The 53,210-nt window shown below is 64.0% G+C and carries 61 protein-coding genes and 1 riboswitch (1 of these 62 running past the window's edge); of the genes, 32 read left to right on the top strand and 29 right to left on the bottom strand.

What is annotated here, in order from left to right; genetic code table 11:
* Both C0456_RS14585 and C0456_RS14580 read left to right on the top strand, forming a co-directional pair.
* A protein-coding gene (locus C0456_RS14585) for a DNA methyltransferase (RefSeq protein WP_291053593.1) crosses the window boundary here: on the top strand, positions 1 to 2,296 show its 3' portion. The gene continues 617 nt to the left of window position 1, outside the view; only the last 2,296 of its 2,913 coding nucleotides appear in the window; its start codon lies beyond the left edge, outside the window; its stop codon occupies positions 2,294 to 2,296.
* Positions 2,297 to 2,621: 325 nt separating this feature from the next.
* Entirely contained in the window at positions 2,622 to 3,866 is a 1,245-nt protein-coding gene (locus C0456_RS14580; protein ID WP_291053590.1) for an MFS transporter, read from the top strand.
* Here the strand turns inward: C0456_RS14580 and C0456_RS14575 are convergent.
* Positions 3,863 to 4,588: a hypothetical protein gene (locus C0456_RS14575; protein ID WP_291053588.1), complete on the bottom strand. Its 726-nt coding sequence runs from the start codon at positions 4,586 to 4,588 to the stop codon at positions 3,863 to 3,865. The two genes, C0456_RS14580 and C0456_RS14575, sit on opposite strands and share 4 nt — an antisense overlap.
* Before the next feature lie 146 nt (positions 4,589 to 4,734).
* Positions 4,735 to 5,508, bottom strand: coding sequence for an SDR family oxidoreductase (locus C0456_RS14570; protein ID WP_291053585.1), 774 nt, complete (start codon positions 5,506 to 5,508; stop codon positions 4,735 to 4,737).
* Between the two features lie 139 nt (positions 5,509 to 5,647).
* On the opposite strand from C0456_RS14570, the gene C0456_RS14565 reads away from it, so the two are divergent.
* From C0456_RS14565 to C0456_RS14545, 5 genes are all read left to right on the top strand, one after another.
* The gene (locus tag C0456_RS14565) at positions 5,648 to 6,307 is read left to right on the top strand and encodes a hypothetical protein (protein ID WP_291053582.1); all 660 of its coding nucleotides are present in this window, start codon (positions 5,648 to 5,650) and stop codon (positions 6,305 to 6,307) included.
* 87 nt (positions 6,308 to 6,394) lie between these two features.
* Positions 6,395 to 6,757 (top strand): hypothetical protein, encoded by a 363-nt coding sequence (locus tag C0456_RS14560; RefSeq protein ID WP_291053581.1) that lies wholly within the window; start codon positions 6,395 to 6,397, stop codon positions 6,755 to 6,757.
* A gap of 93 nt (positions 6,758 to 6,850) precedes the next feature.
* Entirely contained in the window at positions 6,851 to 8,254 is a 1,404-nt protein-coding gene (lpdA, locus tag C0456_RS14555; RefSeq protein ID WP_291053579.1) for a dihydrolipoyl dehydrogenase, read from the top strand.
* Positions 8,255 to 8,428: 174 nt separating this feature from the next.
* On the top strand, positions 8,429 to 8,848 hold the full coding sequence (locus tag C0456_RS14550) for a GNAT family N-acetyltransferase (RefSeq protein ID WP_291053576.1): 420 nt from the start codon (positions 8,429 to 8,431) through the stop codon (positions 8,846 to 8,848).
* A gap of 4 nt (positions 8,849 to 8,852) precedes the next feature.
* A complete protein-coding gene (locus C0456_RS14545) occupies positions 8,853 to 10,190 on the top strand; it encodes an AAA family ATPase (protein WP_291053573.1) in 1,338 nt (445 codons plus the stop codon).
* Positions 10,191 to 10,202: 12 nt separating this feature from the next.
* On the opposite strand, the gene C0456_RS14540 is transcribed toward C0456_RS14545, so the two are convergent.
* From C0456_RS14540 to dut, 3 genes are all read right to left on the bottom strand, one after another.
* Positions 10,203 to 10,433, bottom strand: a complete 231-nt coding sequence (locus C0456_RS14540; RefSeq protein WP_291053571.1) for a hypothetical protein — start codon at positions 10,431 to 10,433, stop codon at positions 10,203 to 10,205.
* A 74-nt stretch (positions 10,434 to 10,507) separates the two neighbouring features.
* Complete coding sequence (locus C0456_RS14535) at positions 10,508 to 10,708, bottom strand: hypothetical protein (RefSeq protein ID WP_291053568.1); 201 nt, start codon at positions 10,706 to 10,708, stop codon at positions 10,508 to 10,510.
* Between the two features lie 110 nt (positions 10,709 to 10,818).
* A complete protein-coding gene (gene dut, locus C0456_RS14530) occupies positions 10,819 to 11,274 on the bottom strand; it encodes a dUTP diphosphatase (RefSeq protein ID WP_291053566.1) in 456 nt (151 codons plus the stop codon).
* Between the two features lie 101 nt (positions 11,275 to 11,375).
* On the opposite strand from dut, the gene C0456_RS14525 reads away from it, so the two are divergent.
* Positions 11,376 to 11,633: a type II toxin-antitoxin system ParD family antitoxin gene (locus tag C0456_RS14525; RefSeq protein WP_291053563.1), complete on the top strand. Its 258-nt coding sequence runs from the start codon at positions 11,376 to 11,378 to the stop codon at positions 11,631 to 11,633.
* The gene (locus C0456_RS14520; RefSeq protein ID WP_291053560.1) at positions 11,633 to 11,962 is read left to right on the top strand and encodes a type II toxin-antitoxin system RelE/ParE family toxin; all 330 of its coding nucleotides are present in this window, start codon (positions 11,633 to 11,635) and stop codon (positions 11,960 to 11,962) included. The genes C0456_RS14525 and C0456_RS14520 overlap by 1 nt, the downstream gene beginning before the upstream one ends.
* A gap of 6 nt (positions 11,963 to 11,968) precedes the next feature.
* Here the strand turns inward: C0456_RS14520 and coaBC are convergent, their stop codons facing one another.
* The 4 genes from coaBC to C0456_RS14500 form a co-directional block, all read right to left on the bottom strand.
* Positions 11,969 to 13,195 (bottom strand): bifunctional phosphopantothenoylcysteine decarboxylase/phosphopantothenate--cysteine ligase CoaBC, encoded by a 1,227-nt coding sequence (gene coaBC / locus C0456_RS14515; RefSeq protein ID WP_291053557.1) that lies wholly within the window; start codon positions 13,193 to 13,195, stop codon positions 11,969 to 11,971.
* Positions 13,196 to 13,311: 116 nt separating this feature from the next.
* Positions 13,312 to 13,644 (bottom strand): hypothetical protein, encoded by a 333-nt coding sequence (locus C0456_RS14510; protein WP_291053554.1) that lies wholly within the window; start codon positions 13,642 to 13,644, stop codon positions 13,312 to 13,314.
* 128 nt (positions 13,645 to 13,772) lie between these two features.
* The gene (locus C0456_RS14505; RefSeq protein ID WP_291053551.1) at positions 13,773 to 14,216 is read right to left on the bottom strand and encodes a GFA family protein; all 444 of its coding nucleotides are present in this window, start codon (positions 14,214 to 14,216) and stop codon (positions 13,773 to 13,775) included.
* A 56-nt stretch (positions 14,217 to 14,272) separates the two neighbouring features.
* A complete protein-coding gene (locus tag C0456_RS14500) occupies positions 14,273 to 15,790 on the bottom strand; it encodes an AarF/UbiB family protein (protein ID WP_291053550.1) in 1,518 nt (505 codons plus the stop codon).
* A gap of 91 nt (positions 15,791 to 15,881) precedes the next feature.
* On the opposite strand from C0456_RS14500, the gene C0456_RS14495 reads away from it, so the two are divergent.
* On the top strand, positions 15,882 to 16,046 hold the full coding sequence (locus tag C0456_RS14495; RefSeq protein ID WP_291053548.1) for a hypothetical protein: 165 nt from the start codon (positions 15,882 to 15,884) through the stop codon (positions 16,044 to 16,046).
* Positions 16,047 to 16,057: 11 nt separating this feature from the next.
* Here the strand turns inward: C0456_RS14495 and C0456_RS14490 are convergent, their stop codons facing one another.
* Positions 16,058 to 16,846, bottom strand: a complete 789-nt coding sequence (locus C0456_RS14490; protein WP_291053546.1) for a class I SAM-dependent methyltransferase — start codon at positions 16,844 to 16,846, stop codon at positions 16,058 to 16,060.
* A 46-nt stretch (positions 16,847 to 16,892) separates the two neighbouring features.
* On the opposite strand from C0456_RS14490, the gene mutM reads away from it, so the two are divergent.
* Positions 16,893 to 17,738 carry a bifunctional DNA-formamidopyrimidine glycosylase/DNA-(apurinic or apyrimidinic site) lyase gene (gene mutM, locus C0456_RS14485; protein WP_291053543.1) on the top strand — a complete coding sequence of 282 codons (846 nt, stop codon included), beginning with the start codon at positions 16,893 to 16,895 and terminating at the stop codon, positions 17,736 to 17,738.
* Here the strand turns inward: mutM and C0456_RS14480 are convergent.
* From C0456_RS14480 to metA, 9 genes are all read right to left on the bottom strand, one after another.
* Positions 17,729 to 18,934 (bottom strand): NAD(P)/FAD-dependent oxidoreductase, encoded by a 1,206-nt coding sequence (locus tag C0456_RS14480; protein WP_291053541.1) that lies wholly within the window; start codon positions 18,932 to 18,934, stop codon positions 17,729 to 17,731. The genes mutM and C0456_RS14480 overlap by 10 nt on opposite strands.
* Before the next feature lie 77 nt (positions 18,935 to 19,011).
* Positions 19,012 to 20,031, bottom strand: coding sequence for an aspartyl protease family protein (locus C0456_RS14475; RefSeq protein WP_291053538.1), 1,020 nt, complete (start codon positions 20,029 to 20,031; stop codon positions 19,012 to 19,014).
* 26 nt (positions 20,032 to 20,057) lie between these two features.
* Positions 20,058 to 21,206: an acyl-CoA dehydrogenase family protein gene (locus tag C0456_RS14470; RefSeq protein WP_291053535.1), complete on the bottom strand. Its 1,149-nt coding sequence runs from the start codon at positions 21,204 to 21,206 to the stop codon at positions 20,058 to 20,060.
* A gap of 3 nt (positions 21,207 to 21,209) precedes the next feature.
* The gene (locus C0456_RS14465) at positions 21,210 to 22,946 is read right to left on the bottom strand and encodes an amidohydrolase (protein WP_291053533.1); all 1,737 of its coding nucleotides are present in this window, start codon (positions 22,944 to 22,946) and stop codon (positions 21,210 to 21,212) included.
* Between the two features lie 87 nt (positions 22,947 to 23,033).
* Positions 23,034 to 23,384: an MmcQ/YjbR family DNA-binding protein gene (locus C0456_RS14460; protein ID WP_291053530.1), complete on the bottom strand. Its 351-nt coding sequence runs from the start codon at positions 23,382 to 23,384 to the stop codon at positions 23,034 to 23,036.
* Positions 23,381 to 24,490 carry a DUF3667 domain-containing protein gene (locus tag C0456_RS14455; protein ID WP_291053527.1) on the bottom strand — a complete coding sequence of 370 codons (1,110 nt, stop codon included), beginning with the start codon at positions 24,488 to 24,490 and terminating at the stop codon, positions 23,381 to 23,383. Before C0456_RS14455 ends, C0456_RS14460 begins: the two co-directional genes overlap by 4 nt.
* Before the next feature lie 16 nt (positions 24,491 to 24,506).
* On the bottom strand, positions 24,507 to 25,394 hold the full coding sequence (locus tag C0456_RS14450) for a lysophospholipid acyltransferase family protein (protein WP_291053524.1): 888 nt from the start codon (positions 25,392 to 25,394) through the stop codon (positions 24,507 to 24,509).
* Positions 25,394 to 26,554, bottom strand: a complete 1,161-nt coding sequence (locus C0456_RS14445) for an acyl-CoA dehydrogenase family protein (RefSeq protein ID WP_291053521.1) — start codon at positions 26,552 to 26,554, stop codon at positions 25,394 to 25,396. Before C0456_RS14445 ends, C0456_RS14450 begins: the two co-directional genes overlap by 1 nt.
* A 14-nt stretch (positions 26,555 to 26,568) precedes the next feature.
* A complete protein-coding gene (metA, locus tag C0456_RS14440) occupies positions 26,569 to 27,486 on the bottom strand; it encodes a homoserine O-succinyltransferase (protein WP_291053518.1) in 918 nt (305 codons plus the stop codon).
* A gap of 81 nt (positions 27,487 to 27,567) precedes the next feature.
* Positions 27,568 to 27,645, bottom strand: a riboswitch (SAM riboswitch).
* Positions 27,646 to 27,751: 106 nt separating this feature from the next.
* Between metA and C0456_RS14435 the strand changes: the two genes are divergently transcribed.
* Positions 27,752 to 28,441 carry a hypothetical protein gene (locus tag C0456_RS14435; RefSeq protein ID WP_291053515.1) on the top strand — a complete coding sequence of 230 codons (690 nt, stop codon included), beginning with the start codon at positions 27,752 to 27,754 and terminating at the stop codon, positions 28,439 to 28,441.
* Here the strand turns inward: C0456_RS14435 and C0456_RS14430 are convergent.
* Positions 28,404 to 29,216 carry an enoyl-CoA hydratase/isomerase family protein gene (locus tag C0456_RS14430; protein ID WP_291053512.1) on the bottom strand — a complete coding sequence of 271 codons (813 nt, stop codon included), beginning with the start codon at positions 29,214 to 29,216 and terminating at the stop codon, positions 28,404 to 28,406. The genes C0456_RS14435 and C0456_RS14430 overlap by 38 nt on opposite strands.
* A gap of 141 nt (positions 29,217 to 29,357) precedes the next feature.
* On the opposite strand from C0456_RS14430, the gene C0456_RS14425 reads away from it, so the two are divergent.
* The 4 genes from C0456_RS14425 (at position 29,358) to C0456_RS14410 (ending at position 33,697) form a co-directional block, all read left to right on the top strand.
* Positions 29,358 to 30,008: an exopolysaccharide biosynthesis protein gene (locus C0456_RS14425; protein ID WP_291053509.1), complete on the top strand. Its 651-nt coding sequence runs from the start codon at positions 29,358 to 29,360 to the stop codon at positions 30,006 to 30,008.
* Between the two features lie 15 nt (positions 30,009 to 30,023).
* Positions 30,024 to 30,371, top strand: a complete 348-nt coding sequence (locus C0456_RS14420; protein WP_291053506.1) for a DUF3088 family protein — start codon at positions 30,024 to 30,026, stop codon at positions 30,369 to 30,371.
* 81 nt (positions 30,372 to 30,452) lie between these two features.
* Positions 30,453 to 31,391 (top strand): nitronate monooxygenase, encoded by a 939-nt coding sequence (locus C0456_RS14415; RefSeq protein ID WP_291053503.1) that lies wholly within the window; start codon positions 30,453 to 30,455, stop codon positions 31,389 to 31,391.
* 128 nt (positions 31,392 to 31,519) lie between these two features.
* Positions 31,520 to 33,697 (top strand): M3 family metallopeptidase, encoded by a 2,178-nt coding sequence (locus C0456_RS14410; RefSeq protein WP_291053500.1) that lies wholly within the window; start codon positions 31,520 to 31,522, stop codon positions 33,695 to 33,697.
* 88 nt (positions 33,698 to 33,785) lie between these two features.
* Here C0456_RS14410 and C0456_RS14405 read toward each other — a convergent pair whose 3' ends face one another.
* The 3 genes from C0456_RS14405 to pspF form a co-directional block, all read right to left on the bottom strand.
* On the bottom strand, positions 33,786 to 34,253 hold the full coding sequence (locus C0456_RS14405) for a PTS sugar transporter subunit IIA (RefSeq protein WP_291053497.1): 468 nt from the start codon (positions 34,251 to 34,253) through the stop codon (positions 33,786 to 33,788).
* A 26-nt stretch (positions 34,254 to 34,279) separates the two neighbouring features.
* Positions 34,280 to 34,876 carry a ribosome-associated translation inhibitor RaiA gene (raiA, locus tag C0456_RS14400; protein WP_291053495.1) on the bottom strand — a complete coding sequence of 199 codons (597 nt, stop codon included), beginning with the start codon at positions 34,874 to 34,876 and terminating at the stop codon, positions 34,280 to 34,282.
* A gap of 166 nt (positions 34,877 to 35,042) precedes the next feature.
* Complete coding sequence (pspF, locus tag C0456_RS14395; RefSeq protein WP_291053493.1) at positions 35,043 to 36,137, bottom strand: phage shock protein operon transcriptional activator; 1,095 nt, start codon at positions 36,135 to 36,137, stop codon at positions 35,043 to 35,045.
* A gap of 211 nt (positions 36,138 to 36,348) precedes the next feature.
* On the opposite strand from pspF, the gene C0456_RS14390 reads away from it, so the two are divergent.
* The 5 genes from C0456_RS14390 (at position 36,349) to C0456_RS14370 (ending at position 38,218) form a co-directional block, all read left to right on the top strand.
* A complete protein-coding gene (locus C0456_RS14390; protein WP_255417544.1) occupies positions 36,349 to 36,480 on the top strand; it encodes a hypothetical protein in 132 nt (43 codons plus the stop codon).
* 25 nt (positions 36,481 to 36,505) lie between these two features.
* Positions 36,506 to 37,186, top strand: a complete 681-nt coding sequence (gene pspA, locus C0456_RS14385; RefSeq protein ID WP_291053491.1) for a phage shock protein PspA — start codon at positions 36,506 to 36,508, stop codon at positions 37,184 to 37,186.
* Positions 37,187 to 37,299: 113 nt separating this feature from the next.
* Positions 37,300 to 37,557 (top strand): envelope stress response membrane protein PspB, encoded by a 258-nt coding sequence (gene pspB, locus C0456_RS14380; protein WP_291053489.1) that lies wholly within the window; start codon positions 37,300 to 37,302, stop codon positions 37,555 to 37,557.
* Between the two features lie 11 nt (positions 37,558 to 37,568).
* Positions 37,569 to 37,985, top strand: coding sequence for an envelope stress response membrane protein PspC (gene pspC / locus C0456_RS14375; RefSeq protein WP_291053486.1), 417 nt, complete (start codon positions 37,569 to 37,571; stop codon positions 37,983 to 37,985).
* Between the two features lie 47 nt (positions 37,986 to 38,032).
* On the top strand, positions 38,033 to 38,218 hold the full coding sequence (locus C0456_RS14370; protein ID WP_035600407.1) for a hypothetical protein: 186 nt from the start codon (positions 38,033 to 38,035) through the stop codon (positions 38,216 to 38,218).
* Between the two features lie 3 nt (positions 38,219 to 38,221).
* On the opposite strand, the gene mnmC is transcribed toward C0456_RS14370, so the two are convergent.
* On the bottom strand, positions 38,222 to 40,033 hold the full coding sequence (gene mnmC / locus C0456_RS14365) for an FAD-dependent 5-carboxymethylaminomethyl-2-thiouridine(34) oxidoreductase MnmC (protein WP_291053484.1): 1,812 nt from the start codon (positions 40,031 to 40,033) through the stop codon (positions 38,222 to 38,224).
* Between the two features lie 105 nt (positions 40,034 to 40,138).
* On the opposite strand from mnmC, the gene C0456_RS14360 reads away from it, so the two are divergent.
* From C0456_RS14360 to C0456_RS14340, 5 genes are all read left to right on the top strand, one after another.
* Positions 40,139 to 40,426: a GNAT family N-acetyltransferase gene (locus tag C0456_RS14360; protein WP_291053481.1), complete on the top strand. Its 288-nt coding sequence runs from the start codon at positions 40,139 to 40,141 to the stop codon at positions 40,424 to 40,426.
* 25 nt (positions 40,427 to 40,451) lie between these two features.
* Positions 40,452 to 40,694 carry a hypothetical protein gene (locus tag C0456_RS14355; protein ID WP_291053478.1) on the top strand — a complete coding sequence of 81 codons (243 nt, stop codon included), beginning with the start codon at positions 40,452 to 40,454 and terminating at the stop codon, positions 40,692 to 40,694.
* A complete protein-coding gene (locus C0456_RS14350; RefSeq protein ID WP_291053475.1) occupies positions 40,691 to 40,969 on the top strand; it encodes a GNAT family N-acetyltransferase in 279 nt (92 codons plus the stop codon). Before C0456_RS14355 ends, C0456_RS14350 begins: the two co-directional genes overlap by 4 nt.
* Before the next feature lie 4 nt (positions 40,970 to 40,973).
* Positions 40,974 to 41,429 carry a YcgN family cysteine cluster protein gene (locus C0456_RS14345; RefSeq protein WP_291053473.1) on the top strand — a complete coding sequence of 152 codons (456 nt, stop codon included), beginning with the start codon at positions 40,974 to 40,976 and terminating at the stop codon, positions 41,427 to 41,429.
* 63 nt (positions 41,430 to 41,492) lie between these two features.
* Positions 41,493 to 42,392, top strand: a complete 900-nt coding sequence (locus C0456_RS14340; RefSeq protein ID WP_291053471.1) for a tyrosine recombinase XerC — start codon at positions 41,493 to 41,495, stop codon at positions 42,390 to 42,392.
* Between the two features lie 7 nt (positions 42,393 to 42,399).
* Here C0456_RS14340 and hemW read toward each other — a convergent pair whose 3' ends face one another.
* Positions 42,400 to 43,572, bottom strand: a complete 1,173-nt coding sequence (gene hemW / locus C0456_RS14335; protein ID WP_291053469.1) for a radical SAM family heme chaperone HemW — start codon at positions 43,570 to 43,572, stop codon at positions 42,400 to 42,402.
* Positions 43,569 to 44,168, bottom strand: coding sequence for an RdgB/HAM1 family non-canonical purine NTP pyrophosphatase (gene rdgB / locus C0456_RS14330; RefSeq protein WP_367179282.1), 600 nt, complete (start codon positions 44,166 to 44,168; stop codon positions 43,569 to 43,571). The genes hemW and rdgB overlap by 4 nt, the downstream gene beginning before the upstream one ends.
* Before the next feature lie 143 nt (positions 44,169 to 44,311).
* On the opposite strand from rdgB, the gene C0456_RS14325 reads away from it, so the two are divergent.
* Together C0456_RS14325 and C0456_RS14320 are read left to right on the top strand one after the other, a co-directional pair.
* Positions 44,312 to 44,842, top strand: coding sequence for a DUF2975 domain-containing protein (locus tag C0456_RS14325; protein WP_291053464.1), 531 nt, complete (start codon positions 44,312 to 44,314; stop codon positions 44,840 to 44,842).
* A gap of 15 nt (positions 44,843 to 44,857) precedes the next feature.
* A complete protein-coding gene (locus C0456_RS14320) occupies positions 44,858 to 45,097 on the top strand; it encodes a helix-turn-helix transcriptional regulator (protein WP_291053461.1) in 240 nt (79 codons plus the stop codon).
* Positions 45,098 to 45,100: 3 nt separating this feature from the next.
* Here the strand turns inward: C0456_RS14320 and rph are convergent, their stop codons facing one another.
* The gene (rph, locus tag C0456_RS14315) at positions 45,101 to 45,829 is read right to left on the bottom strand and encodes a ribonuclease PH (protein ID WP_291053459.1); all 729 of its coding nucleotides are present in this window, start codon (positions 45,827 to 45,829) and stop codon (positions 45,101 to 45,103) included.
* 90 nt (positions 45,830 to 45,919) lie between these two features.
* Here rph and C0456_RS14310 point away from each other — a divergent pair, with 90 nt between their 5' ends.
* From C0456_RS14310 to C0456_RS14300, 3 genes are read left to right on the top strand one after another with little or no spacing between them, the layout of a single operon-like run.
* On the top strand, positions 45,920 to 47,590 hold the full coding sequence (locus C0456_RS14310) for a formate--tetrahydrofolate ligase (RefSeq protein ID WP_291053457.1): 1,671 nt from the start codon (positions 45,920 to 45,922) through the stop codon (positions 47,588 to 47,590).
* Positions 47,591 to 47,633: 43 nt separating this feature from the next.
* Entirely contained in the window at positions 47,634 to 48,722 is a 1,089-nt protein-coding gene (gene hrcA, locus C0456_RS14305; RefSeq protein ID WP_291053454.1) for a heat-inducible transcriptional repressor HrcA, read from the top strand.
* Complete coding sequence (locus C0456_RS14300; RefSeq protein WP_291053451.1) at positions 48,722 to 49,288, top strand: nucleotide exchange factor GrpE; 567 nt, start codon at positions 48,722 to 48,724, stop codon at positions 49,286 to 49,288. Before hrcA ends, C0456_RS14300 begins: the two co-directional genes overlap by 1 nt.
* Before the next feature lie 25 nt (positions 49,289 to 49,313).
* On the opposite strand, the gene C0456_RS14295 is transcribed toward C0456_RS14300, so the two are convergent.
* Positions 49,314 to 50,231 (bottom strand): hypothetical protein, encoded by a 918-nt coding sequence (locus tag C0456_RS14295; protein ID WP_291053448.1) that lies wholly within the window; start codon positions 50,229 to 50,231, stop codon positions 49,314 to 49,316.
* Positions 50,232 to 50,317: 86 nt separating this feature from the next.
* A complete protein-coding gene (locus tag C0456_RS14290) occupies positions 50,318 to 50,563 on the bottom strand; it encodes a DUF2061 domain-containing protein (RefSeq protein ID WP_291053445.1) in 246 nt (81 codons plus the stop codon).
* A 287-nt stretch (positions 50,564 to 50,850) separates the two neighbouring features.
* Between C0456_RS14290 and dnaK the strand changes: the two genes are divergently transcribed.
* Positions 50,851 to 52,746 carry a molecular chaperone DnaK gene (gene dnaK / locus C0456_RS14285; protein WP_291053442.1) on the top strand — a complete coding sequence of 632 codons (1,896 nt, stop codon included), beginning with the start codon at positions 50,851 to 50,853 and terminating at the stop codon, positions 52,744 to 52,746.
* Positions 52,747 to 53,210: the final 464 nt, after the last annotated feature.

The following is a 53,210-nucleotide window of genomic DNA, read 5'->3' as shown; positions in this document are numbered from 1 at the left end:
GCTGTTCCAGAAGGCGATGGAGCGCTCCCTGCGCGAGCCGGACCGGGCGCAGAAATACCTCTCAGACCTCTTCGCGGCGATGCAGACGGGCGGCGAGTTTGGCCTCGACGATATTCCCTGGTTCAATGGCGGCCTCTTCGATTCGGCCGATGCCCTGCCCCTGACGCGCGACGATGTGGAGGCCGCCGTGGCAGCGGCCAAGCTCAACTGGGCCGATATTGACCCCTCCATTCTCGGCACGCTGTTTGAGCGGGGGCTCGACCCCTCCAAACGCTCCCAGCTTGGCGCGCATTATACCGACCGGGACAAGATCCTGATGATCGTCCGCCCCGTGATCATCGATCCGCTGGAGGCCGAATGGGCGCAGGTGAAGGCAAGGATTGCCGAGGATATGGAAAAGTCCCGCGCGGCAAAATCCCCCGGCGCGCAGACGCAGGCCTATAACCGGGCCGTGAAGGCGCATAGCGACTTCATCGAAAAGCTCGCCAATTTCCGCGTGCTGGACCCGGCCTGCGGCTCGGGAAATTTCCTTTATCTCTCACTCAAGGCGTTGAAGGATATTGAGCACAAGGCCAATGTGGAGGCCGAGGCGCTGGGCCTGCCGCGCGGCTTTCCGCGCGTGGGGCCCGAAGCAGTCAAGGGCATCGAGATCAATCCGTATGCGGCCGAGCTGGCGCGGGTTTCTATCTGGATCGGCGAAATCCAGTGGATGCGCGCCAACGGCTTTGAAGCCAGCCGCGACCCGATCCTCAAGTCCCTGAACAATATTGAGTGCCGGGATGCTCTGATACATTTCGATGAGGCATCGTCAGACTGGGTCGAAGCAACATGGCCTGTCGCAGACGCAATTGTTGGCAACCCCCCATTTCTAGGCGGAAAAAGCATGAAGGGTGTTCTCGGCAACGAGATCACCGATACAATTCGCAAAGTTTACGGCGACCGCATTTCGGCATTTTCAGATTTGGTATGTTATTGGTTTGAGAAATCTCGAGCAATGGTTGCGAACGGTAGCACGATCCGCTGTGGACTCGTTGCAACCAAGGCAATTGCCAAGAATGTCAATTTACCTGTTCTTGTCCGGCTAAGCTCAAGCACTAAGATATTCAACGCATGGCAGAATGAGCCATGGACTGTAAACGGAGCGGCCGTTCGTGTATCGCTGGTTTGCTTTGGTGCAGAGCAATCCACGCTTTCTAATTCGCAGCTAAACGGCAACGCTGTCGCAAGAATAAATCCAAACCTAACTTCTGGTCTGAACACAACTCGCGTGGCCCGGTTAGCCGAGAACATCGGATCTGTATTCATCGGGGTACAACTAAGTGGTCCCCTCAGCGTAAAAAGAGCTACTGCAGAGGAATGGATGCGCTCACCAGTCAACCCCAATGGTCGACTGAACTCAGGGATACTGTCTGCTTATGTGTCTACGGACGATATAGTCGGACGCCCTACCGAGGAATTTCTGATTGACTACCCGGCGGGGCTTGGTGAAGCGGCTGCGAGCCTGTTCGAAAAGCCCTTTGAGTATTTACGACAAGCAGCTTACGACCCTTTTCGAAATGGCGAATTTGTTGATTTTCCCGCTTACCGGAAATCCACTCCCGGTCAGAATGCAGCGTGGTGGGAACCGCATCGTTCGCGTCCCGGTATGAGAAAATCTATATCCTCAGTAGGCGAATATCTAGCGACTGCAGAAACTACAGAACATCGTGTCTTCCGTTTCCTACCCTCCAGTACTGTTCCAGATAAAAGTCTCTATGCATTCCCCTATGCAGGAATGGTCGGGTTCGGCATTCTGCAAAGCTATTTCCATGAAACTTGGTGTACGTACTTCGGGAACCGAATAGGCGCGGGCAATCAGCGTCGATATAATGCCTCTTTTGTTTATCTAACCTTCCCCTTCCCCGAGGGCCTCACCCCCAATATTCCGGCGGCGGACTATGCCGGTGATCCGCGCGCGCAGGCGATTGCGGCGGCGGCCGAGCGGCTGAACACGCTGCGCGAAAACTGGCTGAACCCGGCAGACCTTGTGACGCGCGTGCCCGAAGTGGTGCCCGGATACCCTGACCGTATCCTGCCCGTGGACGAGCGGGCCGCCGACATCCTCAAGAAACGCACGCTGACCAACCTTTACAATGAGCGCCCCGCCTGGCTGGATCATGCCCATCGCGACCTCGACCGGGCGGTGGCCGCCGCCTATGGCTGGGGGGCGGATTTTGAGGCGGGCCTACTCACTGATGAGGAAATCCTCAAACGCCTGTTCGAACTGAACCAGGCCCGCGCCGCCGCGCAGGGGTGAGCCGATAGAAGGCCCCGGATAAGCGCTTTGCGCTTTCCGGGATGACACCGCATTCGGGATCAGACGTCTCCAGCGTTCGTCACACTCGATGCGCGTGAGCGCATCTGAGTGCCCATCTTCTTTGCGGCCGGCGCTTTCCCACAGCCGCTGCTTTTGGGGACAGAGCGGGAGATGGGCACTCAGATGGCCTTTGGCCATCGAGTGTGACGAAGGGTGAGGGTAGATGGCGGGGGGCACAATTCCCCCTGCCCCAAGGAAAGGGTTTGGCAACCGGCGGGGGGCGACATAGCGTATGTCAAAACAAGGCGGGGGAAAGATCCACGACATGGCAGATACCGAAACGCCGCTGCATCCGCTGACCGCCTTCCAGCGGGGCATGCTGATGCTGGCGACCATTGCCATGGGCGCGGGCATGAGCATCAATTTCGTGGTGGTCGCCCCGCTGACGCGCAAGGCGGGCCTCGGCGAGGTGGAGGTCGCCGCGATCCTCACCCTCTCCACCCTGCTCTATGCCGTGATGATCCCCCGCTGGGGCCGCATCGCAGACCGGGTCGGCCGCAAGCGGGTGATGGTGTTCTCCCTGATCGCCATGGGCGTCACCAACATGGCGTTCCTCTTCACGCTGGAGGCCGGCCTCGCCGGGGTGATCACCGGCACGTCCCTGATGCTGACGCTGATCTTCGTGCGCCTCTGGTTTGGCCTGCTCACCCCCGGCCTGCAGCCCGCCTCGATGGCGGCGATGACGGATGCCACCACCACGCATGACCGGGCCGCCGGGCTCGGCATGCTTGGCGCGGGCATGAGCATCGGCTCGATCCTCGGGCCCGCCGGCGCCGCCGCGCTCGCCCCCTTCGGCGCGCTCGCCCCGCTCTGGGGCACGATCGTCTTCTGTATCCTGATCGGCATCCTGCTCGGCGTCTCCCTGCCCCGCACCGTGAAGCGGCCCCGCAATGCCGTGCGCCCCAGGCCGCTGTCGATGTTCGATGCCCGCGTGCGCCCCCACCTCATGTTCCTCGTCTCCTATTTCATCGGTGTGGGGATGGTTCAGCAGACGCTCGGCTGGTTCATCGAGGACCGCTACGCCCTCGCCGGGGATGACCCCGCCGCCGTGGGCCAGACGGCGGTGCTCTATACCGGCATCGTGTTCTCCTGCATGGCGGTTTCCACCATTGCCGTTCAGTTCGGCTATATCTCGCGGCGGCGGCCGGATCCGCGCAAGGTGCTGTGGGTCGGCCTCGCCATGGTGGCGGTCGGCTATATCGCGGCAGACGTGTTCCACGCCTTCCCCATCCTCTGCGCCGCCTTCCTGCTGATCGGGGCAGGCTCGGCCCTCGCCATCCCGTCGGCCAATGCGCTGGGCAGTCTTTCGGTCGGCCGGGAGGAACAGGGGGCGGCGGCCGCGCTGATGTCGGCCGCGCCGCCAGCAGGGTTCATCTTCGGGCCGCTGATCGGCGCGGGGCTTTACCAGCTCAATCACGCCCTGCCGCTGATCGCATCCGCCCTGCTGGTCGGGTCGCTCGCCGTCTATGCCATGCTGGTCACGGCGCGCCGCCCGGTCTCGCAGGGCTAGCGCGCGAACGGCGCCGCGCAGGCACGGCTCCGCGGCGGAGAGCCGAAGACCGCCGGCGCAAGCTGCAGCGCGCCGCTATCCACTTCCACCCTGCCCGAGAGGCTGGCATCGCCCGGAATATGGTTGCCGCCATCGGGGATCAGCGTCAGCACGCCCGCTTCAAAGGTGTAGGTGCCCCAGTAATCCTTGTAGATCTCGAACGGGGTCCAGGTGAGGGAGAAGGTGCCGTCCGGATGGAAGATCAGTTCCCGGACGGGCTCGGCGCCCGCCTCCGCGCAGGTGTCCTCGGGCTGCGCCCACTTGCCCACCAGCGGCTGGGCCTCCGGCAGATAGACGAGAATGCGGCCGGTCAGGCTTGCTGCCCCCACCCTGCCCTCAACCTGCACCGCCGCGCCGGGGGCGGCGTCTGCGTTGATCTTCACGGTGCGCCCATCTGCCTCCAGCGTGGCGGGCCCGGCCAGGGCGACGCCCTCAAGGCAGGCGGCGGGCACAGGCTCGATCATGCCGGGCCGCGTCGTGAACCAGGGCTGAAGCACAAGGCTGGCGCCCGGCGGCAGGGCGGGTGGCTCCATCCAGAAGAGGTAGCCGCCAAAGCTTGAGGGCGGGGCGCAGCTGGCTGGCGCATCGATGGCAGCGGCGGCGGATTTCGCCGCGCCCTCCTCCGGCGGATTGGCGCAGGCGGCCAGAAACAGAGCGGCGAGACAGAGACCAGATTTCTTCATGGAACCCCTCCTGAAGCGCCAACGCGCGAGCCGGTATGAGGGTTCCTCTTCGGGTGATTTGGCCGGGGCTGTCTATGGGCCGGCCAGGGGTTTTGGAAAGACGGCCCCGGATCGCGGCCTTGCCGCGTCCGGGAAGCCAGGAACGGTTACATCGCGCTGATGCCGCCATCGACTTTCAGTTCCGCGCCGGTGACGAGCTTGGACTCGTCGGAGGCGAGATAAAGCACGGCATAGGCGATATCGTCGGGCTCCCCCACCTTGCCGAGCGGCACCTGCCGGGCGAGCTTCTCAAGCCCCTTCTCCTCACCGAACATCTCCTTGATGCCATCGAGGATCGGCGTGTTGATGAATACGGGGTGCACGGAGTTGCAGCGGATCTGGCCGCCGGTCTTGGCCAGGTGCAGCGCGATGGATTTGGAGATGTGGCGCACCGCCGCCTTGGCCGTGTTGTAGGAAACATAATTGGCGCTGGCGATGATGCCGGCAATGGAGGAGATGTTGACGATGGAGCCGAGCCCATGCGCGCGCATCAGCGGGATGGAGTATTTGCACCCCAGGAAGATGGAATCCACGTCCACCGCCTGCACCTTCTTGAAGCGCTCATAGGTTTCGTCCTCGACCGAGCCGAGCCCGCCGATGCCGGCATTGTTGACGAGCACATTCAGGCCGCCCATCGCGTCATGGGCTTTCTGGGCGATGTCTTTCCACTGCTCCTCGCTGGTCACGTCATGCTGGAAGGCGAAGGCCGTGCCCGCCCCATGGGCTTCGTTGATCGAGGCGGCGACCTTCTCGGCGCCCGCGCCATTGATGTCGGTCACCGTGACCTTGGCGCCTTCGCGGGCGAACATGCGCGCGGTGGCTTCGCCGAGGCCCTGGGCCCCGCCGGTGATGAGTGCCATTTTACCTGAAACGCGGCCCATTGAATTTCCTCCTGATTTTTGCTGGCTCCAGCCCTAGCAGCCCCATTCCCCGCTCGCCAAGCCCGGCCTTTGCCGGATCGGTGAAATTTCAAACGATCCGTTCAGCGGGGGCTTACCTTACCCGTGCTATGCGGGCGGAATGCCACGGCGCCTCATTTCCCTGCTGCTGACCGCCCTAGCGATCGCCTTTGCGTTCGGCGCGATGACCGCCGTGCGCTGGCCCTCCATCGTGATGGTGATGGGCTGGATCGTCACCGATGATGTGGCCGGCGGCCTCAAAGCGGTGGACTGGCGCAAGCTCGGCATTGCCCATGGCGGGGCCTATCTCTTGGCCGCTGTCTGCTATTATGCCGCTGCCGCAACGATTGCTGCGCGCAAGCCCGGCGCCGTGCTCTGGTACATCATGGGCATGGCCGCCTCGATCCCGACGATCTTCCTCGTACATTTCGATCCCGAATGGTGGCTGAACCCGAGCGCGGGCGAAGGCGCGATGGCAGGGCTCGCCGCTGCCGCCGCGCTGCTGCTGATCGCGGTGTGGGAACTGCGCTACCGCTCGCCCGAGGAACTCGCCGAGGAGCGCGAGATGCTGGAAGCGGCGCCTCCGCCCGCCGTCTATCAGGCCGCAGCCGTTGCCGCCGCGCCCCCGCGCAAACGCCCGCCGGTATTCGTCGCCGATGTCGTGGTACAGCGCCAGCGCGCGATGTTCATCGCCCAGGCCCGCCGCAAGAAACAGCGCCGCGCCGAAGCCATCGCCCGCCGCCGCGGCCAACTGGACCTCGACGAGGAAGACGAAGGCTAGGCGCGCGGGGCCCCCGCAGGCCCGTTGCAGTCCCGCCCGCTTCGCCCTACCCTTCCCGGCAACGACATGCCCGTGGGGAGGCAAGACATGCTGACAATTCGCCGTATCGCGGGCCTGGCGCTCGCTGCTGTTTCCGGCTGGCTGCTCTGGCAGGGGCTGGAGGGGGTATTGCTGATGACCTCGCGCGGCAGTCCGCTGGCCCAGGCGATTGATCTTCTCAATGGCTGGCGCTTCCTGGCGGCGGGCATCGCCGTCCTCGGCGGCCTGCTGGCGGCGGCGAATGTGCGCTTCGGCGCGGTGGTGGCGCTGATCGGTACTCTTCTGTTCACAGGCCTGGCGGCCGCCTTCGTGCTGGCCGGAGCGGACATCAGCATCTGGCTCGACGAAGTTCTTGGCGCGGCCGCAATGATCGTGCTGACGGGCATTCTGCTGTTTATCCGCAGAAGCTAGGTCCAGTATCCGGCCTTTGCAGATTGATTTCGGGGCAAGAATGCCTAGGTTGGCGCCAGATTCGCACCAGCCTTCTCAAAGGAAAATATTCCCATGGCAGACACCTATGACGTCGTCATCATCGGCGGCGGCCCCGGCGGCTACAATTGCGCCATCCGCGCCGGCCAGCTTGGCCTCAAGGTTGCCTGTATCGAGATGCGCGGCACCCTCGGCGGCACCTGCCTGAATGTCGGCTGCATTCCGTCCAAGGCGCTGCTGCACGCCTCTCACCTCTTCAGCGCCGCCCAGAACGAGTTTGCCAGCCTCGGCATCAAGACCGGCAAGGTCGAACTCGATCTGGCGCAGATGATGGGCCAGAAGGACGAAGCGGTGGAAGGCCTGACCAAGGGCGTTGAATTCCTGCTGAAGAAAAACAAGGCCGAATACATCAAGGGCAAGGGCAAGATCCTCGGCAAGGGCAAGGTGGAAGTGGCCCTGGCAGAGGGCGGCACCCGCGTGCTGGAAACGAAGAACATCGTCATCGCCACCGGCTCAGAGCCGGCCACCCTGCCCGGCATCGACATCGACGAAGAACGCATTGTCTCCAATACCGGCGCGCTCAGCCTCAAGGCTGTGCCGAAGAAACTCGTGCTGATCGGGGCGGGTGTGATTGGCCTCGAGATGGGCTCTGTCTGGGCCCGGCTTGGCTCGGAAGTCACGGTGGTGGAATATCTTGACCGCATCCTGCCGCCGGCCGACGCCGAAGTCGCCAAGGAAGCCGAGCGCACCTTCAAGAAGCAGGGCCTCTCCTTCAAGCTCGGCACCAAGGTGACCGGGATCGAGAAGACCAAGACCAAGCTGAAAGTCGCCGTTGAACCTGCAAAAGGCGGCGCGGCCGAAACGCTGGACGCCGACGTGGTGATCGTCGCGATCGGCCGCAAGCCGTATACGGAAGGCCTCGGCCTTGAAAACATTGGCGGCAAGACCGACAAGCGCGGCGTGATCGAAGTGACCGATCACTTCAAGGTGGCCGATGGCGTCTGGGCGGTGGGCGACTGTATCCCCGGCCCGATGCTGGCCCACAAGGCCGAGGATGACGGCACAGCGGTGGCCGAGCTGATCGCGGGCAAGGCTGGCCATGTGAACTATGACCTCGTGCCGAGCGTGGTCTATACCAGCCCCGAGATCGCCTGGGTCGGCAAGAATGAGGAAGAACTCAAAGCCGCCGGCATCGACTACAAGAAGGGCAAGTTCCCCTTCATGGCAAACTCCCGTGCCCGGACAAACCATGAGACCGTGGGTTTCGTGAAGATCCTCGCGGAAAAAGACACAGACCGGATCCTTGGCGCGCACATGATCGGCGTCGGCGTGGGCGAGATGATTGCCGAGGTCGTCGTGGCTATGGAATTTGGCGCAGCGTCTGAAGACATTGCCCGCACCAGCCATGCCCACCCGACGCTTTCCGAAGCCGTCCGCCAGGCGGCGATGGGCGTCGAAGGCTGGACGATGCAGATGTGAGGGAGCCGGTAGCGGCTCCGGCCCTACCGCTCAGCCCCCTTCCCGCCTCCGCTGCGGGTGCGCTGAAACGGACACAGTGCAGCCCGGACTGAGTTTTACCGCGCGTCACTGCTGGACGGGGGCGCTTTGCCCTCCTAATTTGGCGCGATGTATACTCACTTCGGAGCCGGATGGATGATCAGGCCGCTGGAAACAGCGGACATCCCCGAATGCCGTGACATCTTCACGGACTGCCTGACGGACATGCCCTGGCGCGAGCGCCACCGGGGGCAACACCTTGCCTTGCGCCGGGCGCTGGAAACCCAGCCCGCCTGGGTGGCCGAGGAGCCCAATGCCGGCATCATCGGCTTTCTGACACTGCAGGTGCCGACAGATTATGTCGACCATCTGTTCGTGGACCGCGACTGGCGCTTCTGCGGCGTGGCCCGCGGCCTGCTGGAAGTGGCGCGGATCGAGGCGACCGGCGCGCTGAGCCTGGACGTCGATTCTGAAAACCTGACGGCCCGCCGCGCCTATGAGGCGCTTGGCTGGCAGGTTGTGGCCAGCACCGGCGGGGCAGGACGGGCGCGCCAGATGCGCCTGGTCGGCCCCTGAGGGGATGACACCCGCCACCCCGGATACGGTCTATGCCGCGCCTGCCGAATGGGTGGCGCGGGGCGCAGGCGCGCAGGGCAACCTGTTCCTCACCGGCCGCGCGGGCACCGGCAAGACCACGCTGCTGCGCAAATTCCTCGCCGAAGCCGGCGACAAGGCCGTTGTGCTCGCGCCCACGGGCGTCGCCGCGATGAATGCCGGCGGGCAGACGATCCATTCCTTCTTCAAGCTGCCCCCGCGCCTCGTGGAGCCGCAGGATGTGCGCCGCCTGCCGAATGCGCGCGTTGTGCGGGCGGTGGAGACCGTGGTGATCGACGAAATCTCCATGGTGCGCGCCGACATGCTGGACGCCATCGACCGCAGCCTGAAGCTCAATCGCGGCTCCAAACGCCCGTTTGGCGGGGCACGGATGATCCTGTCAGGCGACCTGCACCAGCTGCCGCCGGTGGTTTCTGCCGATGAGGGGCCGATCCTGGCAGAGCGGTTTGGCGGCTCCTACTTCTTCAACGCCCCGGCCTTCCGGGAGGCGGAGTTTTCGCTTCTGGCGCTGAAACATGTGTTCCGCCAGGCCGAGCCGCGCTTCCTCGCCCTGCTCGGCGCGCTGCGCACGGGGCGCGTGACGCCGGCCGATGAGGCGGTGCTGCAGCGGCTCGTCTCCGGGCGGTCGGCGGCGGATGCGTCCGATACGCATGTTGTGCTCACCCCCAACAATGCCAATGCCTTCCGCATCAATCAGAGCCGGCTGGCGAGCCTCAAGGGCGAACGCAAGGTGTTTGCCGCGACCGTTCAGGGCCAGTTTGACGAGAAGAGTTATCCCACCGAACTCGACCTGGAGCTGCGCGTGGGCGCGCGGGTGATGATGATCCGCAACGATCCCGAAGGGCGCTGGGTGAACGGCACACTCGCCCATGTCGCAGGGTTTGGCTCTCGCTCGGTGATCGTCGAGATCGACGGGCGGGCCTATGAGATCGACCCCGTGGCGTGGGAGAAATACCGCTACGATTTCGAGATGGACACCAAGAAGGTGAAGCGCGAAGTGGTCGGCACCTTTAAGCAGATGCCGCTGCGTCTTGCCTATGCCGTGACCATCCACAAGGCGCAGGGCCTGACCCTGGACAAGGTGTTCATCGACTTTGATTCCGGAATGTTCGCCCACGGACAGGCCTATGTGGCCTTCTCCCGCGCGCGCACGCTGGAGGGGCTGGAAATCTCCCGCCCCTTGCGCCCGCGCGACCTTGTACTGGACCGGGACGCCTTTGCCTTCGGAGATCTGGAAAAGATCGACGAGACGCCCGCCTACCTTCTGGCAAAGTTCCGCAAGGATGAGGGCGCGCTGCTGTAGCGCCCGCCCATCTCAGGCGAGGCGGCGGATTTCTTCAGACAGCTGGCGCTCCTGATCGGTCACGATCTTTTCCAGAACGCGGACGCGGTCTTTCAGCTTCTCGACATCGGCGCGCATCGCGGCGAGTTCGGATTGGCTGGCCATATCGGCCGGGGCGTGCGCCCGGGCCTTGATCCAGGTGTTCAGGATACCGGCGCCGACACTGATCGCGACGATGGCAACAACCATGCTAAACGGGTCCATAAGGCGCCTCCTATCTGCGCGGATTGGGTAGGTATAACGTGGGACGAATGTCCCGGCCAGCCTTGGCCAGGGGGTCACCCCAGACCATCGATATCCCGGCGCAGGCGCCAGTCACGGTCGGTAATGATCTGCTCCAGCGTGCGGACGCGGGCGTTCAGCCGCTCGATGTCCGCCTCGCGCGGGTCCGGGCGTGTCTGCGCGGCGCGCCGGGCGCCGGACCGGAATGCCAACCAGAAAACCAGCGCGCCGATGAAGAAGTAAAATGCAGCAGCCATAACCACTCCCTCCTTATTGATATTCAATATGTGGGGGGGGATGACCCGCCGTTCAAGAAAAATTGATCGCAGTGGGCCAGATTTTTTTGATCAGGAATTTTGCCGCCGTCCTAGCGGCCGGTGGAGCCGAAGCCGCCTGCCCCGCGCGCGGTCTCACCGAGCTGCTCCACCTGCGCCCAGGCAAGGCGCGTAACCGGCGCCAGCACCAGCTGGGCGATGCGCTCGCCGCGCTGGATGGTGAAGGGCTCTGCGCCCAGATTGATCAGGATGACCTTGATCTCGCCGCGATAGTCAGAGTCGATCGTGCCGGGGGTGTTGAGGCAGGTGAGGCCATGCTTGACCGCAAGGCCCGAGCGCGGGCGGACCTGGATTTCGTAACCCTCGGGAATGGCGACGGAGAGCCCTGTCGGCACCATGGCGCGCTGGCCGGGTGCGAGCAGCATCGGCTCGCGGTCCGGCACGGCGGCGCGGACATCCATGCCGGCAGAACCCGCCGTCTCGTAAGCAGGAAGATCAAGCCCGGCAAAATGGGGCAGCGGCAGCACTTGAACGGTCACATCGGTCATGGGCCGAGGCGTGGGGAGACTCTGGCGCGGAGTCAAGCGGGCGCGGCTTTTGACGCCGGCGCCGTTATGGCATATATTGCCAACAGCCAAAGGAGGCGCGCATGGCCACTCGAAATGTTGTCCTCACTGATGCCCAGTCTGAAATGATTGATCGTCTGATCTCCTCTGGCCGGTATCAGAATGCCTCCGAAGCACTCCGGGCAGGCCTGCGTTTGCTTGAACGCGAGGAAAGCGAGAATGAGGCGCTGCGCGCCCGCCTGACCCTCAGCCTGGAGGAAGCCCGGCGGGGCGAACTTGCCGAGGGCAGCGGCGAGGCGGCCATTCGCCGGGCCTTTGCCAGCGCGCGCAAGCAGCGTTGATGGACCGGCCGTGGCGCCTGACGCGGCGGGCCGAAAAGGCATTGATAGAGATTGCCCACTGGACCCATGAGACCTTCGGGCCAAGGCAGGCAGCAGCCTATGAGGAAGACCTTATTGCCAGCTGCCGGGACATCGCCTCAGGCAGGGCGCACACTCAGGATTGCCGCCGCCTGATTGATCCCGGCTTGCCAGAAGATCTGCGCTTTGCCCGGTGCGGCCAGCATTTCATCGTGTTCATTCAAGACGATGCGCAGGTGATCATCCTTGATTTCCTGCACACCCGCACCGACCTGCCGCGCCGTCTGTCTGAGCTGGGAGAGAAAGACTAAGACGCGTTACTCCGCCGCCATAGCAAGGCCGTCCGTATCGCCAGCAATGGCTTCGGCAATCTTTGCGGCGAGGCGCGTGCTGACAGCGTCCTTCGGCAGACGCGGCCATCGGTCGATGCCGTCTCGTGTGATCAGGGTGATCTCGTTTTCGAGGCCGCCCATGACATCGCCGGAGACGTCATTGGCGACGATCCAGTCGCAGCCCTTGCGGGCGAGCTTGTCCTGCGCATGGCGCTCAAGGTCATGGGTCTCAGCGGCAAAGCCTATGACGAGCGTGGGGCGCTTTTTCTTCTTGTGGCTGATCGTGCGCAGGATGTCCGGGTTTTCGGCAAGCTCGATGGTGGGGGCCTTGCCCTCCCCTTTCAGCTTCAGCTTCTTGTCAGCCGCCTTCACCGGGCGCCAGTCTGCGACGGCGGCGACGGAGACAAAAATATCAGCCGGCAGAGCATCTTCGCAGGCTTTCAGCATTTCCCGCGCGGTTTCAACCTTCACCAGGGTGACGCCTTCAGGCGCGGGCAGCGAGACCGGGCCGGAGACAAGCGTGACGCGGGCGCCTTCTGCGGCCAGCGCGGCGGCGATGCCATAGCCCTGCTTGCCGGAGGAATGGTTGGAGATATAGCGCACCGGGTCGAGCGGCTCCCGCGTCGGCCCGGCGGTAACAAGGGCATGACGGCCCGCGAGGCGTTTTGACCGGGGACGGAGCATCGCTTCGATTTCGGCAACAATGCGTGCCACATCCGGCAGGCGGCCAGGGCCAAACTCGCCGCAGGCCATGGGGCCGACATCAGGTTCCATCACCGTGACCCCGTCCGCGCGCAGCTGGGCGATGTTACGCTGGGTGGCGGCGTGCTGCCACATGCGGACATTCATGGCCGGAACCATCAGCACCGGCTTGTCCGTGGCGAGCAGCGCGGTGGAGGCAAGATCATTGGCGTGGCCATGGACCGCCTTGGCCATCAGATCGGCCGTCGCGGGGCAGACAACGACAAGATCGGCCGAGCGGGAAAGCTCGATATGCCCCATCTCGGTTTCATCCGTGAGGCTGAAAAGCTCTGTATAGACCTTTTCGCCGGAGAGAGCGGCAACGGAGAGCGGCGTGACAAACTCAGTCCCCGCCTTGGTGAGGATAACGCGCGCGCCAATGCCGCGCCGGCCAAGCTCGCGGATAAGCTCAAGGCTTTTATAGGCGGCAATGCCGCCGCCGATGACGAGGAGGATGCGTTTGGCGCTCATTTATCCGCTATATCGGGTCTGACCTGCGCTATTCCTAGCGCAAAAACCTTGCCGGGCCGCCATCAAATCCGCGCAGAAGCACGCTTTGCCTCAACCTTCCGGCAAGGTTTGGCGGCTCAATCGCCTACGCGGATGATGCGGGCCTGGCTGGAGCTAGAGAAGCCCGCGCGGTCTGAGACCTTGATCACGGCGCTCTGCTGCGATGAGGCCCCATCCGGGCGGCGGATGACAACCGTGGTGGCCATCGGCTCGCCGGGGCGGGCGATGTGGATCACTTCGCGGGCGGGCCCTGCCTCGGCGCAGGGGCCGGTGATGATGATGACACCACCTTCGGTCATGCCTGACACGTCCAGCTGGACGGCCTTGCTGCAATCGCCGCCGGCGAGAGGTTGGGCCAGCGCCGGGGCGGCCAGCGCGCCCAGCGCGGCAGTGAGGATGGCGAGCTTCATCGATTCGGCTCCCTTCTGGTGGCGGAGCGGGAAAGGTAACCGAAATCTTAACAGCGCGAAGCCCTTACGCCTGAGGCGGGAACATCAGGAGAGCGGGCGCGCCAGAGCCGCGAGAAATTCGCCTTACTTCAAGCCTGCCTGGGTTTCATCTGGGCGAGGAAGGCCAGCCCCTCGGCCGATTGCCCCTCCCCGGTCGCCTTCCTGGGCAGGTTTTCGCAGAACTCCACGAAAGGAAGTTTCGATTCGATACCGAACTGTTCTTCGAGAACCACCGCTTCGGGCGCGTCGAGACTGCCAATCGTGACGTATTGCGAGGATGTTGGCCGGTCATAGGTAAAACCGAGCGGCGTGCCGCAGTCCGGGCAGAAGGCACGGGCCGCGAGATTGGAACTCCAGTAGACCGGTGGCGGCGCGCCCATCCAGCGGAACTGATCTTTCGGAGCGCCTACAAGGGCCGCGAAAAGACCGCCGGTGGCGCGCTGGCACATGCGGCAATGGCAGACATGCCCTCCCGTGAGCACATCCATCTCGTAACGGTGTTTCCCGCACTGACAGCCGCCGGTGTAAGCCATGACCAATCCTCGTCAGGCAGAAGGATGCGCCGCCGCTCCCACCCAAGCAAGAGGGGTCAGCTAACCTGCTGGACAAGCCAGGCCACAATCCCGGCAAGACCAAGGATCAGGCCGAACCAGCCCCACCACGGCGCAAAGCGCTCGCGCGGCGGGGGCGGTGCGGGCTCGGCTTCCAGGCTTTTCTCGAACCGGTCCATCACTTCCGGCAACCGCTTCAGCCGGTTCGTCACCTCACGGACATTTTCCGAGATGAGGCGGGCCGCCCCTTCCGGCCCGAAATTGCGGCGCATCCAGGCTTCAATCACCGGCTCGGACGCGTTCCAGATATTGTGGGAGGGATCAATCGTGCGGGCGACGCCTTCAACCTGCACCATGGTTTTCTGCAGGAGAACAAGCTCGGGCCGCAGGGCCATGCCGAAAGTGTGGGTGTAGTCGAAGAGTTGCAGCAGCACGCGGCCCATCGACACTTCCTCGGCCGGGCGGCCGAACAGCGGCTCGCCGATCGAGCGCAGCGCCTGGGCAAAGTCGCCGACAGACTGGCTGGGCGGCACATAGCCTGCTTCGAAATGCACCTGCGCGATGCGCATATAGTCCCGCTTCAGAAAGCCCCAGAGGATTTCGGCCAGGAAGCGGCGCTCGATGATCCCGATACGGCCAATGATGCCGAAATCGACCAGAGCAATGGTGCCTTCCGGCGTCAGGATGGCGTTGCCTTCATGCATATCGGCATGGAAGACGCCGTAATTGATGGCGCTGGCCAGGAAGCCCTGCGTGATGTCGTTGGCCAGCCGCTTGCGGTCGATGCCGGGCTGATCCAGCACGCCGGGCGTGGTTAGCGGCGTGCCTTCAATCCACTCGGCGGTCATCACGCGCTTGCCGGTCCGCTCCCAGTCCACCTTCGGCACACGGAAGAAACCGGTCTTGCTGTAAATCTCCCGCATCTCGTCTGCCCCGCCCGCCTCCAGGCGCAGATCGGTCTCGCGCAGCATGGCGCTGGCGATAGTCTCGGTAAAGGCGACGGGCTTGAGGCGGCGGCTTTCGGTGGAGACGCCTTCAATGGTGCGCGCGGCCCGCCGCATGGCGGAAAGCTCGAGCATCAGCTGCCGCTCGATCCCTGGGCGGAGGATCTTCACGGCGCGCTCGCCATCGGGCAGCGGCATCCGGTGAACCTGCGCCAGGGAAGCGGCCGCGACAGGCTCCGATAGATTGGGGAAAAGGCGCTGGGCTTCTTCGGCGCCAAACTCTGCGGCAAGGGCGGCGCGGGCCTGCTTCATCGAGAAAGGCGGCAGCTTGTCCTTCAGGCGGGCGAGATCTCCGGCCACTTCAGAGCCGAACACATCCGGCCGCGTGGCGAGGAACTGGCCAAGCTTGATATAGGCCGGGCCGAGGCGTTCCAACGCATAGGCAAGACGCTCGCCCGGCCGGCCCTTTGCCCCGCCGCCGATGAGGCGCAGGAAGCCACCGGCAATGCGCGCGGGCAGCGGCAGGCGGGACTGATACTCCCCGGGCAGCACCACATCATGGCGTGCCAGCGACGTGCCCGCGCGGATCAGCCGCCGATAATCGGAAAACATGCCCATCTAATGCGCACCCGCCTGCATGGAACCAACTGGGCAAGCTGCGCGTTTGTGATCTAGCTGTATCTTCAGAAGGCGAAGAATAATCATGTCGACATCCCCCTCATCGAACAAACTTATGTATTTTGTTGTCGGTATACTCGTGGCCGCCGCCATCGGCTTTGGCATCTATTACTTCACCGAGGGCCCGGGCGGCGAAGACAAGCTGGAAATCTCCATCGGCGAAGACGGCATCAAGATCGACGGAAACTAGGCCCCGCCGCATCAGACCGCCCAGCCGAAATGCAGGGCGGCGATGCCGCCGGAATAATTCGTGACCGACACCTGACCAAACCCTGCGCCCCCGATCTCTGACTTGAAGGTCTGCTGATCGGGGAATTTGCGGATGGATTCGATCAGATACTGATAGCTGTCGCGGTCTCCGGTGACGAGTTCGCCCATGCGCGGGATGACGGCAAAGCTGTAGCGATCATACGCCGCCTGCAGGATCGGCGCGGTCATGTGGCTGAACTCGAGCACGGCGAGGCGGCCGCCCGTTTTCAGCACACGGCGGAATTCCCTAAGGCCCGCCACACGGTCTGCAAAGTTGCGGATACCGAAGGAAACCGTCACCGCATCAAAAGTCTTGTCCGGATAGGGCAGGTTCTGGCCATCTGCGCAGACCCAGGCGAGGCGGTCGCCCCATTGGGCGTTGTCCGCCCGCGCCTTGCCGGCCTCGAGCATCGCATCGTTGATATCGGAGACAATGGCGGTGGCCTGTCTTGTATCGCCGCGCCGCTTGCCCGCCTTGTCGGCCAGGGCGAGGAAGGCGCGCGCCAGTTCGCCCGTGCCGCCGGCAACATCGAGATGGCGCTCGCCCGGCTGCGGGTTCAGGCGGTTCATCGCGTCATGCTTCCAGAGGCGGTGGACCCCGGCGCTCATCAGATCGTTCATCAGGTCGTACCGGGACGCGACCGAGCGGAAGACCCCCTTCACGCGGGCGACCTTCTCGGTTTCCGTCACCTCTTCGAAGCCGAAGGAGACGATGCGTTCTTTGCTGTCCTGAGCTGTCATGGGCGCCTATCTTATCCGCGTTTGCCTTAGCGTATATGCGATAAAGATGCCTGAATTACCTGAAGTCGAGACAGTTCGCCGCGGACTGGCCCCCGTCATGGAGGGCCGGCGCATCCTGAAGCTGGAGCAGCGGCGGGCGGATCTGCGCTTTCCTCTGCCCGAACGCTTTGGCGAAAGGGTATCGGGCGCGCGGATTGACCGGCTCGCCCGGCAGGCGAAATTTCTGGCAGCTCACCTCTCCAATGGGGAGGTGCTCGTGATGCATCTGGGCATGACCGGGCGGTTTACCATCGGCGGGCAGATGCCGGGAGACTTTCACCACGCCACCGGTGGGATCAGCGCTCATGACCATGTTGTCTTCCATATGGAGGGGGGCGAGACGGTAACCTACAACGACCCGCGCCGTTTCGGCTTCATGGAACTCTGGCCAGCCGCCACTTTCCTGGCATACCCACGGTTAATGACGATGGGCCCCGAACCCCTGTCGAACCGCTTCTCCCCGGCCTATCTGGACGAAGCCCTGCGCGGCAAGGCAGCGCCGATCAAGGCCGCCCTGCTCGACCAGAAGGTGATTGCAGGCCTCGGGAATATCTATGTCTGCGAGGCGCTGTTCCGGTCCGGCATCTCGCCCAAGCGCCTGTCGAAGACCATTCCCGGCCAGCGCGCCGCGCGCCTCGCCCCGGCGATCAATGCTGTGATTGCCGAAGCGATCGAAGCGGGTGGCTCATCGATTTCAGACTTTGCCGCCACCGATGGCGCGCTCGGCTATTTCCAGCACCGGTTTGATGTCTATGACCGCGAGGGCCAGCCCTGCAAAACCTGCAGGGCGGAGATTAAGCGGATCGTCCAATCCGGACGGTCGACGTTTTATTGTCCGAGCTGTCAGCGGTAGGGCGCCAGCCCCATTTTCTTCAGCGGCGCCCCAAAGCCCCCCGCCACAAGCCCGGCGAGCAAAGGCGGGGCGGGCCAAAGGCGCAGCAGCGGCGCGGCCAGCCGGTCACGCAGCCAGGGGGTGAGCGTGCCGTCTGACTGGTAGACCGGCGTAAAGGCCCAGGTCATCAGCTGGTAGAGCCGGATATGGCCGGCGCGGATCTTCAGGAAACGGCGCAGGGCAGCGGCCATCCGCGCCTCGCCGCGCAGCGCATGGGCAAGCGCATAGGCGTCCAGCAGCGCCATGTTGGCCCCCTGCCCGAGCTGCGGGCTGGCGGCATGCCAGGCGTCGCCGATATGCACGAGCCGGCCCTGGATCGGCGCAGGATGCGTGCGATGGCGGTAGCGGGCGAAGGTCAGCTGGTCATGATCCGTAATCTGATGTAGCAGCGCCTCGGTTTCCGGCCACAAATGGCAGGCGGCGTCTTTCCAATGGGCGAGCGGGGCGGCGCGGAAAGCCTCATACTGGTCTGCGCGGATCGACCAGAAATAGGTGAGGCTATCGGGCGCTTGCGGGCTGGCGCGGCCTGAGGGCATCACGCCCGCCATCTTGCGGGCGGCTTCATAGCGCTGCTCCAGCGCCGTCCGGTCAAAGGGGCTGCCTTCCGGCCAGGGAAGCGTCGCCCACAGCGCGCCATAGGCAAGTTCATTCCGGGGGGCGGTGGAAAGTGGGGAGCGCACGCCGAGCGCGTCGATCACGAGATCATACGGCCCGTGCTGACCTCCGGCGGCGTCTGTGAGCGTGCCCGCCGCCGGGTCGGCAGACAGGATACGCGTGCCGGGCACAAGGCGCGCGCCAGCAGCGAGGGCGGCTTCCTGCAGCAGATCGAACAGCACGGATCGCTGGATGCCTAGGCCGGAAAGCCCCGCGCGCAGCGCGGCGTAGCGCACATCCAGAACGGCCCGGCCTGTGTCCACCGAAATGCCATGCAGGCGCGCAATCGGGCTGCCAAGCGCCTCTGCCTTCTCCCGAAGGCCCATCGCGCCGAGCACGGCGAGCCCGGTTTCCTGCAGCATCAGGCCTGAACCGACCGGCCCGGCCGCCTCGAACTGATCAAACAGGGTGACGCGGTGGCCCTCTCCGGCCAGCAGCGCCGCCGCCGCCAGCCCGCCGATCCCGGCGCCCGCGATCCCTATGCTGAACTGCTGCGCCACCATCAGGCCAGATCCCCCCTCAGCCAGACCATGATTTCTGATGAAGCCGCCGGCAGGGGATTGGCAACGGGCAAAGTGCCTTAATTGGGCAGGCGCGTGTCCTTGGCGTAGAATTCCATGAGGATAGGCTGGCCAGCATCTGCAGCCGTCAACAGCAGTGTATTGCGCTTGCGATCAATCTGCACACGGAATTGGGAGAGATAGTCGATGCCAAGCAGCATCAGCGGCTCCTGCTGCAGCCCGAGATCATCGAAAAGCGCGGGATCTGCAACGATCATGTCCATCTTGCGGAAGGTGTAATAGCCAACCGAAATCCGGCGGGTGGTGGCCACATGCGCCAGGAGCTTTCCGCCGGTGGCGCCCTGCAGAAGCTGGGTCTTCTCCTCGTTGCGGGCAACACCGGCGGCGCGCGCAAAAGCCGAATTCATGAGGCTGACGGGCGACCCGGTATCCACCAGCGCCCTGCCCTTGACACCGTTGATGCTGATCTCGGCGAAATAGAGACCATCAATCTGCGTCAGCGCGCTGCGGGCCGGAGACACCGTTCCGACACGCTTTGGCCACCCGCTATAGGCTGAAAACCGGCCTGCCGGAAAATCGAAATCAATCACATCCCCGCCAAAGGCGGTCGCCGGAATGACAAGGGGCCCGCCGGGCATCGCTTCGCGGTCGTTATAGGCGGCGGCTAGCTGATGCAGGCTCACAGTTCCAGCGCGCACCTGCGGGATCTGGACCTGACCATATTCCCGCTCGCCCAGCAGCCCGAACACGGAAACGCGGTCTTCCTCCGCGCCTGGCCCGGAAATACCCGCAGCCCTGGCGGCCCGGCTATCAATCATCGCCATGGTCGCGGCCGTATCGATCACCGCCGGAACGGGCGGGCCTGAATTTATGCTCGCCTGGACAACAAAATAACCCTGAGTGTTGAACAGAAGCGGAAAACTGACCCGCTCGACCGCCGCGAAAGCCGACACGGCCGACAGCAGCGCCAGCGTCATTGCGGTGCCCATCCATTTCCGCGCGGCCACTGACACCCAGCTGCGCATCGGCAGATCCTCCATGTTCCGGCCATTTCCTGGCGCTTTGGCCCAGAATGCCACAGATACCGGATAGCCGCCAGAAGACTTCAGACCATGCCGGCATCCGTCGGCAGGCCGAAGAGGATGCGGCCCGTCAGTTCCAGTGTGGAGGGCGCGGTGACGATATGCTGGGTGATGGCATGGGCGTCGCGGAAACGGCGTTGCAGGTCGCTCGCCTCGAAGAGGGCCGCGCCCCCGCCCAGATCATACAGGGTACGGCAGATGTCGGCTCCGGTGCGGGTCATATGGGTGCAGGCCAGGCGCAGGTCGGCGCGGGCCTCCATGGGGATATCCCCCTGCCCCTGCGCAATCGTCCAGACCCGGTCAATCTCGGCGAAAAGATAGGCCCGCGCCGCGCGCCAGGCTGCCTCGCAGCGCGCAAAATCAGCCTGCATGGTCTGCCGCTCGCTGAGCGTCTTGGACGAGCCCTGGCTTTTCTTGACGGTGGCGAGCGCATGGAACGCGTCCAGTGCGCCGCGCGCATTGCCGAGCGCCACGGCAGAAACGCCCAGCGCCAGCAGGCCGAAAGCCGGAAACTTGAACAAGGCACCTGCTTCGCGCGGCTTGTCGGCCACCAGCGAGACAGACCGCCCCCGCGGCACGAGAATGTCCTTCACCTCGATATCGCCCGAGCCTGTGCCCTTGAGGCCCATCACATGCCATGTATCGTGCAGGGTCGCCTCGGAGGCCGGGAACACCATCATCCGTGTATCCGGCGCGCCGGAGGCCAGGCGTTTCATTTCGCCATTTTCCCAGACGGTGCAGCCGCCACAGAGCCAGGTGCAGTTGGCCGAGCCCGAGCCCCACTGCCAGCGGCCGGTGACGCGGTAATTCTCCCCCTCGGCCACCGCTTTCCCCATCGGGGCAAAAACCCCGCCGGTGATCGTCAGCGGATCGGCATAAACCTCGCGCGCATATTCCGGTGCCATATAGGCGGCGTTGAGCGCGGTGGTGGCCGCGATCATCACGCACCAGCCGGCGCTGGCATTGGCGCGGGCGGCCGCCTCGGTCACCTCGACAATCTCGCGCGGGCTAAGCTCCAGCCCGCCAAGGGCTTTCGGCGTCACCATCCGGAAGGCGCCGGTGGCGGCCAGCTTTGCGGCAAGATCTGCCGGCAGGCGGCGAACCTCTTCCATCTCTGCGGCGCGGGCGGCCAGTTCCGGAAGAAGCGGGGTCAGATGGACAAGCGGCTTCATCAATTACTCTTCCTCACCGGCGGTATAGATGGTCACGCCTTCCTTGATCGTTGCAAGAATGCGGATCGACTGCATGTCCGCCGGATCAATCGTCAGCGGATTATCCGAGAGGATCACGAAATCCGCCTTCTTGCCCGGCGTGATTGAGCCTTTCTCGGCTTCCTCGAAATACTGGCGGGCGGCGTTCAGCGTGACGGCGCGCAGCGCGTCCATGGGGCTCGCCCGCTGGTCTTCTCCCAGCACCTGCCCCGACCGCGTTTCCCGGTTTACCGAAACCCACAGCAGCCGGATCACATCGGGCGGCACCACCGGGGGATCATTGTGAACCGTATACGGAATTCCAAGCGCCTTGGCAGCGGCCAGCGGGCTGATGAAGGCGGCCCGCTCCGGCCCCAGAATGGTGTCCCTGTGCCAGTCGCCCCAATAAAAGGGATGGGCCGCAAAGAAGGAAGGCAGAATGCCGGCGGCGGCCATCTCTTCCAGCTGATCCTGCCGGGCCGCCTGGGCATGGATCACCACCGGGCGCTGGTCCTGCCCCGGATGGGCGGCCAACACCGGCGCCATCATGTCCAGATACTGATCAATCGCCCGGTCGCCATTGGCATGGGCAATGATCTGAATGCCGCGCGCATAGGCCTGATCGAACAGGCTGGAGACGCTCTCATCGCTGTGAATTCTGTAGCCGGAATACTCCGCCGGCTGGCCGGGCGCCTGCGTGGCATAGGGCTCTGTCAGCCATCCAGTGCGCCCCTGCAGAGACCCGTCAAGCAGCAGCTTGATGCCGCCAATGCGGAAGCGGTTTTCATAATCCCTTGAGACAGGAAACTCCTCGGGGATCACGCCGTCCTTCTGGAACAGCTGGTAGGCAACAACATCGAGATAAAGATCTCCGCGCGCCGCTACCTTCTGCAGGTCGGCGATGTTCTGCCCCTGCGCGGCGCCTTCCTGCGCCGTGGTGATGCCATAGCTGGCATAGAGTTCCTGCACGGCGCTGAGCCCGGCAAGACGCTGGCTTTCAGCCGGCTGGGGCAGATGCGCATAGACGAGATAGAGCGCGGTTTCTTCCAGCACGCCGCTCGGCGTGCGCCCATCGCTCTGCCGGCGGATAATCCCGCCCTCCGGATCAGGCGTTTCGGCCGCGATGCCGATGGCGTCCAGGCACAGCGAATTGCACGCGGCCAGGTGCGCCGATGTATGCATCAGGAAGACCGGCTTTTCCGTGGAGACGGCATCGAGATCTTCCCGCGCCGGATGGCGCTGCTCGGCCAGCAGGGAATCGTCATAGCCCCAGCCCAGGATCCAGGGCGCATCAGGATGGGCCAGCGCCCAGGCTTCCAGCTGCGCCTGCAGCTCGGGGATCGAGCGGACGGGGCCAGCGGGCGGGGGCTGCACATTGGCCATGCCGGCCGTCTGCGCCAGCATGGCAAAATGCCCATGGGTATCGATGAAGCCCGGCGCGAGGGTTGCCCCGCCCAGGTCGCGCAGGCTGGCGCCGGCACCGGCGGCGCGGCTGACGTCTTCGCGCGTGCCCACGGCCAGGATACGCCCATCGCGCACGGCCACCGCCTCTGCCTGCGGCAGGGCCTCGTCAATAGTGATGATTTCGCCGTTGAGGAAAATGGTGGCGCCCTCGCCGCTGGCCTGCGCCTGCGGCAGCTTCTGCGGCGCGGCGCAGGCAGCCAGAAGCAGGCCTGCCACCGCAACACTGCGCCAATTCCTGAAGCCTGCGCTGAACGGCATGGCGTGTTCTCCCCCGGTATTGTCTTCTTTTGCCGGAACCATCGGCCAATCCGGCCCTGGTTGGCAAGTATGCCTCTTTGGGTGCGCCTATCTTCCCGGGAGCAGCGCGTGCAGCTTTACCGGCGCAGCATGGCGCCAGGACATGACGAGCGCCGAGCGCAGCGTGACAAGATCGCAGGTGGCCAGGCGGATGGACGTCGCCCCCTTCTCCCCCCATTTGTTGGGCACCGGGAAAAAGATGTCCGGCTCCGCCGCGCACAGCATCCTCTGCTCATCCGGCGTCAGGAAGACATTTGAGAATTCATGGTGTGGCGGCAGGGTGGCGAAGATCTTACCCTTCGGGGCATCAACCCGGAAACTCGCCCAATCAAAATGCGGACGCTCCAGAGCGTGGGGAAGCTTCAGCGCCTCTGCCCGGAGTGTCTCCGGCCTGATCATATGGACAGCGCGCCCAGGATGACCGCGACCAGCAGCGTCGACATCAGAATGAAGAAATAGATACTGTCCAGCGTCAGCACGCGGAGCACTGAGGTGAAACGCCCGCGCCCATAGACCGCCCGGTTCAACCGGTAGAGATACCAGTTGGAATAGACCAGCAGGGCGAACGTCACCCAGCCCGGCCCGACCAGATAGGACGCCATCATGCCCAGCGCCATGGCCAGGAAAAGCGCCGAATGGAAATGCAGCGACACGATCAGATGGTCAAAGAACAGGAATTTCCGGCGCCAGAAATAGACCAGCCCCAGAAGCAGCGCATACACCGGCAGCATCACGAACATCAGGCGCGGAATCCATTCCCGCGTCTTCTCTTCCAGCCGTCCTGGGTTGTCCATCACCTCGGCAAAGCGGGCAGCCTCCGCATCTCCGCCTGCCCCCGCCTCGCGTACTGCGTCGAGCGCCTCCTTGGGCATGAAGCCTGCCCATTCGGGGTCTTCCGGGGGATCGGCGGGCGCCGCCTCTTCGGCGCCGGGGGCCGCCGGACCCTCGGGGATGAAGATATTCGGGCCACTGCGCCAGATATTCTCGGCTTCGGCTAAGCCTTCCAGCGCGCCCTGATACTCCTCCTCGGTCATCTCCCCAGCCGCATGGGCGCTTTCGACCTGGGCGCGGGCTTCCTCAAAATTCTGCTTGCCGCCCGGCACGATCGACAGGCCCTGCCCCATCACCAGCGGCAGCGCCACGAAGAAGACCAGCGAGGCGAGCACATAGAGCCGGAAAGGCGGGATGAAGCGGGCCCTCTGGCCGTCCAGATAAGCGCGGGTGACTTTGCCGGGGAGGAATATCAACGCCGGCAGCGTCCGCGCCGCGCGGCTGTCGAGAGAGAACAGCGTTTCCAGACTTTCCCCCAAGAGGGCCCAGAAAGGCTGGCGCAGGCTCTGCGCGCTCTGCCCGCACTGATGGCAGAAATCGCCAGCCAGCTCTGCGGCGCAGTTCAGGCAATGGGTTCCGGCAGGCTCTCCCCGGGCCGCTTTGAGGCCGGCGGCGGCATCCGCCCCGGCATGTTCGATGGCTGTATCGGCGGCCTCGCCAAAACTTTCGCTCATCTCCACCCCTCCCGGATCAGCGGAACACCTTCGGCTTCTTCGCCATGAAGCGCGCCGTTGCCGCATGGTATCGCAAAGCACGGCCATCCGGCGCAAGCCCATAGGTTCGCTCGCGCAGAAACTCCATCAGATCGCGCCGTTTTCCAGCAGCCTCAAGCAGCGCCGGGCTCAGGGTTTCGCCAATCCCGACCGTCAGCGTCTTGCCCATCCGCCGGCGCACCTCCCGGAAAACCAGCGCCAGGCGCAGTTCCAGCGACAGATGCGAGGCGATCTGGAAGAGGCGCGAATTCTGCCCCTCGAAGAAAACCGGCGTCACGGCGGCGCGGCCATGGGTGATGAGTTTCGCCGTAAACGGCTTCCAGTCATCATCCACCGCGAGGGGATCAAACGGGCCGGGCGTGGTGGAGACCCCGCCCGCCGGGAACACGATCACGCAGCCCCCGGCCTTCACATGCGCCAGCGCCGCCCGCCGCATGGCGATATTGGCCGCCACCGCCTCCCGCGTTCCACCAAAGTCCACTGGCAAGAGATACGGCTTGGCCTCGGGCACGGCGTCCAGAACGGAATTGGTCAGCACCCGGAAATCCTGCCGCCGCCGCCCCACCAGCCAGCTGATCACCAGCCCATCGAGCACGCCGAAGGGATGGTTCGCCACAATCACCAGCGGGCCTTCGGCCGGCATCGCGGCGAGGCGCGCCTCATCAAACAATATCGTCAGCTCCAGAAGGCGGATGGCCGCCTCGAAAAAACCCACCTCGCCCAACTCTCCGGCACGGTAACGGTCATAGAGACGGGCAAGTTTCGGCTGCCCCGTCGCCCGCTCCACAGCGCGCACCAGCGCCCGCTTCAGCGGGTCGTGGAAATAGGCCGCATAGGAAAGTTCCGGCGCGGCGGCAGTGTCCATCAAAGCCGCCACATGCGCGCAAGGTTGTTCTTCTGCATGTCGGATGATCCGCCCACGATCGGCATGCCCAACAAATCGCGCAGATTGCGCTCGATGTCATAGGCGTCTGACAGGCCATAAGCCCCGATCACCTGCTGACAGGCCAGACCGATCTCCACACCCGTATCGGCCACATAAAGCTTGGCCATCGCTGTCTCTGCCGAGCAGGGCTGACCCGTGCCCGCCAGCCAGGCGGCGTGATAGAGCATATGCCGGCAGGCGGCGAGCTTGGTGCGCGCGGCCACCAGCTTGTGGGCAATCGCCTGATGCTGGCCGATACGCTTGCCGAACTGTTCCCGCTCCCCGGCATAGCGCCAGGCCTCTTCCAGCGCCGCACGGGCAAGTCCGAAAGCCACCGCCGTGATCTCGATCTTCTCCACGTCCAGCGCCCGGCCCGCCAGCGCGTCCCAGCCCCGGTTCCATTTCTCCGGCCCGCCAACGATGGCGCTTTCCGGCAGGCGCACATCATCCAGGAACACATCCATCGAATGGGTGTAGCGCAGGTTGGCATGCTCGATCGGCGCCATGGTCACACCCTTCGCCTTTGTCGGCACAAGGACGAAAGTGAGATTGCCATGCCGCGCGCCCGGCTCGCCCGAGCGGCAGAGGCAGTAGATATAGTCCGCCCAGTCGGCGCCCGTACACCAGCGCTTGGCGCCCCTGATGACGATCTCGTCTCCCTGGCGCTCCACCCGTGTCTCAACGCTCGGCAGGTCCCCGCCCACATTCGGTTCGGACAGCCCATAGGCAAGGAATATCTCCCCGCGCGCCAGCTTCGGCAGCAACTCTTCCTTCTGCGTCTTCGATCCGTTCTCGGAAATATTGAGCCCGCCATAAAAGGCCGCATGGATATAGGGCCCGGCCATGGTCGGCCCGCCCTGGCAGAGCTCCTCGATCACTGCGGCCGCGGCGTAGATATCCTCCCCCTGCCCGCCATATTCTTCCGGGATCGTCAGGCCGATCAGGCCCATTTCGGCGATCTCGCGGAAGAGGCCACGGTCCCAGGTCGCCTCCCGGTCCCATTGCCGGCGCTTCTCGCGCGGCATCTTTTCGGCCACCCAGCGGGAAAGCTGGCGGCGGATTTCGGTCACATGCTCAGGCTCGGCGGCAAAATAGGTCATGCCGCACTTCTGGGCTAACCGCCGATTTCGTCAAGACGGAACGGCGTGGACTGGTAGGTCTGGTTGATCCAGTTGCCAAACAGGAGATGGGCATGGCTGCGCCAGCGGTTGAGTGGCTGGCGAGTGGGATCATCGCCGGGGAAGTAGCCATACGGCACCTGGATCTGCTTGCCCGCTTCCCGGTCGCGCTCAAACTCCTCCTTCAGCGAGAAGGAATCGTATTCCACGTGATTGAACATGTAGAGGCTGCGCCGGGCGCGGTCTTCCAGCAGGCAGGGGCCCGTATCGTCGCTATCGATCAGCAGGCGGAGGGCTGGCCGCTCCAGCACCTCGTTGCGGCGCACCTCGGTCCAGCGGGAAACGGGAATGGAGAAATCATCCGAAAAGCCCGAAAGATAGGGCGAGGCCGGATCAAGATTGCGATGCCGGAACACGCCGAAGGCCTTGGCCTCCAGCTGGTGTTTCGGCAGGCCGTGGAAATGATACGCCGCCGCCATCGCGCCCCAGCAGATATAGAGCGGGGAATGCACATGGCGCTCGGTCCAGTCGAAGATCTGGGTCAGCTCATCCCAATAGTTGACCTCTTCAAAGGGCAGCGTTTCCACCGGCGCCCCGGTCACGATGAAGCCGTCAAACTTCCGCTCCCGGATTTCTTCCCAGGTCTGGTAGAAGCTGATCAGGTGTTCCTGCGACGTATTCTTCGGCGTATGCCCGCCCACGCGCACCAGCGTCAGTTCCACCTGCAGCGGCGAGGCGCCGATCAGGCGGGCGATCTGCGTTTCGGTGCGGATCTTGTTGGGCATGAGGTTGAGAAGGCCGATCTGCAGCGGGCGAATGTCCTGCCGGATGGCATCGGTCTCGCGCATCACCGCCACGCCCTCTTTCAGAAGGGTCTCGCGCGCGGGCAGCGTATCTGGAATCCGGATCGGCATGGCTCAAACGTCCTCTTCGGCCCGCTTCAGGTCCATAATCAACGCCGCAATCGAGGGGGAAAGGCAGGCCCGGAACCCCGGTTTCCCTGCATCTCGGCCCTTTAGCGAGTTGTTTAACGTGGCTGCAAGCCGGCCGGCCAAATCACCACGGAAGGGGATTTAGTACGGGACGAGGGCGGCGTCAAATGGATCGGATGGGTATTTAACATTCACAGTAATGTGGCAAACGGCAAACGCTGGAAAAGGAATTACGCGGGACTACAGCATGAAACCAAACGAGAGCTCATTTGATAGATGCTTTGGTCACCGGGCGAACACATTTGTTCGCTGTGGTCTGATCCACTTCGGATTTTGGCTCGCCATATTGGGCCTTTATTGCTGGCGCATCATTCAGCTTGCGGCAAATGGGAGGGATGAACTGGAGTTTTCGAACGTTTGGGAACTATCCGTCGGCATCGTCGCGAGCGGGCTCATCGCATCCTACGCTGCCTCGGCTATCACGTTCCTGCGAAGCGTTTTCCGGGTGAGGAAATTCCTATCAGTTGAAGGCGGCCTGACGTTTCAAAGCTGGGCGATAACCCTCTTTGCTTTCGTAATGCCCATCGTCAACTTCTTCGCGCCGTGGAACCGCCTTGATAGAATCCGGGAAACACTCGAGCACAGGGTAGACACAGGAGAATTTTCAATTGTCCGCCCTGCCAACAATCAGTTGCGGGGGATCGGGATCGCGTGGGGACTTAGCTCCATGTTGGTCTTGAATATAGAACCTCAGAAATTGATCGTTCACATACTATTGTTCATAGCATATTGCCTTCTCGTCGCACTACAGTTCTGGATGTTCATGACTGCGGCGCGGTGGCTGTCAACGCTCCTGCTTGATTTTGATCGTGTGCGTGAAACCGGCCAACTCTCAAACCTCACTCCCCCGTCAGCTTCGCAGCCCGGCGTTCCTTGAACGCCGCCACCGCCTCTTTCCGGTCGCCGAGATAATTGGAGACGCTCTCCCAGCCGATGCTGGCGTCCATCAGCTGGGCGGCCAGCGCGCGCAGGGGGATGTTGGCTGTCGTCTTGGTCCAGCGCACGGCCCATTTGGGGTTGGCGAGGATCTTGCCGGCGATCTCGTCCACCTTCGCGTCCAGCTCACCGGCGGGCACAGCATAGTTGATCAGGCCGAGGCGCTGCGCCTCTTTCGCGTCCAGCAGGTCACCGGTCATCAGAAGCTCCTTCGCCTTAGCAAAGCCGATCAGCTGCGGCCAGATCAGCGCGCCGCCATCCCCGGCCACCAGCCCCACCTTCACATGCGGGTCGCCAATCTTGGCGGTCTCGTCGGCAATGATCACATCGCAGAGCAGCGCAATCGTCGCGCCAAGGCCGGCGGCGGCGCCGTTCATGCGGCAGATGATCGGCTTTTCCATCTGCAGCAGCGTCACCACGATCTGCTTGGCATCCCAGCCAATGGCGCGGAAGCGTTCGGGATGGGCGATCTGTTCCTCGAACCAGTCAAAATCCCCGCCCGCGCAGAAGGCGCGCCCCCTGGCCGAAAGAATGATGAGATCGCTCTCGCTGTCCCGCTGCAGGCAGTTGAAGACGAGGGCGAGTTCTGTATGCATCTGCTCGTCCACCCCGTTTACCGGGTGATCGGAGGTGATATAGGCCGTCAGCACACGCCCCTTGCGCTCGAAGGAGAAACGCTCCCATTTGTCCTGCGTGATATCGTATGCTGCGCTCATCTCTTCCTCCGGACTGTTTTGCCGCCACCCTAGTTTCCGCCTTCCGCCCGGCAAGCCATAAAACCTGGCGCTCCCCTCCCGGCGGCCCTTATTTCCCCCAATTGCGGCCCTATCTCCCGGGGCGAGACGACAGGAGCGCGCGTGAGCCGGCCAGCACTACAGGACTTCCAGGATACAAATGACCCGCTCCATGTGACCCTGGAACGCACGCTGGCGGCCATCGACACGCCCACCATCACCCTGCGACACCTGCTCGACCTGATCGGCGAACAGGGCCTTCTTTTCCTCTGCGCGCTGCTGGCCATTCCCTTCCTGCTGCCCGTTTCCATTCCGGGGGTGAGCGGGGTGTTCGGGCCGGCGATCATCCTGATCGCCGCCGGGATCACCGCCAACCGGATGCCCTGGCTTCCCCGGCGGCTCGCCCGCAAGGAGTTCAATTCCGAGAAGCTAAAGGGCACGCTGGCGCGAGGCATAAAAATTGTCGCGCGGATTGAGCGCGTGGTGCGCCCGCGCCTGCGGGGCATCACCGCCGCCGGCCTGCCCGCACGCCTCAATGGCATGGCGATCATCTTTGCCGCCGTGCTGATGATGGCGCCGTTCGGCCTCGTCCCCTTCACCAACACCCTGCCGGCCTTCGCCATCCTGCTGCTGTCCATCGGCATGTCCCAGCGGGATGGGCTGGTGGTGATTGGCGGCTACCTGTTCATTCTTGCCACCCTGGTCTATTTCGGCGTGCTGATCTGGCTCACCCTGCAGGCAGGCCAGGGCCTTTTCGGTTTCTTCAGCCGCTGACAGGAGTTTCTGCCCATGTCCCGTGATACGCTTTTCCTCCTGCCGCCGGGTTTCGCGGCCAATGGACAGCGGGAGTTCTGCCCGGAATGCGCGGAAATCTGGGGCCTCCTCGCCTGGTATCCGGCGCTGAAGGAAACCGTGGATGTGGTCTATGTCGGCCTCGACCATCCGCGCACGCCGATTGTCAGCCTGCTGGGGCCGGGCAGGCATAACGCGCCCACGCTGGTACTGGCGGCAGACTCTCCCCGCGCGGCAAACGTCACCTACAATCAAGCGAACGGTTACGATTTCCTCCCCTCCGCCCGCCTGATCGCGCGGCATTTCGCAGGGCTCTACGGCACCCCGATGCCGCGCGGGGGCTGATCGCCGCCCCCTTGCCTCCCGCTGCGTCAGGCGCCTCTATCTCCGGCATCCCAACAGAAACGCCCCGGAGGAACCCCGCCCATGCCCGCCAAACCCATCAAGACCCGCATCACCGACATGCTCGGCATCGAGAAGCCGATCATCCAGGCCGCCATGGGCTGGATCGCGCGCTCTCAACTCTCCTCTGCGGTATCGAATGCCGGCGGCATGGGCATCATCGAAACCTCTTCGGGCGAACTCGATGCCATCCGCGAAGAGATCAGAAAGATGAAGACGCTGACCGGCAAGCCCTTCGGCGTGAACGTCGCCCAGGCTTTCGTCCGCGATCCGGACATCATCCCCTTCATCATCGATCAGGGCGTCAAATTCGTCACCACCTCGGCCGGTGACCCGATGAAATACACCGCCACCCTGAAGGAAGCCGGGCTCACCGTCTTCCATGTCGTCCCCTCCCTCGCCGGGGCGATGCGCGCCATTGAGGCGGGCGTGGACGGGCTGATCGTGGAGGGCGGCGAAGGCGGCGGCTTCAAGAACCCGAAAGACGTCGCCTCAATGGTGCTGATCCCGCAGGTCTGCGAGGCGGTGGACGTGCCGGTCGTCGCCGCCGGCGGCATTACCGACGGGCGCAGCATGGCCGCCGCCTTTGCCCTCGGCGCCGAAGGCGTGCTGATGGGCACGCGCATCCTCTCCAGCGCCGAAAGCCCGGTCCATCCCAACTGGAAAGACGCGATCGTGAAGGCCGACGCCACCGATACCGTCTTCCTCAACCGCCAGGGACCCGGCCCCGCTCTGCGCGCCCTGCGCACGCAGCGCACCACGCGCCTTGAGACCGAAGGCAGCCCCAACATCTTTGGCGAGTTTGCAAAGACGCAGGACGTCTATTTCGGCGGCGACCTTGAAGCCGGCATTGCGCTCACCGGCCAGGTGGCAGGCCGCATCAAGGACGTGAAGCCCGTTGCCCAGATCTTCGAGGAAACCCTGGAAGAATACCACCGCATCATCGCGGGCCTCCCCCGCTGAACCGAAACTTACGCTGGCCGGGCCAGAATCGGGGACAAATCGCCCCTTTCTGACCGTTTGGCTGGAAATCTGCGCCCCCGGCGGCTAAACCGCATGCAATCTTCATTGCCAGAGGAAGCATGATGAAAATGACCGATGCTCTTAAGGGCGGCGCTGCTGCTCTTGTTCTTGCTGCCACCGCCGCCTGCGGCGCGCCTGAAGCGGCCAAACCCGAAGCCGAGATCACCAGCCAGATCGAGCTGCCCGAGATCGAGATCAGCGATGCCGAGCTGGAAGGTAACCCCTTCCGCGCCGAGTGGACCGGTCCCTTTGGCGTGCCGCCCTTCGCCGAGATCAAGGACGAGCATTACATGCCGGCGGTCAAGAAGGGCATCGTCGAGATGCGCGCCGAGATCGACGCCATCGTCAGCAATCCCGACGAACCGACCTTCGAAAACACCATCCTGGCGCTGGAAAGATCCGGCCAGTCGCTCGACAAGGTGATCCGCGTCTTCGGCAACATCACCAACACCGACACCAATGACGCGCTCAACGCCCTCGAAGGCGAAATCTATCCAATGCTCACCCGCGAGCAGGATGCCGTCACCTTCAATCCGAAACTCTTCGCCCGCGTGAAGGCGGTCTATGACCAGCGCGACCGCCTCGGCCTCGACGAGCAGGAAGCCCGCCTGCTGGAGCTGACCAATCGCAACTTCGTCCGCGCCGGCGCGAACCTTCCCGCGGCTACCCAAGCCGAAATCGCCAAGCTCAACGCCGAAATCTCCGGCCTGACGACCACCTATGGCCAGAACCTGCTGAACGCCACCAACGCCTTCAAGCTGGAAATCACCGACCCGGCCCGCCTCGGCGGCCTGACGGATGATTTCAAGAACGCCGTGAAGGTGGAAGGCGAAGACAAATGGGCCGTCGGCCTCAGCCGTTCCTTCTTCGAAGGCTTCATGTCGAGCGCCGAAGACCGCGAACTGCGCCAGCAACTGTTTGACGGCTACCGCACCGTGGCCTCCTCCGGCGACTATGACAACGGCCCGCTGGCCATCAAGCTCGCCCAGCTTCGCGCCAAGCGCGCCGAGCTGATGGGCTATAAGAGCCACGCGCATTATGTCCTCGAGCAGCGGATGGCGCACACGCCGGAAGCCGCGCTGGAATTCCTGCAGAAGGTTCTCGAACCCGGCCTCAAGCGCGCCGCCGAGGAACAGGCTGACATGGAACAGATCGCCGGCCATGAAATCCTCGGCCATGACTGGTGGTTCTATTCGGAGAAGGTCCGCCAGGACAAATACGCCTTCGACGAAAACCAGCTGCGCCCCTACTTCCAGCTGGACGCCACCTTCGACGGCGCCTTTGAAGTCGCCTCGCGCCTCTTCAATATCTCCATTGAGCAGGTGGACGTTCCCGGCTGGAATCCGGTCGCCCGCAGCTATGAGGTGAAGGATGCCGCCACCGGCGAACATCTCGGCCTCTTCATGGTCGACATGTATGCCCGTTCGTCCAAGCGCGGCGGCGCCTGGATGAGCTCCTACCGGACTGCCTCGGACATGGACGGCGACCGTATCCGCCCGATCATCACAAATAACATGAACCTGGTGACCCCGGCCGCCGGACAGCCCACCCTGCTCTCGCCCACCGAAGTGGAAACCCTCTTCCACGAATTCGGCCATGGCCTGCACGGCCTGCTGACGCAGATCCGCTATCCGAGCTTCTCGGGTGTCTATGGCGGGCCTGACTATGTCGAGTTCCCCTCCCAGGTGATGGAACACTGGTGGAGCGAGCCGCAGGTCCTGGCGATGTATGCGCGCCACCACAAGACCGGCCAGGTCATCCCGATGGATCTCGTCGACAAGATGAACAATGCCGCGACCTTCAATCAGGGCTTCAAGACGACCGAGTTCATCGCCGCCTCGCTGATCGACCTTCACTGGCACATGCTGTCCTCGGAAGAAGCCGCGAAGATCACCAGCGCACGTGACTTCGAACTGGAAGTGCTTCGCAAGTACAACATCCCGGAAATCATCGAGCCGCGTTACCGCTCGACCTATTTCTCCCACATCTTCGCGGGCGGCTACGCTGCCGGTTACTACTCCTACCTGTGGGCTGAAATTCTGGATGCGGACGGTTTTGACGCGTTCAAACAGTCCGGCGACATCTTCAATCCGGAGATCGCCGCGAAGCTGAAACAGTGGATCTTCGAATCCGGCGGCCTGCGTGAAACCGATGAGCTTTACCGAAACTTCCGCGGTTCTGATCCGGGCATCGAGCCGCTGCTGCGCAATCGCGGCTTCGGTGAGCCCTCCCCTGCCGAAGGCTGATTACCGGCCCTCTGCGCCCAAACAAAAACCCCGCCTCATAGAGGCGGGGTTTTCTGTATCCGGATTGTTCAGGTCAGGCCCGAACCGGTCAGTGGCCGGCGACGGGATCCTTGCAGATCAGGGCCTTGATCTCGTCTTCATTGCGGGCCTTGCGCAGGCCGTCGCGTACGGCCACCTGACGGAAAAACCGGCTGACCTGGGCCAGGGCGCGCAGATGATCTGCCCCTGCCCCATCGGGCGCCAGCAGCATGAAGATCAGATCGCACGGGCGGTCATCAATCGCTTCGAAATCGACCCCATGGGCGAGCCGGAGGAAGCCGCCGACCGGCGCGGAAAGCCCCGGCAGGCGGGCATGCGGGATGGCGACGCCTTCCCCCACACCGGTCGATCCGAGGCGTTCCCGCTCCATCACGGCATCTTCGATGGCGCGGGCGCCGATGCCCGTCGCATCGCTCAGGGCTTCGCACAGGACGTGTATTGCCTGCTTCCGGCTCGTCGCCTCATGAAAGGGGATGATCACCCCACCTTGCAGCAGAGCACTCAGATCGGTGGCCATCAAACAACTTTCCGTGGCGCGTCGCGTTAATTCCGGGGGGTGTTGGCGGGGTCAACCCAACCAATGTGCCCATCGGGGCGGCGGTAGACCATATTAAGGCCGTCATGGCTAGCATTTCTGAACATCAGCGCCGGGACATCCTGCAATTCCAGCTGCATGACTGCCTCAGAAACGGTCATCGTGCGGATCTGAACCTTGGTTTCTGCAACCGTAAGGGGTGCCTCGCCGACCTCGACTCCCGTATCCACAGAATCTTCGGTGTCGTCATCAGCGGCCTGGAACAGGATTTCCGGCGCCATTTCCGCCGGCAGGGCGGGCTGGCCATTGGTGTGGTGGTCCTTCAGGCGGCGCTTGTAGCGGCGCACCCGTTTTTCCATCTTGTCGAGACTGACTTCCAGCGCCGCATAGGGGTCGTTGGCCTTGCCGGTCGATTGCAGGATGATGCCTGACGGCAGGTGAACATTGCAGTCCACTTCCACGAACGGGCCCTGCTGGGACACGAAGACATTGGCGTCGCCGGTGCGGCTGAAATATTTGGAGACCGCCGCTTCAAGCCCCTCCTCGATCCGCCCTCGCAGCGCCTCACCCAGCTCCATGTGTCGACCGGTGATCTGAATTTGCATGGGCGTCTCCTTTGCTTGTGACCATAAGAGCTATCCTTGAGATAAGTATGCCCCAGGAAGCTGCCAGTGGCGACTCACTTCCGTAATGCACCGCCACATCTGTCTGAAATCTAATGTGTTAGCCGCGCGCGGCTCTACGCAATTGTCCTGAGCGGGCGATCCCGGATCATTCGGCGCGCCGGGCATAGCCATGTTTTTTGAGCAGACCGCGCAGCTGGTGATAGGTGAGGCCAAGCGCCTCGGCCGCCCTGCCCTGATGCCCGCCGGCATCTGCCAGCGCGCCATCGATCAGCTGCATCTCGAAGAGGCGGACGGCATCCTCAAAGCCGCGCGCGGGCATTGAGGGCCGCTCGGCAGGCTGAAGCTCTCCGGAGCCGGCGGGGCTGGAAGCGCCCATGAAAACGCCAACGCCGTTGGAGTTTTTTGGCCCCTCATTGGAGGAATGGTTGGAGTTTTTTGAGGCCTCTGTCGGCCGCCAGGGAGAGGCAAAGGGATCGAGCGCAGCAGGCTCGAACCGCACCTGTTCCTGCGGGGCCGACAGCAGCGCGCGATGGGTCAGGCGCTCGGCGAAATTGCGCAGCTCCCTTATGTTGCCCGGCCAGTGCCAGGCCTCGATCGCCTCGAGCGCAGACGGCGCAAATCCCGGAAAATCCTGAGCCATTTCAACCGCCATCCGCCGCGCAAAGAATTGCGCCAGCAGGGTCTTGTCGCCATGGCGCGCCCGCAAGGGCGGCAGGGTCACCACATCGAATGACAGCCGGTCGAGCAGGTCCCAGCGGAACTTTCCCGCCTCTGCCAGCGCCGGTAGATCCCCATTCGTCGCCGCCACGATCCGGACATTGGTGGAGAGCACCTTGGAGCCGCCAACCCTTTGAAATTCCCCATATTCCACGATCCGCAGCAGCTTTTCCTGTACCTGCTGCGAGGCTGTGGCGATCTCGTCGAGGAAGATCGTGCCGCCGTCCGCCATCTCGAACCGGCCGCGCCGCATGTCTGTCGCGCCGGTAAACGCGCCGCGCTCATGGCCAAAAAGCTCTGAATCCAGAAGGGTTTCCGACAGCGCCGCGCAATTGACCTTCACGAACGGGCCTTCCCAGCGCTTTGACAGGAAGTGCAGCCGCTCGCCCACCAGCTCCTTGCCGGTCCCGCGTTCACCGATCACCAGCACGGGCCGGTCCAGCGGCGCCAACCGGCTCGCCTGCTCCAGCGCGCTGAGCCAGGCGGCAGATTCGCCAATGAGGTGAGTTGTCCGCTGCTCCATTTGGTCAAAATAGCCAATTAGACTGGCCATTTCTACCATGTTTTTAGCAAAACAAGCCTTTCCTTCATTAACGCCTAAGCGCCAAAAAGTTTTTTCTCTATATAAATCAACGTATTATGAAATTAATCCCAAACTGGCACGGCTCTTGAAATGGGAGTGGCATCAGGGCGACGGGCGTTGCCAACCACTGAAAACCAAGGACGACACAGAAATGAGCTACCAGGACGATCCCTACACACCGCGCACCGATGCCGGCCGCTTTGGCCGCTGGCTCGCCTCGCGCCGGGCGGAGACGTGGATGTTCTTTGCCGCAGGCGTGCTGCTCGGCGGCCTCTTCTTCTGATCTCCAGCTACGAAAGGAAATTCCCATGGGTCTCTTCTCCCGTCTCGGCGACATCATCAACTCCAACCTCAATGCGATGCTGGATGGCGCCGAAAATCCCGAAAAAATCGCCCGCCTGATCATCCAGGAAATGGAAGACACGCTGGTCGAAGTGCGCACCGCCGCTGCCCGCGCAATGGCCGACAAGAAAGAAATGGAGCGCGAAATCGCCCACTTCACGGCCACCCGGGATGACTGGTCGGCCAAGGCCGAACTCGCCATCGACAAGGGCCGCGAAGACCTCGCCCGCGGCGCGCTGATCGCCAAGCAGAAATGCGAAACCGAAGTCGAGCGCCGTCATCATGCGATGAAGATCGCCGAGGAAGCCTTCGAGCGCCGCCAGGAAGACCTGACGAAGCTCTCGGCCAAGCTCGACGAAGCCAAGGCCAAGCACCGCGCGCTCGTCATGCGCCGCGAAGCAGCTGAACAGCGCATCCGCATGCGCAGCCAGATGTATGATGGCCGCGCCGATGAGGCGATCCTGCGCTACAACCAGCTGGAACGCAAAGTCGACGAGATGGAGGCCTATGCCGATACCATTCGTGGACGTGAACCGAGCCTGGAGCAGGAGTTTGCCGAGCTTGAGCAGAACGAGTCCATCGAGAAGGAACTCGCCGCGCTGAAGGCCCGGAAAGGCAAGGCGCCCGTGAAGAAGTCGGAGGGCTGATCAATGGTCTTTTCGCTGGTCTGCCTCTTTGGCTTCCTGGCTGTCATCTGCACGCCGGGTCTGATCGCCCAGGCGCGTGAGGAACGCGCCGCCGCCGGGGGCAATGAGTAATCATGAGCGAGGCCCTCATCCCTCTGTTTGCCATCATCGCCGTCTTTGTGGTGCTGCCGGGCATGGTGTTTCACTACATCACGCTCTGGCGGCGCCAGAAGACCCTGCAGCCGGACGATGAGCGCATGCTCGAGGATCTCTGGCGCTCCGCCAAGGCAATGGAGCGCCGCATCGAAACCCTCGAATCCCTGCTCGAAGCCCGCAACGCAGAAAGCCCTCGCCCGCCTCCGCGCCCCCGCCGCACCAACTTTGACGAATAAGGAGACAGGAAATGTCCCACCCCTACGACCCCTACCACTCCCCAAACCCGAAACGCTTCTACCGCTCCCGTCAGGACAAGGTCATTTCCGGCGTCTGCGGCGGCATCGCCGAACGCTTTGGCTGGGAACCCATCCTCGTCCGTGTGCTGTTCGTCCTGCTGACGCTTTTCGGCCTCGGCCCGGTCGCCATCATCACCTACATCGTTATCTGGATGATCACGCCCCGCGCGCCAATCGGATACGGCTCGATGAGCCCGGATGAAGACGCTTTCTGGCGCGGCGTTCAGGACCGTCCGCGCGCGACCTTCGGCACCATCAAGTACACCTTCATGGATCTCGACGAGCGCCTGAAGAATCTCGAACGCGCTGTAACCTCGGATGAATGGCGTCTGCGCCAGGAATTCCGGGACCTCGAAAAAGGCAACTGACCGGGCAAACCGCCCACCCACACCTACTCCGCCCAAGGACCGGATCAATGAAACAGGGGCATCTCGTGCATAACAACTGGCTACTCGGCGGACTGGCCGTCGCAATCCTGGCGGCCACCGTCATCCTCAGCTCCATCGCAGGCAACATGTCACTGGAAGTGGCAGGCCTCTCGGTGAACCTTGAACGCCACGAAAATGGCGGCGTCCGGGTCTTCTTCGTTCAGGCGCCCTGAGGCTCAGCGCGCCTTCCTCAGACGCCGGAGGATCTGCCGCGACGGGCTCACGGCCCTGAGGGATGGCATATCCGCCGGCGCCGGACTTCCGCAGAGCGCCGAAACCACAATGCCTGCCGCCCAGGGCGCCCAGGTAAAGCCCCGGCTGCCAAATCCACCAGTCACATATACGCCCGGCAAGACCGGCGACTCCTCCGGCGCCGTCCTCCCATCCCAGGCCGCAGACATCGCTTCGGCATCGGGCGCTTCGCCGATCAGGGGCAGCCGGTCTGGCGTGGTGGCCCTTACCGAAGCGCGCGATACTGCTCCCCCCTTCTGCGCCTCATGCACCCACCAGGGCCAGAGCGCAGTCAGCCCCTCCAGATTCTCCGCCCGCGCGGCCTCGCTGATGGCCGCGCTGTCGCCGTCTCCGGCCGGCTCGAAAGTCGCGCCCCAGAGACGCTCTTGCCCGAGCGCAATACAATATGTGCCCGAAGCAATGGCCGAAGGCGGAGCGTTTACAGCGCCCGTCAGATGCTCCACCTGCCCCTGCCGGCCCGTAAGTTCCAGCGCCGGCATCAGCGTGCGCAGCGCCATGCCGCTGGCGAGCACGACGGCGTCAAACGCCTCGCCATTCACGCGGCGCGCGGCAAGGTCCACCTCGGGCACGCCGCCCAGGCGCAGCTCAATCCCCTCCAGCAGAGAAGAGACAATCTGCCTTGGACGGAGGATCATCGCGCGCTTGTGCAGCAGGCCGCCGCCGGCAATTGCCTCCAGGTCTTCCAGAGGAAAGGGCGGATCGGCCAGCAGCTTCTCAAACCGCTTCACCTCGGTCTCGTTTCGTGGCGGCTGGCGCACATCGGTCAGCTCGGCGCCGCAGCGGCCGCGATAGAACTCCCGCGCAGCGAGATAGGCATCGATCAGCAGGCGCGCTTCGGCGGTCTCCCCCGCATCCAGGCGCGGCATCATCAAGCCCAGCCGATTGCCACTTGCGCCGGAGGCTGGCTCCGGGGACGGATCAAACACAACAGCCTCGACGCCCGCCAGCGCCAGCCGGTGAGCAACGCACGCGCCCGCAATCCCCGCCCCCAGCACCGCCACCCGCCGGGGCGGCGAAAGCGCGGCCGCCTCGCCTGGAAAGAACGCTTCCAGCCGCTGGCGCTTGCGGCCATGGCCCTCGGCCTTGCGCACCTCAAACCCGGCTGCCGAGAGCCCGCGGCGCACGTAGCCGGCGACGGTAAACGTCGCAGCCCGCGCGCCGGGCGCAGAACGCGCCGCGATCAGAGGGAAAATCTCTTCCGCCCACATCCCGGAATTCTTCGCGGGGCTGAACCCGTCCAGGAACCAGGCATCGGCCAGGAAACGGCTGGCGGGCAGCGTCTGCGCGATCTCGCCCAGATGCAGGATGAGATCGACCCCGTCTTCCTCGAAAATGAGATGCCGCGCGCCCTTCACCGGCCCCGGCCAGCGCGCCAGCAGCTGATCTGCCAGCGGGCGAAGTTCCGGCCATGTTTCAAACGCCCGCGCCGCGTCTTCCGCTTTCAGCGGAAAAGCCTCGAAGCTGACAAAGCTGAGCCGCGCCTGCGGATGGGGCCGATGCTGCCGCCAGAGCTGCCAGAGGGCGAGGAAATTGAGGCCGGTGCCAAAGCCGGTTTCGGCCACGGTGAATTGTCGCCGCCCGGCCCAGGCGTCCGGCAGGCTGCAGCCCTTCAGGAACACTGCCCGCGTCTCGGCAAGGCCGTCCTCCACCGAGAAATACACGTCGCCGAATGCGGTCGCGACGGGAGTTCCGTCCTCCCGCCATTCGATCTCCGGATGGGTCAGCAGCCGCGTCATGGCCCCTGCCCTAGCCCGCCCGGCCGGAAATGGGAACGGGGCCAGGCATTGCGCTTTTGCCGCGCCTGCCCCACCTTCGCCCCAAAGCTAGCAAAGGAGCCCAGCATGAGCGATCTGGACGTCAAACGCGAGGACGGCCCAACCGGCGGACGCTACTTCGTCACCATCGATGGCCACACGGCCGAGATGACCTATTCCAAGGCAGGGGCCACGCGCCTCATCATCGACCATACCGGCGTGCCCGACGCGCTGCGCGGCAAGGGCGCAGGCCAGGCGATGGTGCTGCGCGCGGTGGAAGACGCCCGCGCGGCCGGCATCAAGATCATTCCCCTCTGCCCCTTCGCCAAGGCGCAGATCGGGAAACATCCCGAATGGCAGGATGTGCTCGCCTGAGCTTGGCGCGGCAGGAGGCAGACCAATGGGCATCCTTTTGAGAATCCTCGGTATTCTATGGATACTGGGCGGGCTTGGCATGACCGCAGCGGCCGCCTTCAGCGCCATCACCAGCAGCGCTGAAAGCAGCACCGTCTACACAATCGGTGCTTTCATCGGGGCCGGGCTCGTCCTCACGCCCATCTGGCTGACTGGCATTGCCTTCTTCCTCCTGCCCGGCTGGATCCGTAAACAGCTTGCCAGCAAACAGACGGACATCTTCGCATGAGCCAGACCATCACCCATGACGCCGCCCGCCAGCGCTACAGCCTGATCCTCGACGGCGTGGAAGGCTACCTCACCTATGAGCGCCGCCAGCCGGGTGTACGCCACATCACGCATACCATCGTGCCCGATGCCATCGGCGGACGCGGCATCGGCAAACGCCTCGTCACCGCCATCATGGAAGACATCCAGGCAGCCGGCGAAAAAGTCACCTCCGCCTGCTGGTATGCCAGCGGCGTGATCGACAAGACGCCCGAATGGGCGGCCCTGAAAGCCTGACAGGATGCCAAGACCCAAACCCTTCTGGAAAACCAAGACCCTGGAGGAAATGACCCCGGAGGAATGGGAAAGCCTGTGTGATGGCTGCGGCAAATGCTGTGTCGTCAAGCTTGAGGATGAAGACACCGGGGCCCTCGCCTATACGCGCCTTCACTGCAAGCTGCTCGACGGCAGCACCTGCCAGTGCTCCGACTATGCCAACCGCCGCCAGCATGTGCCCGACTGCGTGCAGCTGACCCCCGTCGTGGTCGAACAGGTCGATTGGCTGCCGCGCACTTGCGCCTACCGGCTGATCGATGAGGGCAAGCCCCTGCCCGCCTGGCACCACCTCGTCTGCGGTGACCGCGAGCGCATCCATGAACTCGGCCACTCCGTCCGTGGACAAACGGTCTCGGAAGAGACCGTTTTCGAGGAAAACGAGATCGACTGGGTCATCGACTGGGAAGGCACTGAGCCTTAGAGGCTTGCCCCTTCAGACCGCCATCTTCAGCCATCCTTAACGGCGCCGTGGCACCCTGACTGGATGGACGTTCTGCCCGCCTTCCTTGACCATCTGACCCGTGAGCGCCGCATGGCCGCCAAGACGGTGGAAGCCTATGGCAGCGACCTTTCCTTCTTCGTTGCCTTCCTGCGCGTGCATATGGGCGGGGAGCCCTCCCTCGCCATGCTGGCAGACGTCCGCGCCCGGGACATACGCGCCTACCTTGCCGAGCGCCGCCGGGAAGGCCTTTCGGACGCGACCGTGGCGCGCATCCTCTCTTCCATCAAGGCGCTTTACCGCTGGGTGGACCGCGCCCATGGCATCAACAATGCCGAGGTCGGCTATCTGCAAGGCCCCCGCCGGCCCCAGCGCCTGCCCCGCCCGGTCTCCATCGATGCCGCGCGCGATCTCATCTCCGAAGCCGAAAGCGAGCCCGATCAGGAGCCCTGGATCGGCGCGCGGGACGCCGCCGTGCTTTCCCTGCTTTATGGCGCGGGTCTGCGTATCTCAGAAGCCCTCAGCCTGACGGGCGCTGACCTTCCGGCCCCGGAGCGCCTGCGCATCAAGGGCAAGGGCGGCAAGGTACGCATCGTGCCGCTGATCCCGGCGGTGCGCGAGGCGATCCATTTGTATACGGAAATTTGCCCCTGGGCGCTCACCCGCGACAAGCCCCTCTTCCGCGGCGCCAAGGGCGGCGCCCTCAATCCGCGCCTGATCCAGGGCCTGATGCAGAAGATGCGCGGCTATCTCGGCCTGCCGGAAACGGCCACGCCCCACGCCCTGCGCCACGCCTTCGCCACGCATCTGCTGGCAAACGGGGCCGACCTGCGCGCCATCCAGACGCTGCTCGGCCACGCCTCCCTCTCAACCACGCAGGTCTATACCGGCATCGATTCCTCGCGCCTGCGCGAGGTTCACGCCGCCGCCCACCCGCGCGCCTGAAGTCGCCTCAGGGCGCGAGCTGCGCCGTCAGCGCGTCCGCCAGAAGCCGTCCGCTCTCGGTGAGGGAAAGCTCTGATCCCTGCATTTTCACCCAGCCCTGCTCGGCAAACACCGCCAGCTTGTCGCGGGGCACCTGCTTGCCGGAAACAAGCTCCACCCGGCGCAGGTCAACGCCCTCTGCCGCGCGCAGGCCCATGGCCAGCAACTCGCGCGCAATGTCGAGCGGCGGCAGCTTGCCGGCATCCGCCCAGCCTTCCTGCAGCATCTGCACGCCGGCGATATAGGCTTCCGGGCGCCGCTCGGCCTCGGTGGCATAGCGGTTGCCGCTGACCGAGAGGCGGCCATGCGCGCCGGGACCCACTCCGATCCAGTCCCCACCCCGCCAGTAGACGAGATTGTGGCGCGACTGATGCGCCGGCGAAACGGCGTGGTTGGACACTTCATAGGCCGGCAGTCCGGCCCGCGCTGTCATCTGCTGGGTAAGTTCGTAAAGGTCTGCCTGCGCATCATCCGGCATCGGAACAATATCCCCCCGCGCGGCCGCCTTGCCAAAGGCCGTCGCCGGCTCGAAGGTCAGTTCATAGAGCGACAGGTGCGGCGCCCCCAGCGCGAGGGCGTCGGCGAGTTCCGCCTCCCAATTGGCCGGCGACTGGCCGGGCCGCGCATAGATGAGATCCATCGACACGGACTCGAACACTTTCAGCGCCCGCTTCACCGCTTCAGCGCCCGCCTCGGCATCATGATCGCGGCCCAGGAAAGCCAGCGCAGCGTCCCGCATGGACTGCACGCCCACTGACAGGCGCGTGACCCCTGCCCGGCGCAGCCCCGGAAGGTCTGCCCTCAGAACATCGTTGGGATTGGCCTCAAGGGTTATCTCCGCGCCCTCCTTGATGCCAAATGTGTCAGACGCTGCTTTGAGGATTTCCGCCACCTGCTCGGGTCGCAGCAGGGCGGGCGTGCCCCCGCCGAAATACACCGTATCGAGCGCCCCATGCTCGGGCAACTTGCGGCGATGAGCGCGAATATCGGCGGCGATGGCCGACACCAGCGGCTCGGTCACCCGGTCCTTGGCGGCATAGACGTTGAAATCGCAATACGGGCAGACCCGCGTGCAATACGGCCAGTGAACGTAAAGACCGAAACCGAAATGCGGGCCGAAGGGCGCAAAAACCTGGGTCATGCGAGCAGCGCCGCGCGCAGCTTTTCAACCGCCCGCGCCCTGTGGCTCATCGCATGTTTCCGCGCCGGTTCCATTTCGCCGAAGGTTTCGGTTTCGCCCTCGGCCACGAAGACGGGGTCATAGCCAAACCCCTTCTCCCCCCGCGGCGGCCAGACGAGCGCGCCATGCACCTCGCCCTCATACACAGCTTCCGTACCGTCCGGCCAGGCAACCGCCAACGCGCAGACGAATTTCGCCGACCGGTCTGCCGATCCTGATGCTTTCAACGCCGCCTCCACCTTTTCCATCGCCTTGTAGAAATCGCGCGGCTCCCCGGCCCAGCGCGCCGAATGGATGCCCGGCTGGCCGCCAAGCGCTGTCACCGACAGGCCCGAATCATCCGACAGGGCCGGCAGGCCCGTCGCCTTCACAGCGGCGCGCGCTTTCAACAGAGCGTTGCCTGAAAAACTATTCTCGGTTTCTTCTGGTTCATCCAGACCGAGTTCCAGGGCAGAAACAACCTCAAAACCATGGGGCGCGAACAGATCTTTCAGTTCGGACACCTTGCCCTTGTTGTGTGTAGCTGCCACGAGTTTTCCGGGCACGAGGCGGGGCATAGCCGTAGCTTTATTCACAGATATGTGGCTCCATTCTTGCTTTATGCGCGAATGCATATATCGTTATTCGGTAATAACGGGACGGCGCACTGGCAAAGTTCCTCTTCATAAACCATCAACCAAGCAGGGTGAAAAGGCCGGGTATGACAAAGACAGGCCGGAATTCCATGGCAGAGGCGATGACAGTGCTGGTCACTGTCGCGATGTGGATTGCAGGCGCCTTCGGCGTCATCGGCATTCCCGTACTGGCTCTGGGCCTGATCGCCAGCCTTTCCAATGGTGAAGCCTCCCTGCCCGGCATAGAGGCGCTGGCGGACGGCGTATCGCCGGGCAGCTTCGTCATCGCGCTCGGCCTGCTCTGCGTCATCGTGCCGGGGGTGATCTTCATCTGCATCCAGATGCGCCGCATCCTGCTGACCCTGGTGGAGGGCGACCCCTTCGTGCCGGAGAATGCCGGCCGCCTCTCCCGCATCGGCATTGCCATTGCTGCGATGGAAATCATCCGGATCGCCACCCTTCTGGTGGTCCGCGCCATGCCCAGCCTCGTCGGAGACGCGCCGCCAAAGCTCTCAACCCAGCTCATACTGTGGATTTCCGTGGCAGCGCTGTTCATCCTTTCCCAAGTCTTCCGGGAAGGCACCCGCCTTCGCGACGAAGAAAAAATGACGATCTGAGGAGCACAGACGGACATGACCATTCGCGTGACCCTCGACCGTGTGCTTCTGGAACGCCGTATGTCGCTGACCGAGCTTTCCGAGCGCGTGGGCGTAACCCTCGCCAACCTCTCCATCCTGAAAACCGGCAAGGCCAAGGCAATCCGCTTCTCGACGCTGGAAGCGCTCTGCCGCGAGCTCAAATGCCAGCCGGGCGACCTGCTCGTCTTCGACACCGAAGGCGAAGAAGACGAACACCAGGTCGCGGCTGAATAGGGCTCAGAGCCCCAGCGCCGCCCTCTGTGCAGCGAACAGCTCCATGCAGCCCTTCTCGGCCAGGCGCATCATCTCGTCCAGCTCCGGGCGCGACATCGGGCGGGATTCGCCCGTGCCCTGCACTTCGATGAACCCGCCATCCGAGCTCATCACGACATTCATATCCGCTTCGCCCGCCGAATCCTCAGGATAGTCCACGTCCAGCACCGGTGCGTCCTGGAAAAGGCCGACCGAGATGGCCGCTGCCTGTTTCAGGATCGGGTCCGCCTTGATCACGCCTTCGGTCTGCAGGTAGCGGCAGGCCATGGCGAGGGCCACAAAGCCGCCGGTGATCGACGCCGTGCGCGTGCCGCCATCGGCCTGGATCACATCGCAGTCGATGGTGAGCGTGTTTTCGCCCAGCGCCGCGAGGTTTACCACCGAGCGCATGGAGCGCCCGATCAGGCGCTGGATTTCCTGCGTCCGGCCAGACTGTTTGCCCGCCGCCGCTTCCCGGCGCCCGCGCGTGTGGGTGGCGCGCGGCAGCATGCCGTATTCGCCGGTCACCCAGCCTTCGCCCTTGCCCTTCATCCAGCCGGGCACGCCCTTCTCCCAGCTGGCGGTACACAGCACATGCGTATGGCCGAACTTTGCCAGGCACGAGCCCTCGGCATACCGCGTCACGCCGGTTTCGAGCGAAATCGGGCGCAGCTGGTCAAAAGCGCGGCCCGAGGGGCGAACAAGATTTGGCATCTTCGGGAATCCTTCTAGCTGATGGCCTGATTTGCGGGTTTTGCCGCGCCTGTCTACACCGGCAGCTGTCAACGGGAGAGCAGAAAAGCGATGGCCACGGATATCGAGATTGCCCGCGCGGCAAAGAAACAGCCGATCCAGGATGTTGCCGCCCGCATCGGCGCGGCCCCGGAAGACATCATCCCCTACGGCCACGACAAGGCAAAACTCTCGGCCGCCTTCCTCCAGCGCCAGTCCGCCCGCCCCGATGGCAAGCTGATCCTCGTCACCGCCATCAACCCCACCCCGGCCGGCGAAGGCAAGACCACCACCTCCATCGGCCTCGCGGACGCCATGAACCGCATCGGCGCGGGTACCCTCCTCTGCCTGCGCGAGCCATCCCTTGGCCCCTGCTTCGGCATGAAGGGCGGCGCCACCGGCGGGGGCCTCGCCCAGATCGTGCCGATGGAAGACATCAACCTGCATTTCACCGGCGACTTCCACGCCATCACGTCTGCCCACAACCTCCTCTCCGCCCTCGTCGACAACCACATCCATTGGGGCGGCGAGCCAAAGCTCGACACCGTCCGCACCAGCTGGCGCCGCGTGATGGACATGAACGACCGCAGCCTGAGGAATATCGTCTCCGGCCTCGGCGGCCCCGGCAATGGCAGCCCATCGGAAACCGGCTTTGACATCACCGTCGCCTCCGAAGTGATGGCGATCCTGTGCCTTGCGACCGATGCTGCCGACCTTGAAGCCCGCCTCTCCCGCATCATCGTCGGCTATACGCGCGAGAAAGAGCCCGTCACCGCCGCCGGCATCAAGGCCACCGGCGCGATGATGGCCCTCTTGCGTGACGCGATGCTGCCAAACCTTGTCCAGACGCTGGAAAACAATCCCTGCCTCGTGCATGGCGGCCCCTTCGCCAACATCGCCCATGGCTGCAACTCCGTGATCGCCACACGCGCGGCCCTGAAAATGGCGGACTATGTCGTCACCGAAGCCGGCTTCGGCGCAGACCTGGGCGCGGAGAAATTCCTCAACATCAAATGCCGCCAGGCCGGCCTTGCGCCAGACGCCGTCGTGCTGGTGGCCACCATCCGTGCCCTGAAGATGCATGGCGGCCTCGCCAAGAGCGATCTGGGCAAGGTCAGCTATGAAGCCCTTGAAAAAGGCCTTGCCAATCTCGCCCGCCATATCGAAAACCTGCGCAGCTTCGGCCTGCCCGTGGTCGTGGCCATCAACCGCTTCACCACCGACACCGAAGGCGAAGTCAACGCGCTTGAGGCCTATTGCGAAAAACTCTCCGTACCCGTCGCGCTCTGCACGCATTGGGCCGAAGGTGGCAAGGGCGCGGAAGACCTCGCCCGCAGCGTGGTCAAACTGATCGAAGAGGGCACTGCCAGCTTCAAACCGCTCTACCCGGACAATCTCTCCCTCCTGGAAAAGATCGAGACGGTGGCCAAATCCATCTACCGGGCCGGCCGCGTCGAAACCACCCGCGCCGTCAGAAACCAGCTCGCCGCCTGGGAAAAGGCCGGCTTCGGCCACCTGCCCGTCTGCATGGCCAAAACCCAGTACAGCTTCTCCACCGATCCGGCCCTGCTCGGCGCGCCGGAAGGCCATGTCGTGCGTCTGCGCGAAGTGCGTCTCGCTGCCGGGGCAGGCTTCGTCGTCGCCATCTGCGGCGACATCATGACCATGCCGGGCCTCCCCCGCCACCCCGCCGCCGAACACATCCACCTCAACGCTCAGGGCCAGATCGAAGGGCTGAACTAGCCCCCCTATTGAACCGGGCATGATCCGCCCTTAATCCAGAGACATGGCGGACCAGTCGGAAATCCTCAGCCTCATGCAGCGGCTCGACCAGCGCTCCCGGAACATCTTCCGGGAGATTGTCGAGGGCTATCTGGCCACGGGCGAGCCCGTCGGCTCCCGCACCCTCTCCAAGGCGGGCATCGCTCTCTCCCCGGCCTCGATCCGCAATGTGATGGCCGATCTGACCGATCTTGGCCTGCTCGACGCCCCCCACATCTCCGCCGGCCGCGCGCCCACCCATAAGGGCCTGCGCCTCTTCGTCGACGGCTTCCTCGAATACGGCGACCCTTCGCGCGAAGACAAGAAACAGATCGACGACCGCCTCGCCTCTGCCGGAACCGACATTGAGGCGGTGCTGGGCGAAGCCTCCGACATCCTCTCCGGTCTTGCCGGCGGAGCGGGGCTAGTCGCCTCCCCGGCGCGCGACGCAGCCGTCCGCCATGTCGAATTCGTGCCGCTGGCGGGCGGGGATGCCCTCTGCGTCCTCGTCACCGAAGACGGCGACGTTGAAAACCGCATCCTGAAAGTGCCTGACGGCCTGCCCGCCACCTCCCTGATCGAGGCAGGCAACTACCTCTCCACCCGCCTGAAAGGCCGCACGCTGGCTGAAGCTTCTGCCGAAGTGCGCGCCGAACTGCAGGAGCGCCGCGCGATGCTGGACGCGGCCACCTCGGCCCTCGTCGAGGCGGGTCTGGCCGAATGGGGCGGCGATACGCCGGGCCGGGGCCGCAGCCTGATCGTGCGCGGCCGGGCCAATCTGCTGGAAGACGCCAAGGCCGCCCAGGACCTCGACCGGGTGCGGCAATTGTTCAATGAGCTGGAACGGCAGCAAAGCCTGCTTGAAATTCTCGACACAACGCGCGAAGCGGGCGGCGTGCGCCTGTTCATCGGGTCGGAAAACAGGCTTTTTCCGCTGTCTGGTTCAAGTGTGATCGTGGCACCCTATATGGGCGGCACAAAACATGTGATCGGGGCACTCGGCGTGATCGGGCCAACACGGCTCAATTATGCCAGGGTCATCCCGATGGTTGATTATACCGCAAAGGTCGTGGGGGAGATCCTCTCGTCCCGGCGCGGAAAGGATGGGAAGTGATGAGCGACGAAAACAAACCGGGTGAAGCCGCTGAACTCGACGCCGGTGTAAACCCTGAAGCCAAGACTGAAGAGGTCCTGACGGCCGAGGAGCTGATTGTGCGCCTTGAGGCCGAGAAGGCCGACATGAACGGCCAGATCCTGCGCCTGCTGGCTGACCTCGACAACACCCGCAAGCGGGCCGACCGCCAGGTCAGCGAAGCGCGTATCTACGCCATCGAGAAATTCGCCGCTGACCTGCTCAGCGTGTCGGACAATCTCGCCCGCGCCCTCGGCGCCCTGCCCGAAGGCGAGCGCGAAGGCCTCACCGATGCCGGGAAAAACCTCCTCGGCGGCATCGAGATGACGGCCAAGGAGCTCAACACCGCCCTCTCCCGCCACGGCGTCGTGCCGGTCGCGGCAGACCCTGGCGCGCCGTTTGATCCCAATGTGCATCAGGCCGTGGCACAAATCCCGTCCGACCAGCCCTCGGGCACCATCGCCCAGCTCTTCCAGCCGGGCTGGCGCATTGGCGAGCGCACCCTGCGCGCCGCCATGGTCGCCGTCAGCACTGGCCCGGCAAACTGAAGGCCCATACGGCAAAGGCGCGGGATCAATCCCGCGCCACCCGCCACGCCGTAACCGTGCCCGGCAGCCAGTTGGGCACAATCACCACATCGCCGAACACTGACAGGTCATTCTGCAGAATGCCGTCCGCCTGCGTATCCAGCAGCGTCGTCACCTGCCCGCCCTCGCTGACATAATGGATCTGCCCCGGCCAGCTCGACACCAGATACCCGCCGCCCGGCACCAGCCCCACGCCATCGGCGTCCTTCATGCCGCGCGCCAGGATGTCCTCAGAATCCGCGCTGCGCAGTTCGATCAGATAGCCTTCGGTCATCGTCGTGATCAGCAGCCGGTCGCCATCGCCCAGCACGCCATTGATGCCTGCCCAGTCGGTTGACGCGCCCAGCAGCTGCGGCCCCTCCGGCGTCAGCCGGTGGATGCTCGCCGCGCCGGAATCGGATACCAGCACCTCGCCCTGCCAGACGGTCATGTCGTTCAGCATCCTGGCGCCATCGATACTGATCGTGTCCCCTTTTGTCCCGGTATGGACATCGAATGCCACCACCCGGTCGATATCGGCCACATACAGCGTATCGCCCAGCACCGTCATGCCCTTGGGCGCGTCCAGCCCCTCGGCCCAGCGCTGCATCAGGACGGTTCCGTCCGTCCCCAGCTTGGAGATGAAACCCTTGCCTTCGCGCGTGCTGCCGTCCCCGGCCACATTGGAGATGAAATAGCTGCCATCAGGCGCCAGCGCAGCCCCTTCGGGCGCGTCAAATCCGGCCGTCACCCAGAGCTGTTCCAGCCGCGGCGCGCTCGCCGCCGCCGTCTCCGGCCCGGCAGCTTCCTCAGCCGCTACCGCCGCCTCGATGGCGCCGGCCTCGTGCGGCGGAGCCTGCGCAGGCCCGCACCCGCTGAGCATAAGGGACATCGCCGCCATACCGGCGGCCGCAAACAGGCGCATGAGATCCTCCCGGAGTTTTCTGGAACGAACCCTGCCTCAGCCCGGCCCGGCTGGCCAGCCATGCCGCCGGATAAAGCGCGGCCCGCTCAGGCTGGCTGGACCGGCCCGACGCCGCCAGCCTCCTCCCCGGCAGGCAAAGGCCGCTTCCCGCCAAGGCCGATCCGCTCCCACACCCGCTCATGCAGCGTATAGGCCACCGTCTGCACCAGCGGCTCGATCATCCCGATCGCCAGCGCGGCATGCCAGCTGCCCGTCAGCGCAAAGGCAACGGTGATGGCCACGGCAAAGTGCATGGCGCTGTAGGTCAGGGTCTTCAGGGCCGGACGCGGCATGGGGGGAAACCTCATTCTCATGAGAAGAGATATGCCCGCCTTGAGAATCATTTTCAAATCGGAACGGGTTGCCCGCGTCATAGAGCGCGCCTATGGGGCAAATCTGTATTGGCCTCTTGAGCCTGACACAGAGTTCCCCATATCGACGGCCAAAGAAGCGAGCGGATTTAACCTCCCAACTCGCTGCTCAAAACTGAACCCTTGATAGAGCCATTGGTGCCGCGGGGCTGCTGAGCAGACCGAACCCAAACGAAGCCAGTGGCGGCTGACAAAAGAGAGAGACATATATGAGCAAGATCATCGGCATCGACCTTGGCACCACCAACTCGTGCGTCGCCGTCATGGAAGGCGGCGAGGCAAAGGTCATCGAGAATTCCGAAGGCAACCGCACGACCCCGTCGGTCGTCGCCTTCAACGAAAGCGGCGAACGCCTCATCGGCATGCCCGCCCGCCGCCAGGCCGTCACCAACCCGGACTTCACCTTCTACGCCATCAAGCGTCTGATCGGGCGCACCTTCGATGACCCGACGGCGCAGAAGGATAAAGAGCTTTCCCCCTTCGCCATCGTCAAGGGCCCAGCCGGCGACGCCTGGGTCAAGGGCCGCGACAAGGACTACGCGCCGCAGGAAATCTCCGCCTTCATTCTCACCAAGATGAAGGAAACCGCCGAGGCCTATCTCGGCGCCAAGGTCACCCAGGCCGTCATCACCGTCCCGGCCTATTTCAACGACGCCCAGCGTCAGGCCACCAAGGACGCGGGCAAGATCGCCGGCCTTGAAGTGCTGCGCATCATCAACGAACCGACAGCTGCCGCCCTCGCCTACGGCCTAGACAAGTCGGGCAACAAGACCATCGCGGTCTACGACCTTGGCGGCGGCACATTCGACGTCTCGCTGCTCGAAATCGGCGACGGCGTGTTTGAAGTCCTCTCCACCAATGGCGACACCTTCCTCGGCGGGGAAGACTTCGACATCCGCATCGTCGATTTCCTCGCAGCCGAATTCAAGAAGGATCAGGGCATCGACCTGAAGGCCGACAAGCTCGCCCTCCAGCGCCTCAAGGAAGAAGCCGAGAAAGCCAAGAAGGAGCTCTCGTCCACGTCGCAATACGAAGTGAACCTCCCCTTCATCACCGCGGACGCCACGGGGCCGAAACACCTCAACATCAAGCTGACCCGCGCCAAGTTCGAAAGCCTCGTCCAGGATCTGGTCGACCGCACCATCGAGCCCTGCCGCAAGGCCCTGAAAGACGCTGGCAAGACGCCGGCCGACATTGACGAAGTCGTCCTCGTCGGCGGCATGACCCGCATGCCCGCCGTTCAGGAAGCGGTGAAAAAGTTCTTCGGCAAGGAACCCCACAAGGGCGTCAACCCGGATGAAGTCGTCGCCATCGGCGCCGCGATCCAGGGCGGCATCCTGCAGGGCGACGTGAAGGACGTTGTCCTCCTCGACGTCACCCCGCTCTCGCTCGGCATCGAAACGCTCGGCGGTGTCTTCACCCGCCTGATCGAGCGCAACACCACGATCCCGACGAAGAAGTCGCAAGTCTTCTCCACCGCTGAGGACAACCAGCCTGCCGTGACCATCAAGGTCGCCCAGGGCGAGCGCGAAATGGCCGCTGACAACAAGCAGCTTGGCCAGTTCAACCTCGAAGGCATTGCGCCTGCCCCGCGCGGCCTGCCGCAGATCGAGGTCACGTTTGATATTGATGCCAACGGCATCGTCTCGGTCTCGGCCAAGGACAAGGCGACCGGCAAGGAACAGCAGATCACCATCCAGGCAGATGGTGGCCTCTCCGAAGCCGACATCAAGAAGATGATGGCCGAGGCCGAAGCCAATGCCGGGGCCGACAAGGCCCGCCGCGAACTGGTCGAAGCGAAAAACCATGCCGAAGCCCTGATCCACCAGACCGAAAAGCAGATGATCGAGCATGGCTCGAAAGTCTCCGACGCGGTCAAAGGCGAGATCGAAAAGGCCATCGCTGACCTGAAAGAGGCCGCGGCCGGCGACAACACCGCCGACATCTCGGCCAAGCATCAGGCCCTGATGAATGCCGCGATGAAACTCGGCGAAGCCATCTATGCCGCTTCGGGCGCTGGCGCCGCTGAGGGTGAAGACGCGTCCCAGTCCGGTAATGACGATGTGGTCGATGCCGACTTTGAAGAAGTCGACGAGCGCAAGTAAGATCAGGCCCTCCTGACACAGACAGAACCCCGCCGGAGCAATCTGGCGGGGTTTTTTCTTGTCTCCCCCTGTCCCGCCCGTGACCGCGCCTGTCCGGATTTGTCCAAGATTGTCCAAATCTGTCCTCTGGCTGACCGCACCTGTCCTTGCAGCGCCGTTGGAGTTTCTTGGAGTTTTCCGGAAAAAACGCCAACCGCGCCGCGCCCCACCCCAGCCCTCCCCGCCAGCGGGGAGGGGGCACGTTCCGCCACCGGAAAGCCTCCCTCTCCCTACAGAGCAACAGGCCCCCTCCCCATGACCATGGGGAGGGATGGGGTGGGGCCCCTCTCCCTACAACGCACCATCGGCGAAAAAATCAGGGCATAAGCCTGCCCCCTATCCACCCCCCAAACCCCAGCGCCCACAGCACATCCCGCCCCAAATCCCCCGCCCAATCCGCCGGGACCGGCCGCCCCACTATCCTT

The organism is Hyphomonas sp., from assembly GCF_013823385.1.
Classification (GTDB): Bacteria; Pseudomonadota; Alphaproteobacteria; order Caulobacterales; family Hyphomonadaceae; genus Hyphomonas.
The sequence above is the reverse complement of the archived record's forward strand: the minus strand, read 5'-3'. Positions and strand labels throughout refer to the sequence as shown.

Coding starts and splice junctions, on each gene's coding strand:
- mutM (WP_291053543.1), top strand. CDS start 16,893: ATGCCTGAATTACCTGAAGTCGAGACAGTTCGCCGCGGACTGGCCCCC.
- hrcA (WP_291053454.1), top strand. CDS start 47,634: ATGGCGGACCAGTCGGAAATCCTCAGCCTCATGCAGCGGCTCGACCAG.
- C0456_RS14420 (WP_291053506.1), top strand. CDS start 30,024: ATGTCCCGTGATACGCTTTTCCTCCTGCCGCCGGGTTTCGCGGCCAAT.
- raiA (WP_291053495.1), bottom strand. CDS start 34,876: ATGCAAATTCAGATCACCGGTCGACACATGGAGCTGGGTGAGGCGCTG.
- C0456_RS14345 (WP_291053473.1), top strand. CDS start 40,974: ATGCCAAGACCCAAACCCTTCTGGAAAACCAAGACCCTGGAGGAAATG.
- C0456_RS14550 (WP_291053576.1), top strand. CDS start 8,429: ATGATCAGGCCGCTGGAAACAGCGGACATCCCCGAATGCCGTGACATC.
- C0456_RS14310 (WP_291053457.1), top strand. CDS start 45,920: ATGGCCACGGATATCGAGATTGCCCGCGCGGCAAAGAAACAGCCGATC.
- C0456_RS14435 (WP_291053515.1), top strand. CDS start 27,752: ATGAAACCAAACGAGAGCTCATTTGATAGATGCTTTGGTCACCGGGCG.
- C0456_RS14295 (WP_291053448.1), bottom strand. CDS start 50,231: ATGCGCCTGTTTGCGGCCGCCGGTATGGCGGCGATGTCCCTTATGCTC.
- C0456_RS14490 (WP_291053546.1), bottom strand. CDS start 16,846: ATGACAGCTCAGGACAGCAAAGAACGCATCGTCTCCTTCGGCTTCGAA.
- pspC (WP_291053486.1), top strand. CDS start 37,569: ATGTCCCACCCCTACGACCCCTACCACTCCCCAAACCCGAAACGCTTC.
- C0456_RS14405 (WP_291053497.1), bottom strand. CDS start 34,253: ATGGCCACCGATCTGAGTGCTCTGCTGCAAGGTGGGGTGATCATCCCC.
- C0456_RS14415 (WP_291053503.1), top strand. CDS start 30,453: ATGCCCGCCAAACCCATCAAGACCCGCATCACCGACATGCTCGGCATC.
- C0456_RS14370 (WP_035600407.1), top strand. CDS start 38,033: ATGAAACAGGGGCATCTCGTGCATAACAACTGGCTACTCGGCGGACTG.
- C0456_RS14465 (WP_291053533.1), bottom strand. CDS start 22,946: ATGCCGTTCAGCGCAGGCTTCAGGAATTGGCGCAGTGTTGCGGTGGCA.
- C0456_RS14560 (WP_291053581.1), top strand. CDS start 6,395: ATGCTGACAATTCGCCGTATCGCGGGCCTGGCGCTCGCTGCTGTTTCC.
- C0456_RS14350 (WP_291053475.1), top strand. CDS start 40,691: ATGAGCCAGACCATCACCCATGACGCCGCCCGCCAGCGCTACAGCCTG.
- C0456_RS14495 (WP_291053548.1), top strand. CDS start 15,882: ATGTCGACATCCCCCTCATCGAACAAACTTATGTATTTTGTTGTCGGT.
- coaBC (WP_291053557.1), bottom strand. CDS start 13,195: ATGAGCGCCAAACGCATCCTCCTCGTCATCGGCGGCGGCATTGCCGCC.
- C0456_RS14580 (WP_291053590.1), top strand. CDS start 2,622: ATGGCAGATACCGAAACGCCGCTGCATCCGCTGACCGCCTTCCAGCGG.
- dut (WP_291053566.1), bottom strand. CDS start 11,274: ATGACCGATGTGACCGTTCAAGTGCTGCCGCTGCCCCATTTTGCCGGG.
- C0456_RS14410 (WP_291053500.1), top strand. CDS start 31,520: ATGACCGATGCTCTTAAGGGCGGCGCTGCTGCTCTTGTTCTTGCTGCC.
- C0456_RS14455 (WP_291053527.1), bottom strand. CDS start 24,490: ATGAGCGAAAGTTTTGGCGAGGCCGCCGATACAGCCATCGAACATGCC.
- pspB (WP_291053489.1), top strand. CDS start 37,300: ATGAGCGAGGCCCTCATCCCTCTGTTTGCCATCATCGCCGTCTTTGTG.
- C0456_RS14445 (WP_291053521.1), bottom strand. CDS start 26,554: ATGACCTATTTTGCCGCCGAGCCTGAGCATGTGACCGAAATCCGCCGC.
- rph (WP_291053459.1), bottom strand. CDS start 45,829: ATGCCAAATCTTGTTCGCCCCTCGGGCCGCGCTTTTGACCAGCTGCGC.
- lpdA (WP_291053579.1), top strand. CDS start 6,851: ATGGCAGACACCTATGACGTCGTCATCATCGGCGGCGGCCCCGGCGGC.
- C0456_RS14565 (WP_291053582.1), top strand. CDS start 5,648: ATGCCACGGCGCCTCATTTCCCTGCTGCTGACCGCCCTAGCGATCGCC.
- C0456_RS14355 (WP_291053478.1), top strand. CDS start 40,452: ATGGGCATCCTTTTGAGAATCCTCGGTATTCTATGGATACTGGGCGGG.
- C0456_RS14575 (WP_291053588.1), bottom strand. CDS start 4,588: ATGAAGAAATCTGGTCTCTGTCTCGCCGCTCTGTTTCTGGCCGCCTGC.
- metA (WP_291053518.1), bottom strand. CDS start 27,486: ATGCCGATCCGGATTCCAGATACGCTGCCCGCGCGCGAGACCCTTCTG.
- C0456_RS14340 (WP_291053471.1), top strand. CDS start 41,493: ATGGACGTTCTGCCCGCCTTCCTTGACCATCTGACCCGTGAGCGCCGC.
- C0456_RS14290 (WP_291053445.1), bottom strand. CDS start 50,563: ATGCCGCGTCCGGCCCTGAAGACCCTGACCTACAGCGCCATGCACTTT.
- C0456_RS14545 (WP_291053573.1), top strand. CDS start 8,853: ATGACACCCGCCACCCCGGATACGGTCTATGCCGCGCCTGCCGAATGG.
- C0456_RS14460 (WP_291053530.1), bottom strand. CDS start 23,384: ATGATCAGGCCGGAGACACTCCGGGCAGAGGCGCTGAAGCTTCCCCAC.
- C0456_RS14500 (WP_291053550.1), bottom strand. CDS start 15,790: ATGTTTTCCGATTATCGGCGGCTGATCCGCGCGGGCACGTCGCTGGCA.
- mnmC (WP_291053484.1), bottom strand. CDS start 40,033: ATGACGCGGCTGCTGACCCATCCGGAGATCGAATGGCGGGAGGACGGA.
- C0456_RS14450 (WP_291053524.1), bottom strand. CDS start 25,394: ATGGACACTGCCGCCGCGCCGGAACTTTCCTATGCGGCCTATTTCCAC.
- C0456_RS14535 (WP_291053568.1), bottom strand. CDS start 10,708: ATGGCTGCTGCATTTTACTTCTTCATCGGCGCGCTGGTTTTCTGGTTG.
- pspA (WP_291053491.1), top strand. CDS start 36,506: ATGGGTCTCTTCTCCCGTCTCGGCGACATCATCAACTCCAACCTCAAT.
- C0456_RS14540 (WP_291053571.1), bottom strand. CDS start 10,433: ATGGACCCGTTTAGCATGGTTGTTGCCATCGTCGCGATCAGTGTCGGC.
- C0456_RS14360 (WP_291053481.1), top strand. CDS start 40,139: ATGAGCGATCTGGACGTCAAACGCGAGGACGGCCCAACCGGCGGACGC.
- C0456_RS14505 (WP_291053551.1), bottom strand. CDS start 14,216: ATGGCTTACACCGGCGGCTGTCAGTGCGGGAAACACCGTTACGAGATG.
- dnaK (WP_291053442.1), top strand. CDS start 50,851: ATGAGCAAGATCATCGGCATCGACCTTGGCACCACCAACTCGTGCGTC.
- C0456_RS14320 (WP_291053461.1), top strand. CDS start 44,858: ATGACCATTCGCGTGACCCTCGACCGTGTGCTTCTGGAACGCCGTATG.
- rdgB (WP_367179282.1), bottom strand. CDS start 44,168: ATGCCCCGCCTCGTGCCCGGAAAACTCGTGGCAGCTACACACAACAAG.
- C0456_RS14525 (WP_291053563.1), top strand. CDS start 11,376: ATGGCCACTCGAAATGTTGTCCTCACTGATGCCCAGTCTGAAATGATT.
- C0456_RS14430 (WP_291053512.1), bottom strand. CDS start 29,216: ATGAGCGCAGCATACGATATCACGCAGGACAAATGGGAGCGTTTCTCC.
- hemW (WP_291053469.1), bottom strand. CDS start 43,572: ATGACCCAGGTTTTTGCGCCCTTCGGCCCGCATTTCGGTTTCGGTCTT.
- C0456_RS14325 (WP_291053464.1), top strand. CDS start 44,312: ATGACAAAGACAGGCCGGAATTCCATGGCAGAGGCGATGACAGTGCTG.
- C0456_RS14520 (WP_291053560.1), top strand. CDS start 11,633: ATGGACCGGCCGTGGCGCCTGACGCGGCGGGCCGAAAAGGCATTGATA.
- C0456_RS14300 (WP_291053451.1), top strand. CDS start 48,722: ATGAGCGACGAAAACAAACCGGGTGAAGCCGCTGAACTCGACGCCGGT.
- C0456_RS14510 (WP_291053554.1), bottom strand. CDS start 13,644: ATGAAGCTCGCCATCCTCACTGCCGCGCTGGGCGCGCTGGCCGCCCCG.
- C0456_RS14570 (WP_291053585.1), bottom strand. CDS start 5,508: ATGGGCCGCGTTTCAGGTAAAATGGCACTCATCACCGGCGGGGCCCAG.
- C0456_RS14470 (WP_291053535.1), bottom strand. CDS start 21,206: ATGAAGCCGCTTGTCCATCTGACCCCGCTTCTTCCGGAACTGGCCGCC.
- C0456_RS14480 (WP_291053541.1), bottom strand. CDS start 18,934: ATGGTGGCGCAGCAGTTCAGCATAGGGATCGCGGGCGCCGGGATCGGC.
- C0456_RS14390 (WP_255417544.1), top strand. CDS start 36,349: ATGAGCTACCAGGACGATCCCTACACACCGCGCACCGATGCCGGCCGC.
- pspF (WP_291053493.1), bottom strand. CDS start 36,137: ATGGAGCAGCGGACAACTCACCTCATTGGCGAATCTGCCGCCTGGCTC.